Here is a 54,504-nt window from a genome sequence, read left to right as displayed (position 1 = left end):
GTCGACGAGCTGCGCAAGCAGGTCGCCACCGAGATCTCCCCCATCGCCCGGCCCCGCGAGATCCACGTCGTGCCCGAGCTTCCCAAGACCCGCAGCGGCAAGATCATGCGCCGGTTGTTGCGTGATGTCGCCGAGGGCCGCGAACTCGGCGACACCTCAACCCTTGTCGACCCCAGCGTCTTCGAAGCCATCCGCGCCAGCAAGTGACACCCGGCTCAGCGCGCTGTTAGCGCCACGTGCGCGCGGCCCGCACCGCAGGCGCCGTCGAGGCCTGCAACAAAGTCGACATGTCCGCCGGGTAGCACACGTCGACAACCGCGGTCTCCGGGAACCGGTAGGGGCGGCCCTGCAGCAGTCCCGCGAATTGCTTTCGTAGGCGCGACATCTCGGCCCGCACGGTAAGCACTCTGGTGGGATCGCCGTACAAGTCGGCAGCCAACTCGGGCGCCGACCGGCCCTCCGGGAAGGTGGCCAGCACGAAGAGGATCTCGGCGTGCCTCGGCGAGATGGCATGGCGCCAGCAGCCGAACTGTCCGACCATCTCCAACGCGGGTGCACCGGAGTTGCGCAGATCCAGCGTCACTCGCGAGATGGCAGGCGCGACATCCTCGTCGGACAGCCGGACCAACCAGCCGCCCGGCAGCAGTTCGACTTCGCACATGCCGAGCGCCGGAATCCACGCCCGTCCGGGTCCCAGTTGTTCTGGCAACAGGATTCGGTTGTGCAGGGGCAGCGAATCCACCGCCGCCACCCAGCCGTCCTGATCGACGGCCAGTGCAGGGCTGCCGATGCGCGCCAGAATCGGGGCCGCCACCGTCCGGATTCGGTTGAGCGTGCGGTCGTGTTGCTCGCGCAGGTGCGATTCCGCAAGCCTGGCGACGACGTCTACCAGCGCGACGGTGGTCGGGTGGACGGTCGCGGCGGGTCCGGACACGTCGACCACTCCGATGACCTGCCCGGTGCGGGGGTCCTTGATCGGCGCGCCCGCGCACGTCCACGAGTGGTGGCTGCGCGAGTAGTGCTCGGCGGAGAAGACCTGCACCGCCCGGTTGGAGGCCAGCGCGGTGCCAATGCCATTGGTGCCGACGGCGCCCTCACCCCAGTGCGCACCCTCGATGAAACCGAGCCGGTCGGCCAGGCCGAGTACGGCAGGCGACCCCGTCCGCCACAGCACCCGGCCCCGCGCGTCGGCGACGACGAGGATGTTGTCGCCTTCTGCGATAAGCGATTCCAGGTTCCGCGACACCTCGTCCAGCACAGCGACCAGACCCGACGCGCGGCGCAGTGTGTCGAGTCCGTCGGTCTCAACCACCGCTTCGGGCAGGCCATCGGGATCGAGGCCCTTGGCCATCATCCGCTGCCAGGAGTCCTGGATGACCGAACGCGGTCGGGCGGGTGCGCGCGTGCCGGCCATCGTGGCGTCGTAGACCGCCGACATCAGCCGGGCGTAATCACGTGGATTCTCGCCTGCGGCCACTGCCGGTTCGGGCACCGATGGACTTGGCATCACCGCCAATTGTGCTCCCCATCACATTCGGATGCCATCGCCCCGCTCACGACACGCCTGCCGGGTCGACGAGCACCTTCATCTTCGTGCCTGCGTGCAGCGCCTCGAAGCCCTCGTCGACGACGTCCTCGAGCGCGATGGACGTCACCCAACCGGTGGTGTCGTAGGTACCGCGCGACATCAGGTCGATCACGGCTTCGAAGTCGGCTGCGGTGTAGCACAGCGAACCCTGGATGCGGGATTCGTTCATCACCAGGTTGAGCAGCGGTGTGGCCAAAGGCTTCTCGTAGATCGCGACGCTCACCATCGTTCGGCGCGCCCCGACACATGCCAGTGCGGTCTCCACCGCAGGCGCGACCCCCGCAGCGTCGAACACCGCATCAGCACCCGCACCGTCGGTATGGTCGGCGATGAACGCAGCCACGTCGACGGCGGTCGGGTCCAGCGTGCGCGCACCGAGCGCTTCGATGGACGCCCGCCGCGTCTCCGACGGCTCGACGACGAATACGTCTTCAACACCCTTGCCGCGCAAGGCAAACCAAAGCCCGATCCCGATCGGCCCTGCGCCGAACACCATCGACGTCCCGTCCGCGTTGGGCTCGCCGAGGGTAGCCGCGTGGTAGGCCACCGACATCGGCTCGACCAGTGCGCCGAGTTCTAGTGACACGTTGTCGGGCAACCGGTGCAACATGTCGGTGGGCACCACCGTGTACTCGGCCATCCCGCCGTCGGACATCAGCCCGTGAAATCCGATCTGCTGACAGATGTTGTAGTTGCCCGCCCGGCACGGCCCGCAGTGCCCACACCGGTACAGCGGCATGATGGCCACCCGGTCGCCCGCGGCGTAGTCGGTGACACCCGACCCGACGTCGGTGATGAGGCCGGAGAATTCGTGGCCCATGGTCAGCGGCATCTGCTGGCCGGTCAGCGGGTGAGGTTCGGTCGGCACGAAGATCGGCCCGGCGTAATACTCGTGCAGGTCAGTGCCGCAGATGCCGTTGAATCCGACCTTCACCTTGACGGTGCCCGGCGTCACCTTCGGCTCTTCGACGTCGGCGACCTCGAGTTTGTTGGGTCCGTAGTACACAGCTGCTCTCATGGGCTATGTCTATGTGACCGCGACCACACCGCGAAAGAGTTGCAACCCGTTGCATGGCCGCGATGCCACTTCAGCGCGATGCAACCCCGTGCAACTCTTGTGCGCTCGGCCGCCGGGGTGTGCGCTGGCTCACATGACCGACACCATTGAAAAGCCGGCGGCAACCGCCGCGCTCACTCCCCAGGCCCGCGTCGACGCCTGGCTGGCCGACTTCGAAGCCGCCCTGGCAGTGCGCGACATCGACCGGGTCGTCGCGAAATTTGCCGTCGACAGCTTCTGGCGCGACCTCGTCGCCTTCACGTGGAACCTCAAGACCCTCGAGGGTCGCGACGCCGTCGCCGACATGCTCGGCGCCCGGCTCGCCGAGACCAGTCCGTCGGGCTTCCGCACCCGCGAGGAACCGACCGCCGACGGGGACGTGACGTCGGCGTTCATCGAGTTCGAGACCGCGGCCGGCCGCGGTACCGGACACCTGCGCCTCAAGGGCGATGAAGCATGGACACTGCTCACGGCCTTGCAGGAGCTCAAGGGGTATGAGGAGCGCAAGGGCGCCACCCGGGTGATGGGTGCGGTACACGGCTCGGATGCCGACACCAGGTCCTGGGCCGAGAAGCGGCACGACGAAGAAGCTTCGCTCGGGTACACCTCGCAGCCGTACACGCTGGTGGTCGGCGGCGGCCAGGGCGGTATCGCGCTTGGCGCCCGGCTGCGTCAGCTCGGAGTGCCCGCCATCGTCGTCGACCGCTACGAGCGGCCGGGCGACCAGTGGCGCAAGCGCTACAAGTCACTGTGCCTGCACGATCCCGTCTGGTACGACCACCTGCCCTATATGCCGTTCCCGCAGAACTGGCCCGTCTTCGCGCCAAAGGACAAGATCGGCGACTGGCTGGAGTTCTACACCCGGGTGATGGAGGTCCCGTACTGGTCGAAGACGACGTGCCTGTCCGCTGTGTTCAATCCGGGGTCGGACGGATCCCCGAAGACCTGGACCGTCGAGTTAGACCGCGACGGCGAGCGGCTGACCCTCCACCCCACGCAGCTCGTGCTTGCCACCGGCATGTCGGGCAAGCCGAGCGTGCCGACGCTTCCCGGCCAGGACGTGTTCCGCGGCGATCAGCACCACTCGAGCGCGCACCCCGGTCCCGACCCCTACGTCGGCAAGCGCGCAGTGGTGGTCGGCTCGAACAACTCGGCGCACGACATCTGCAAGGCACTCGTCGAGAACGGCGTAGACGTGACGATGGTGCAGCGGTCGTCGACGCACATCGTGAAGTCGGACTCACTGATGGACCTCGGCCTCGGCGACCTGTACTCGGAGCGCGCCCTCGCTTCGGGCATGACGACGGAGAAGGCGGACCTGACGTTCGCGTCGCTGCCGTACCGGATCATGCACGAGTTCCAGATCCCGATCTACAACGCAATCCGGGAGCGCGACAAGGACTACTACGCGCGGCTGGCCGCCGCAGGGTTCGAATTGGATTGGGGCGACGACGATTCCGGGCTGTTCATGAAGTACCTGCGGCGCGGGTCGGGCTACTACATCGACGTCGGCGCATGCGAATTGGTGGCCGACGGCACCATCAAGCTGGCGCACGGTCAGGTGGATCGCCTCACCGAGGACTCGGTGATCCTGGCCGACGGCACCGAACTGCCCGCCGACGTGGTGGTCTACGCGACGGGCTACGGCTCGATGAACGGCTGGGCCGCCGACTTGATGAGCCAGGCCATCGCCGACAAGGTCGGCAAGGTGTGGGGGCTTGGATCGGACACCGCCAAGGACCCCGGCCCATGGGAGGGCGAGCAGCGCAACATGTGGAAGCCCACGCAGCAGGACAATCTGTGGTTCCACGGCGGCAACCTGCACCAGTCACGGCACTACTCGCTATATCTCGCGCTGCAGCTGAAGGCCCGGTACGAAGGTTTGCCGACCCCGGTGTACGGGCTGCAGGACGTGCACCATCTGAGCTGATCGGCCCACACCTACCTGCGACTTTGGGCTATGGTGGCGCCACGCGCGGCATCAGTACGCCTCGCGAGGAGCGTGATCGCCGTGGGTAGGTCCAACGCAGTGGGCGGCCGGGTGCCGTCGGCCAAGCTCCGCGCCGTCCACGAGCTTTTCGTCGCAGGCGAAATGGATGCCTCCGTGCTCGACTCGACCCCGCTCCGGCGGGTCGTGGCGGAAAGTTGGCAACGCAGCCTGGCCAGAGGGGTCGACCCCGACCGCGGCGGAGCTCAGTCCGAGCTCGCGCAAAGCGTGGCAAGGATGCGCGCGGCACATCCGCTGGCGTCGGCGCTGCCGGTAATCCGTCGGCTGCTCGTCGAGGACGCGCGGTCTTCAGGCGTGATGGTGGCCATTACCGCCGCCGACGGCACTCTGCTGTGGGTCGAGGGAGATCCTGCCGCGTGCCAGAAGGCCGAGGCGATGAATTTCGTACCAGGAGCCGACTGGAGTGAACGCGGCGCCGGAACCAACGCACCGGGCACCGCGTTGGCGCTCGACGCTGAAGTGCAAATCCACGGCACCGAGCACTACTCGCGGATCGTCCAGCCGTGGAGTTGCACGGCGGTGCCGGTGCACGACCCCGTCACCGGAGCGCCGATCGGTGCGGTAGACCTCACCGGTGGTAACGACGTGGCCTCCCCGCAGACCCTGGCATTGGTGCGCGCCACCGTCGTCGCGATCGAGAATCACCTTGCGCTGCTGCGGTTTACCGAACCGCGACGCGCCCAGGCCGCCGTCGGCGTACCGCGCTTGACGGTGCTGGGCGCCGACCGTCCCCGGTGGGAGGTGACCGATGAACTCGGACAGCAGCACCGCACGACGCTCACCGGCAGGCACGCCGACATCCTGGTGCTGCTGAGCCGCCACCCCGAGGGGCTCAGTGCCGACCACCTGGCGATCCTGCTGGACGACAAGGACCTCGACGTCGTCACCATCCGCGCGGAGATGTCCCGGCTGCGCAAGGTCATCGGGTCCGAGTTCATTGCGTCGCGGCCGTACCGGCTGATGGCGGCCCTCGCTAGCGACTTCGGGGCGGTATTCGATGCGCTGTCCGCCGGCGACGTGGTATCCGCCCTCGATCAATACGCTGGCCCGCTGCTAAGCCAATCGGCGTCTCCAGCGATCGCCCGACTGCGTACTGAATTGACCATGAGCATGCGCAGCGCCGTATTGGCAACGGGAAACGTAGCGCTGCTTCAGCGTTGGCTGGAACGGTCCGAAGGTCGCGACGACCGCGACGGCTGGCGCATCCTGCATGACAGCGCCGGATCCGAGCCGATGATTCGGGCACAGGCCCGTGGACACCTCGCCGGCCTGGACTTCGAAATCGGCTAGCTCCCGACGTTGCACGTTCCGTGCAACCGTGCTGCAACCCGCTGCTGCCTACCTTTAGTGACGACCGACACATTTGTCGTCCTGGTGCAGGAGAGGAAAGCACATGACCGTTTACGCCCGACCCGGAGCCGAAGGCTCGTTGATGTCCTTTGCGGCCCGCTACGACAACTACATCGGCGGTGAGTGGGTAGCCCCGACGCAGGGCCGCTACTTCGAGAACCCGACACCGGTCACCGGCCAGACATTCTGCGAGGTCGCCCGTTCCGATGAGGCCGACGTCGAGAAGGCCCTCGATGCTGCCCATGCTGCGGCGCCTGCCTGGGGGAAGACCTCTCCGGCCGAGCGTGCCGTCATCCTGAACAAGATCGCCGACCGCATCGAGCAGAACCTCGAAGCCATCGCCGTTGCCGAAGCCTGGGACAACGGCAAGCCAGTGCGGGAGACACTCAACGCCGACATCCCGTTGGCTGTCGATCACTTCCGGTACTTCGCCGGGGCCATCCGCGCCCAGGAGGGCTCGCTGTCCCAGATCGACGAGGACACCGTGGCCTACCACTTCCACGAGCCGTTGGGCGTGGTCGGGCAGATCATCCCGTGGAACTTTCCCATCCTGATGGCGACGTGGAAGTTGGCGCCCGCGTTGGCCGCCGGCAACTGTGTGGTGCTCAAGCCCGCCGAACAGACTCCGGCCTCGATCCTGTACCTGATGTCGTTGATCGGGGATCTGCTGCCCGCCGGAGTCCTCAACGTAGTCAACGGTTTCGGGGTCGAGGCGGGCAAGCCGTTGGCCTCCAGCAACCGGATCGCCAAGATCGCGTTCACCGGTGAGACCACCACCGGGCGGCTGATCATGCAGTACGCATCGCAGAACCTGATTCCGGTGACGTTGGAGTTGGGTGGCAAGAGCCCGAACATCTTCTTCAACGACGTGATGGCTGAAGTGGACGACTTCCAGGACAAGGCGCTCGAAGGTTTCACGATGTTCGCGCTCAACCAGGGCGAGGTGTGTACCTGCCCGTCCCGGTCGCTGATTCAGGCCGACATCTACGACGAGTTCCTGACCCAGGCCGCGATTCGCACCAAGGCCGTGCGCCAGGGTGATCCGCTGGACACCGAGACGATGATCGGCTCGCAGGCGTCCAACGATCAACTCGAGAAGGTGTTGTCCTACATCGAGATCGGCAAGGGCGAAGGCGCGCGCGTGGTGACCGGCGGGGAACGGGCCGAACTCGGCGGCGACCTGTCCGGCGGCTACTACGTGCAGCCCACCATCTTCGAGGGCAACAACAAGATGCGGATCTTCCAGGAGGAGATCTTCGGACCCGTCGTCGCCGTCACGTCCTTCACCGATTACGACGATGCGATCGCACAAGCCAACGACACGCTCTACGGCTTGGGTGCCGGGGTGTGGAGCCGTGACGGCAACACCGCCTACCGCGCCGGCCGCGACATCAAGGCCGGCCGGGTGTGGACCAACTGCTACCACGCCTACCCCGCGCACGCCGCCTTCGGTGGCTACAAGCAATCCGGCATCGGGCGGGAGAACCACAAGATGATGCTCGACCACTACCAGCAGACCAAGAACCTGCTCGTCTCCTACAGCAACAAGGCCCAAGGGTTCTTCTGATAGCGACCAAAGCACTTCAAAAAGCCCACTTTCACGATTGGAATGAACACATGACACAGACACTTGACTCCGGCATTACACCGGTCCCGGCGAGCACATCCATGCGCGCCGCCGTTGTCACCGAATTCGGTGCCCCACTGGAGATCTCCGATATCGATCGCCCGACGCCCGGTTACGGCGAGGCCCTGGTGAAACTGGAGACCTCGGGGGTATGCCACACCGATCTTCATGCCGCACATGGTGATTGGCCCGTCAAACCACAGCCGCCCTTCATCCCGGGACACGAGGGTTACGGCACCGTCGTCGCACTCGGTGACGGCGTCGATGACCTTGAGGTCGGCGACAAGGTCGGTAACGCCTGGCTGTGGTCGGCGTGCGGATCATGCGAATACTGCCGTACCGGCTGGGAAACGCTGTGCGAGAGCCAGAAGAACGGCGGCTACAGCGTCAACGGAAGCTTTGGCAGCTACATGCTGGTCAACGCGGCCTATGCGGCGCGGATCCCCGAGGGCGCCGATCCCTTGGAGATCGCGCCGATCCTGTGCGCCGGCGTCACCGTCTACAAAGGTCTCAAGGTCACTGACACTCGGCCCGGCCAGTGGGTGGCGATCTCCGGAATCGGCGGGCTGGGCCACATCGCGGTGCAGTACGCGCGAGCCATGGGATTACGCGTGGTGGCCGTCGACATCGACGACTCCAAGCTGGCGCTGGCCGCTCGCCTTGGGGCCGAGGTGACGGTGAATGCTCGCACCTCAGACGTCGTCGCGGAGGTCCAGAAGGCTACCGGCGGTGTGCATGGCGTCCTGGTCACGGCTGTTCACCCGCAGGCGTTCGGCCAAGCCATCGGGCTCGCCCGGCGTGGCGGCACCATCGTCTTCAACGGGCTCCCCCCGGGTGAATTTCCGGCGCCGATTTTCGACATCGTGCTCAAGGGTCTGACGATCCGCGGCTCGATCGTCGGCACCCGCCAGGATATGGCGGAGGCGCTGGACTTCTACGCCCGCGGGCTGATCCACCCGACGGTGGCCAGTGCGAAGCTGGACGAGGTCAACGAGGTGTTCGATCGCATGGAGCGCGGCCAGCTCGACGGGCGCATCGTCATCGACTACCGGCAGGACTAGACCTAAGCGCCGATCGGCACGAAACCCGCGCCCGGCCGGTTCTTGGCATTCACGTCGGCAAGGACCGAGCTCATCGACATGGTCACCGCCGGGGTGTGCAACGGGATGTACTGCGTCACGCACGTCGGAAGGTCGTTGCTGAACGCCCCGTGGATCATGCCCACCAGCTGATTGTCGACCGTGACGGGGGCGCCGGAGTCCCCCGGTCCCCCACAGACCTGGTTGAGAATCGTGCCCGGCTGGTCGCCGGGCCCCCAGGTGACGCCGCACGACGAACCGGTGGTCCGCCCGAGCTTGCATGCCACCTGGCCGAAGGCGGGATCGGGCCCGAGTCCGTCGATCTCGAAGCCGTTGACGGTGTTGACGGGCTGCACCTTCTGCGGGTCGAACTCGATGACGGCGTAGTCGAGGCCCTCGTTGCCTGCCACCATCGCGCCGAGTACCCCTCGGTTCACGGCAGCCTCGGAGGCGACCTGAGCCCCCGGCCCTCCGCAGTGCGCCGACGTGAAGCCGACCAGCTTGCCGCGATTGTCGTGACCGATGGCGGTGAGCGTGCAGAACGTGTCGCCGTCGATGACGATGCCCGACCCTCCTCCGAGCGGCACCAGGTCATCGGCGCGCGCGGTGGGCGGTATCGACGTGGTCAGGGCCAAGACCACCAGCGCCAGGACCGCCGACACCGCGAGTTGCCAGCGGTATATCAACTGCCATCTCCACTCGTTAGCCCCGACTGTGCTGCAAACGCGGCCAGTCTAACGTCGGCCGGGATCGAACTGCCCGCTGCGACATGGCAACATGAACCACATCGAGCTCTGGACGGATCCGACAGCGCTGAATGACACTGGGAGGACGTAAGCCGTGAGCAGTGGTGACCGCAAGAACGGCGTGCCGACGACAGTGACGTCGATTCCACTGGTCGACCCACACGCGCCCAAGCCGGACCCGTCGCTCGGTGACCTCGTGAAGGATGCGACGGCGCAGGTGTCGACCCTGGTCAGGGCCGAAGTCGAGCTCGCGAAGTCCGAAATCACCCGCGACGTCAAGAAGGGCCTGACGGGCAGCGTCTACTTCATCCTGGCGCTGGTCGTGCTGTTCTACTCGACGTTCTTCTTCTTCTTCTTCGTCGCCGAACTGCTCGACACCTGGATCTGGCGCTGGCTGGCGTTCCTCATCGTGTTCACGCTCATGGTGCTGACCACCGCGGTGCTGGCGCTCCTCGGCTATCTGAAGGTCCGCCGCATCAGGGGGCCGCAACAGACCATCGAGTCCGTCAAGGAAGCCCGCGTCGCGCTGGTCCCTGGGGGCGACAAGTCGGCTGCCACCAAGTCGGGGACGGACGTGGAGCCGACGACCGATCCGTCGGGTTGGTAATGGTCCAGACCCGACAAGTAACGGCCCAGCCCCATCAGGTGAGGTAGTGGCGCCACCTGATCCGTCGGTCACCCGGATCGACGGACCGTGGCGTCATCTCGAGGTGCACGCCAACGGGATTCGCTTTCACGTTGTGGAGGCCATGCCCGAACAGACCGCGCCGCCAGCCGGAGAGCGTCCACTTGTCATCCTGCTCCACGGATTCGGATCGTTCTGGTGGTCGTGGCGCCATCAGCTGAGGGCCTTGACGGGTGCGCGGGTAGTGGCCGTCGACCTACGCGGCTACGGCGGTAGCGACAAACCGCCCCGCGGCTACGACGGATGGACGCTGGCCGGCGACACCGCCGGGTTGGTGCGCGCGCTCGGACACGAGAAGGCCACTCTGATCGGCCACGCCGACGGCGGGCTGGTGTGCTGGGCGACGTCGGTCCTTCATCCGCGGGTGGTGCGCGCGATCGCACTGGTCAGTTCGCCGCATCCGGTGGCGCTGCGGGCCTCGGCGTTGACGCGACGGGATCAGGGTCGGGCGCTCCTGCCGTGGATACTGCGCTACCAGCTGCCGTGGTGGCCGGAGTACATGCTGACGCGCGACGACGCTCAGGAGCTCGAGATGCTGGTCCGGAGTAGGTCCGGTAGCAAATGGCTTGCCTCCGAAGACTTCTCGGAATCCATCAGCCACATGCGGCGAGCCATTCAGATCCCGTCTGCGGCGCATTCGGCCCTGGAGTACCAACGCTGGGCGGCCCGCAGTCAACTCCGCGGTGAAGGTCGCCGTTTCATGCGGTCGATGAAACGCCCACTCGCCGTGCCGATGCTGCACCTCCGCGGTGACGCCGACCCATACGTACTCGCAGCTCCGGTCGATCGCACTCAACGCTATGCACCGCACGGCAGGTACGTATCCATTGCAGACACAGGGCATTTCGCTCACGAGGAAGCCCCCGAGGTGGTCAATGGACACCTGCTGCGCTTCCTCGACCAGGTCTCCGGTCGGTAACCCCTAGGGCATGCAGGTTCCGGTGGGCACCTTCGCGGTGTTGCCCACCTTCGCCATCTGCTTGGCGACCTCGTTGGCCGTGAGCACGAAGCCGGTGTCCGCGTCGTCGACCGCCGCGCCGAACACGACCCCGAGCACTCGGCCGTCGCGATCGATCAACGGACCACCCGAATTGCCTTGCCGGACAGTGCCTCTGATGGTGTAGACCTCACGGACCACCGTGGTGGTGTGGTAGATGTCAGGCCCGCTGAGCTGGATGATCTCCCGGATTCGAGCGGGCGTCGCGGTGAAGTCCCCGCCACCGGGGTAGCCCAGGACCACCGCGTCGGTCCCCGTCTGAGCTTCCCGGCTGTCGAAGCCCAACGGCGCCGACGGCAGATTCGGCACGTCGAGAATCGAGATGTCCGCATTGGGGTCGTAGGACACCACGCTCGCCTCGTAGGTCTGACCTTCGGCCTCCACGGTGACGGTGTCCGATCCCGCGACGACGTGCGCGTTGGACATCACCCGGTTGGGTGAGACGACGAAGCCGCTACCTTCGAGAATTCGCTGGCAACTCGGCGCAACGCCGCGGATCTTGAGCACGCTGGGCCGCGTCGCGGCGACCACCGGATCCGATGCCAAACCGGGGTCGGGCACCTCGACATTGACAATGGGGGTGCGGCCGAACGTCGGGAACACGTCGGGCAACCCGGTGGTGTCGATCAGCTTGCTCAGATTCGCCCGGAGTTCCCTGGTCACCCATTCCGGCGCCACCTTGTCGACGCCGGTGAGAATCCGCGAACCGCGCACGGCCGCAGCAAGATTCGGTTGGTCCGAGGAGGTGAACGGGATGGCCAGCACCCACGCGGCGAGCAGAATGGTGACGACCTGCAGCGCCACGCCGCCCAACGAATCGATGGTGCGCAGGCCCGAATTTCGGATCGCCGCGCGTGCAGCCCGGCCCAGCACCACGCCCGCGATCTCCCCGATCACGACGAGGCCGAGTACGAGGAACAGCGCGACGAACAACTTGGTGCGGTTCCCGTCGATGTGCGCGACCACGTGTGGGGCCAGCAGCACGCCCGCTACGGCGCCGAGCACCACTCCGATGAACGACAACAGCGAGCCGAGCACACCTGACCGCCAGCCAGAAATCGCGGCGACGAACGCCACGGCCAGGATCGCCAGATCGAGCCACTGTGACGCATTCATTGTTGGCCTTCACCGTAGCCGTTGGTTCTATCGACGAGCGCGATTGCCTCGTCGAGCTCACGCACGTCGCGAGTGTTCCACGGCTCCGCCCACCCCGCGACGTCCAGCATCGCCGAGATGACCTGGCCCGTGAAACCCCACACCAGCATCTCGTTCAACAGGAACGCCGGGCCTGCGAACCGGTGATTGTTCTGCGGCCGGTACACCATCAATCGGTTGTCGGGATTGATGAAGGCACGAACGGGAATCCTTGCCACGATCGCGGTTTCGCCCTCGTTGACGACTCCGACCGGCCCGGGATCTGGCGAGTACGCAAGTACCGGAATGACGCAAAAGCCCGACGGCGGAATGAACATCCGGTCGAGGGTCACCAACGGCCGCAACCGGGTGGTGTCGATGCCCGTCTCCTCTTGCGCCTCGCGAAGTGCAGTGGACACCGGGCCGTCGTCCTCCGGGTCGGCCGCCCCGCCGGGAAAGGCCGCCTGCCCTGCGTGGTGGCGCAGCGTCGAGGCGCGCGCGGTGACCAGCAGATCGGCGTCGTCGGGGAGTTCGCCGCTCGGTGAATCCTCCGGCCCAGAGAACAGCACCAGCACGGCCGCGTCGCGGGTGCTGCCTGCGCGGGTGGCGGCGGCATTGGCGGCCGAGATGGTGTCCAATACGTCGGGGGGCACGCTCCGCCGGTAGGCGCCTGGCACGTCGGCCACGTTGTCGACCAGGTGCTTGAGCCACGTGGGGGCGGCGTCGGGACTGAGCTGACTGCCTGCGCGGTCGGAGCTCAACCCGGCCCTCCTATCTATTTCTCTATTTCTCTTTGGTCTATTGAGCGGTTCAGGATATCCGCGGGTTCACCGCGGCTGCTATCTCGTCAGCCGTGGCAAAGGACCTCGGTAGGACCTCGGCAACGGTACCGTCCGAGCGCAATACGACCGTCGCAGGCATCACGTTGGGAACGCTGAGCGCGGCCGCGATGAGCCGGCGGCCGTCCTGCAGGGTAGGCAATCGCACCCCGAGCTCGGCCAGCCGCAACAGGCCGGCCGCCTCGTTCTCGTCCTGATGCACGGTGAGCACGGTGACGCGGTCACCCTCGCGACGCTGGTACTCGGACATCGCAGGAAGCTCGTCGGCACACGGCCCGCACCAGTACGCCCACAGGTTGAGCACGGTCACGCGGCCGGCCAGCGACTTGGCCACGTCGACCGGCTTCCCGTCGCCCGCGCATTCCAAGGTGATGCCGCCCAGTGCCTGTGGACCGTCACCGTGCCCCGCGGGTGGGCAGGGTTCGAGTTTGGCCTCGGCCCGCGGTCCGGCCAACGCTGCGGCAGTGTCCGCGTCTCGGTGGTCGCGAGCCACCGCTTGGCCGGGCGCCGACGACGTACCTGGCGGCGAATCGGAGTCGCGCAGTTCCATCGACAACGCGACGATCAAGGCCGCGACGACGATGAGTACCGCAATGGTCCAGCGGGTGGTCCTGCTCATCTGGAGTTCAACGGCCGCAGCTCACAGCCCGGCCAGCGCCAGCAGGTGCTCGGTCTCCGGCCCCTTCACCAGTGGCGCCGCGACGAGTGGGTCCGTCGGGCCGATACCGAACGATGGGCAGTCCTTGGCCAACACACACACCCCGCAGGCCGGCTTCTTTGCGTGACACACCCGTCGGCCGTGAAAGATCACCCGGTGGCTGAGCAGTGTCCATTCCTTGCGCTCGATGAGATCGCCGATCGCGAACTCGACCTTCACCGGATCCTCAAGCGTGGTCCAGTGCCAGCGTCGTACCAGTCGGCCGAAGTGGGTGTCGACCGTAATTCCGGGGATGTCGAACGCATTGCCGAGTACGACGTTCGCCGTCTTGCGGCCGATGCCGGGCAGGGTCACCAGTTCGTCCAGGGTGTGCGGAACCTGCCCGTCGAACCTTGCTTCGAGCTCCTGCCCCAGCCGCATCAGCGACGTCGCCTTGTTGTGGAAGAACCCGGTGGGCCGGATGATCGCCTCGAGCTCGTCACGATCGGCGGTGGCGTAGTCGAGCGCGGTGCGGTACTTCACGAACAACGCGGGCGTGGTCAGGTTCACGCGCACGTCGGTGCTCTGCGCCGACAGGATGGTGGCCACCGTGAGCTCGAGCGGATTGGTGAAGTCGAGCTCACAGTAGACGTGCGGAAAGGCTTGGGAAAGCGTGCGATTCATGCGTCGCGCTCGTCGCACCAGTCCGGTGTGCGTCTCTGCGCTGAACTTGGCGGCGCGCTTGTTGGATTGCGTGTCTGGGTTCGGGGTCGACGCCGTGCTGGATGCCACGGAGTCAGCGTACTGACATGGGCCGACAGGCCGCGGAGAGTATAGACGCGGACCGGTGGCATTTCGTGATCCCGCTGAGACCTTCGGCGTGTTTACTTCGCGATGTGTCTTGGTTGCTCGTCGCGTTCATCCCCGGGTTGCTGATGTTGGCAACCTTCGGACTCGACCGTCTCGAGGCGGGCCTCGAGGAGGGCACGGTGTCCCAGACCGACGTCGCCGAGATTCTCGAACAGGCCAAGGCAGACTCCGCGCGGAAGCCGCTCACCATCCACGACACCGGTCCGCTGAACACGCTCCCCCTGCGCGAGCCATGGCGCGACGAGTGTCCCCTTGCCGAACCGGCACCGGGTTTGCCGACGCGCGTGTACGTCCATCATCGAGTGAATCCGCAATTTCAGGCGACTCGACAGCCCGATCGTGTGTAGCGTTGGCTCGTCGTGCTGGAGGCGAATGCCACCTGCGTCGGCGCGGCCTAGCCCTAGACTGACTTAAAGCCAGCCAGCCGGGGTTGGCTTGCGCGTGTCATATCCCAACAGCTTGAAGAGGGGCAACGTGGACGAGATCCTGGCCAGGGCCGGAATCTTCCAGGGAGTCGAACCGACCGCGGTCTCCGCGCTGACCAAACAGCTGCAGCCCGTCGACTTCCCGCGTGGGCACACCGTCTTCGCCGAAGGCGAGCCCGGTGATCGGCTGTACATCATCATCACCGGCAAGGTGAAGATCGGCCGCCGGTCGCCGGACGGCCGGGAAAACCTGCTCACCATCATGGGCCCTTCCGACATGTTCGGCGAGTTGTCGATCTTCGACCCCGGCCCTCGTACGTCGAGCGCCACCACCATCACCGAGGTGCGTGCGGTCTCGATGGACCGGGATGCGCTGCGGGCGTGGATCGCCGATCGACCGGAGATCGCCGAGCAGCTGCTGCGCGTCTTGGCGCGTCGCCTGCGTCGCACCAACAACAACCTCGCCGACCTCATCTTCACCGACGTGCCGGGGCGGGTGGCCAAGCAGCTTCTTCAGCTGGCGCAGCGGTTCGGCACCCAGGAGGGTGGGGCGCTGCGCGTGACGCACGACCTCACTCAGGAGGAGATCGCGCAGTTGGTCGGCGCCTCCCGCGAGACGGTCAACAAGGCGCTCGCCGACTTCGCCCATCGCGGATGGATCCGGCTGGAGGGCAAGAGTGTGCTGATCAGCGACTCCGAGCGACTGGCCCGCCGCGCGAGGTAACCCCTCGCCCGCGATTTCGGCGCGCTTTTCGGGGCTGAGCCCGGAATTGCGCGCCGTAATCACTCGCGCAGGAAGTTCAGCTGCGCTTGGACGCTCCACTCGGCGTGGTCCCACAGCTTCTCGTCGACATCGGTATAGACGTGTTCCACGATCTGCCGCGCGGTGGCGTCGTCGCCGAGCGTCGCCAGGGCCTCGCGTACCTGGGCCAGACGGTCTTCACGGTGGGCGAGGTACATCGCCGTGACGGCTTCGAGGTCGGGCAGATCAGGCCCGTGGCCCGGTAGCACCGTCAGCGCGCCCAGTCCATTGAGTCGCTTCAAGGACTCCAGGTACTCCCGCAGGCTTCCGTCCTCGTTGTCGATGACGGTCGTGCCGCGCCCCAGCACCGTGTCGGCGGTCAACACCGCACCGTCGACGACGAACGACAGCGAATCCGCCGTGTGGCCGGGCGTGGCCATCACCGTGATGCTCAGGCCCGCGGCGTCGATGACCTCGCCGTCCGTCAACGGCCCTCCGAGCCCACGCAGGAAGCCGCTGCCGACGGCTCGTACCGTGGCTCCGGTGCGGTCGACCAACTTGTCGATGGCGTCGGTGTGGTCACCGTGCTTGTGGCTGATCAGCACCAGGGGGATCTTGCCGAGGCTCGCGATGCGCTCGATGTGCGCGTCGTCGTCGGGCCCGGGGTCGACGATCACGCGCTCGTCGCTACCCGCCCCTTGCAGCACCCATGTGTTGGTGCCATCGAGCGTCAGCAGGCCGGGGTTGTCGCACAGCAGCACCGACGCCGTGTCGGTGACGCGTCGCAGTTGCCCGTAGGCCGGATGCTCGAGGGTCACGCGCTCACGCGACCTCGACGATGAGCTCCACCTCGACCGGCGCGTCGAGCGGCAATTCGGATACCCCGACCGCTGAACGGGCGTGCGCGCCATCGTCTCCGAAGACATCGCCGAAAAGCTGTGAGGCACCGTTCACGACGCCGGGCTGCCCGTTGAACCCTGGCGCCGACGCGACGAACCCGACCACCTTGACGACGCGGGACACGGCGTCGACGCCGACGAGCGCGTGCACGGCGGCCAGCGCGTTGAGTGCGCACACCCTGGCCAATGCCTTCGCGTCCTCGGGGCTGACGGCGCCGCCGACCTTGCCGGTGGCGAGTAGCTCGCCGTTGACCATGGGCAGCTGGCCCGAGGTGTAGACCAGGTTGCCGGTGCGCACCGCAGGCACGTAGGCCGCCAGCGGGGCGACCACCTCGGGGAGTTCGATGCCCAGCTCCGCAAGGCGCGCGGAGGCGCTCATAGCGGCCGTTTCAGGTAGGCGATGTGCTGCTCGCCGGTGGGCCCCGGCAGCACCGAAACCAGTTCATAGCCCTGTTCACCCCATTGATCGAGGATCTGCTTGGTCGCATGTACCAGCAACGGGACTGTTACGTATTCCCACCTCGTCGGTTCGCTCATGCGGCTGAGCTTAACGGGCGGCCCCCATCCCACCGCTAGCATGCTGTGGTGGCTTCACAGACTTCTGCTCCACTTGGCCGAACGGCGGCCGGATGGCCGTCCCGCCTGAACAAGGTGCGCCTGCACTTCGTGACCGGCAAGGGCGGCACCGGCAAGTCGACCATCGCGGCGGCGCTGGCGCTCGCGTTGGCCGCGGGCGGGCGCAAGGTGCTGCTGGTCGAAGTCGAGGGACGCCAGGGCATTGCGCAACTCTTCGACGTCCCCCCGCTGCCGTACAAGGAGGTCAAGATCGCGACGGCCGAAGGCGGCGGCCACGTCAACGCGCTCGCGATCGACACCGAGGCGGCCTTCCTCGAGTACCTCGACATGTTCTACAACCTCGGCATCGCCGGACGGGCGATGCGACGGATCGGCGCCGTCGAGTTCGCGACGACGATCGCTCCTGGGCTACGCGACGTGCTGCTCACCGGCAAGATCAAGGAGATCGTGGTCCGTAACGAGAAGGGCAAGCAGGACGCGTACGACGCGGTCGTCGTTGACGCGCCGCCGACCGGACGCATCGCACGCTTCCTCGACGTGACGCAGGCCGTATCGGAGCTGTCGAAGGGCGGGCCGGTGCATTCACAGGCCGACGGTGTGGTGAAGCTGCTGCATTCGGAGCTGACCGCCATCCATCTCGTCACGCTCTTGGAGGCGCTGCCGATCCAGGAGACCGTCGAGGCGATCGACGAACTCTCCGAACTCGGGTTGCCCATCGGCAGCGTGATCGTCAACCGGAACATCCCGACCTACCTCGCGCCGGCCGAGATCGCCAAGGCTGCCGAAGGCGACGTGGACGCCGACGCGGTCCGCGCAGGGCTCAACAAGGCCGGAATTACGCTGTCGGACAATGACTTCGCCGGGTTGCTGACCGAGACCATCCAGCACGCGACCCGTATCACCGCCCGCGCCGAGAGCGCCGAACAACTCGACGAGCTCGACGTCTCGCGGCTCGAACTGCCCGCGATACGCGACGGCGTCGATCTGGGCAGCTTGTACGAACTCGCGGAAGAGCTTGGCGCTCAGGGGGTTAGGTAATGAGCACTACACCACGCGTGCTTGACATGGCCGCGATCTTGGCCGACACGTCCAACCGGGTCGTAGTGTGTTGCGGCGCAGGCGGAGTCGGCAAGACCACCACTGCAGCGGCCATGGCGCTGCGGGCCGCCGAGTACGGACGCACCGTCGTCGTATTGACCATCGATCCGGCGAAGCGACTCGCTCAGGCGCTCGGCATCTCGAGCCTTGGCAATACCCCGCAACGGGTTCCGCTCGCACCCGAGGTCAAGGGCGAGCTGCACGCGATGATGCTGGACATGCGCCGGACGTTCGACGAAATGGTGCTCCAGTACTCCTCGGACGCCGAGCGCGCCGAGGCGATCCTGGAGAACCAGTTCTACCAAACCGTGGCGACGTCGCTGGCCGGCACGCAGGAGTACATGGCCATGGAGAAACTCGGCCAACTGCTGGCCGAGGACAAGTGGGACCTGATCGTCGTCGACACGCCTCCGTCGCGCAACGCGCTGGACTTCCTGGATGCGCCCAAGCGACTCGGCAGCTTCATGGACAGCCGGCTGTGGCGGCTGCTGCTCGCTCCGGGCCGGGGCATCGGCAAGCTGGTCACGGGCGCCGTCGGCTTGGCGATGAAGGCGCTCTCGACCGTGCTGGGATCTCAAATGCTCTCCGACGCTGCGGGGTTCGTGCAGGCGCTGGATGCCACGTTCGACGGGTTCCGACAGAAGGCCGACAAGACCTACGAGCTACTCAAGCGACGGGGCACTCAGTTCGTTGTGGTCTCGGCGGCCGAACCGGACGCGCTGCGGGAGGCGACGTTCTTCGTCGACCGGCTTTCCCAGGAGAAGATGCCGCTCGCCGGCCTGATCCTCAACCGCACCCACCCGATGTTGTGCGACCTCCACGCGGACAAGGCGAATGAAGCCGCAGACGAACTCGGTGGCGATGACGGGCCCGAGGCGCTGACGGCAGCGATATTGCGTATTCACGCCGATCGGGCGATGACCGCCAAGCGGGAGGTTCGGCTGCTGTCTCGGTTCACCGGCGCGAATCCGGCGGTGGCGATCGTCGGCGTTCCGTCGCTGCCGTTCGACGTTTCGGACATGGAGGCATTGCGGGCCATCGCCGATCAGATCACCGGCGCAGCAACGGCCGCGACTGCGAAGTAGGCGGCAGACTAGACCGCGCTGCGGTGTTTGCGCTGGGCGGCGAAGAACTCCGCCCAGGAAACCACCTCGGGATGCTGTTTGAGTAGCGCGCGCCGCTGACGCTCGGTCATTCCGCCCCAGACACCGAATTCGACGCGGTTGTCCAGTGCATCGGCGCCGCACTCGGAGATCACCGGGCAATGCCGGCAGATGACTGCGGCCTTGCGTTGGGCGGCCCCCCGCACGAATAGCTCGTCAGGGTCGGCCTGACGGCAGCGGGCCTGCGATACCCACGCGATGCGGGCCTCGGCCTCCGCACTTTGGACTACACCGTTGACTGGAGAGATTGTCATTGTCCTGCGTGCCGCGGGTCGTGTACCTGACACCAGCGATCCCTTCGTCCAGCCGCCCCATTCGACGGTCCAAACCACGGTGTAGAAGCATGATGCGATCTACGCCACATTGCGACCGGGAGTGTTACCTAGATCGCACTGTGTGTTCAAGCTAGGTGGTCAGGGGGGTTTTGCGCAACAGTCAAATCGCATTTTTTTGGGACGACCGTGCCGTGACCCATCATTACGCATGATCAGGCGTAAAGCAGCCCGTAGAGCTAGCCCATTACAACGGTCACGAGGCTGCCGGCAAGGGACGTGGCTACTCTGTACCCATGTCTGAGCCGACGTCGCCGCGTCCCCCGACGACGGTGACGGTGATCAAGCTCGGTTGGTGCGTCTTATTGGCCAGTGTGGTTGCCGCGGCGCTGATGTTTCCGCTCGTCGGCGGGTTCGGCCTGATGTCCAACAGGGCCTCCGACGTGGTTGCCAACGGTTCCGCGCAATTGGTCGAGGGTGAAGTGCCTGCCGTGTCGACGATGGTCGACGCCAAGGGCAACACGATCGCCTGGCTATACAGCCAGCGCAGGTTCGAAGTGCACAGCGACCAGATTGCCAACACGATGAAGCTGGCCCTCGTCTCGATCGAGGACAAGCGGTTCACCGAGCACAACGGCGTGGACTGGAAGGGCACCCTGACCGGGCTGGCCGGCTATGCCTCCGGTGACGTCGACACCCGAGGCGGCTCGACCATCGAGCAGCAGTACGTGAAGAACTATCAGTTACTGGTCATCGCGCAGACCGACGCCGAGAAGCGCGCGGCCATCGAGACCACACCAGCCCGCAAGCTCCGCGAGATCCGGATGGCGCTCACGCTGGACAAGACGTTCACCAAGCAGGAAATCCTCACCCGCTATCTGAACCTGGTGTCGTTCGGCAATGGCGCGTTCGGGATTCAGGACGCCGCTCAGACGTATTTCGGCGTCAACGCCTCCGAATTGAACTGGCAACAGGCGGCGCTGCTGGCCGGCATGGTCCAGTCGACCAGCGCGCTGAACCCCTACACCAATCCCGACGGTGCGCTCGCACGGCGAAACCTGGTGTTGGACACGATGATCGAGAACATCCCGCAAGAGGCTGAAGCGCTGCGCGCCGCCAAGGCCGAACCGCTCGGCGTGCTCCCCCAGCCCAACGAATTGCCACGCGGATGCATCGCCGCCGGCGACCGGGCGTTCTTCTGCGACTACGCGCTCGACTACCTGGCCCGCGCTGGCATCAGCAAGGAGCAGGTCGCCAAGGGCGGCTATCTCATCAAGACCACGCTCGACCCCGACGTGCAGAACACCGTGAAGTCCTCTGTCGACGGCATCGCAGCGCCCGACCTCCCTGGCGTCGCCAGCGTGATGAGCGTGATCAGGCCCGGCAAGGACTCGCATCCCGTCCTGGCGATGGCGAGCAACCGCACCTACGGGCTCAACCTCGACGCTGGCGAGACCATGCAGCCGCAGCCGTTCTCCCTGGTCGGCGACGGCGCTGGGTCGATCTTCAAGATCTTCACCACCGCGGCGGCGCTCGACATGGGCATGGGCATCAGCGCGACATTGGATGCACCTGCCCGATTCGAGGCCAAGGGGCTGGGCAGCGGCGGAGCCAAGGGCTGCCCGCAGGCCACCTGGTGCGTGCTCAACGCAGGCAACTACCGCGGCTCGATGAGTGTCACCGACGCATTGGCGACCTCGCCGAACACGGCATTCGCGAAGCTGATCTCCCAGGTCGGCGTCCAGCGCACGGTCGACATGGCCGTCAAGCTAGGGCTGCGGTCATACGCCTTACCCGGCACCGCCCGCGACTATGACCCGGATAGCAACGAGAGTCTGGCCGATTTCGTCAAACGACAGAATCTGGGCTCCTTCACGCTGGGGCCGATCGAGGTCAACGCGCTCGAGTTGTCGAACGTGGCTGCGACGTTGGGTTCGGGAGGCACCTGGTGCCCGCCCAACCCGATCGACAAGGTCTTCGACCGCAATGGCAAGGACGTTTCGGTTACGACGGAAACCTGTGAGCAGGTCGTGCCGGAGGGGTTGGCCAACACGTTGGCCAATGCGATGAGCAAGGACGACACCTCGCCGGGCACCGCGGCGGGCTCAGCGGGCGCAGTCGGGTGGAGCTTGCCGGTGTCGAGCAAGACCGGCACCACCGAGGCCCACCGATCGTCGGCCTTCCTTGGCTTCACCGCCGACTTCGCCGCGGCCAACTACATCTACGACGACTCGAGCACGCCGGGTGATCTGTGCTCCTTCCCGCTTCGTCAATGCGGCAGCGGAGACCTGTTCGGCGGTAACGAACCCGCCCGCACGTGGTTCACGGCGATGAAGCCGATCACCCCACCTGACGTGCAGCTGCCCCCGACCGATCCGCGCTACGTCGACGGCGCGCCGGGCTCCAAGGTGCCGAGCGTCTCCGGAATGACCGAGGACCTGGCCCGCCAGCGGCTGAAGGATGCCGGCTTCCAGGTCGCCGATCAGTCGAGCTCGGTCAACAGCGGTGCTTCGGCGGGTTCGGTCGTCGGTACCACGCCCAATGGGCAGACCGTCCCCGGTTCGATCATCACCCTCCAGGTCAGCAACGGCATTCCGCCACCTCCTCCGCCGCCACCGGTGGGGCTGCCATTCGATCCGAATGCGCCGCCACCGGAAGTCGGGTCGACGGTCATCCAGATTCCGGGCCTGCCGCCGATCACGGTGCCGGTGCTGGGTCCGCCGCCACCGCCCTGATCAGAATGTGTGGGGTTGATAACGGGCCGCTCACAGACGCGGTCGGTGTGGTGATCACGCAGTAGGCTGCGAACATGTCCGCCCCTTCGACGGTCCTGAAGAACACGGCCTTGGTCGCCGCAGGTTCGCTGATCTCCGGTATCGGCTACGCCACGCTGGTCGAGCGCAACGCGTTCGTGGTGCGGGAGATGACGATGCCGGTACTCACGCCGGGTTCATCGCCGTTGCGCGTGCTGCACCTCAGTGACTTCCACATGCGGCCCCAACAGCGTCGCAAGCAGGCGTGGCTGCGTGAGCTCGCGCGCTGGGATCCGGACCTGGTGATCAACACGGGCGACAATCTGTCCCACCCGAAGGCCGTGCCAGCCGTCGTGCAGGCCATGGGTGATCTGTTGTCCGTGCCGGGGCTTTTCGTCTTCGGCAGCAATGATTACTTCGGACCAAAGCCGAAGAATCCCACCAGCTACCTGTTCAACCCGTCGAAGCGGGTGACCGGTGAGCCGCTGCCGTGGCAGGACCTGCGCGCGGCCTTCACCGAACGCGGCTGGCTGGACATGACCCACACCCGCCGCGAGATCGAGGTGAAGGGTCAGCTGATCGCCGTCGCGGGCGTCGACGACCCGCACCTGTCCCGCGATCGGTACGACACCATCGCAGGGCGCCCCAACCCGGCTGCCAACCTCTCGTTGGGGCTCGTGCACGCGCCGTACACCCGGGTGCTGGATCGCTTTGCCGCCGACGGCTACCAGCTGATCATGGCCGGCCATACGCATGGCGGCCAGCTGTGCGTCCCGTTCTACGGCGCCGTCGTCACCAACTGCGATCTGGACCCGTCGCGGGCCAAGGGCGCATCGCGGTGGGGTGCAGACACCCAACTGCACGTGTCGGCGGGCATGGGCACCTCGCCGTACGCGCCGTATCGATTCTGCTGCCGACCCGAGGTGACGCTGTTGACCTTGGTCGCGGCCCCCACCGGCGGTGGTCATGCCGGGACCAAGGCAGGCGTGTCCCACTCGGCCGTCGCGGCCCGGTGAGCGAGTCGGCTTCCGTCGCGTCACACAACCCGTCGCGCCAGTGGGCGGACAATGCGGTACGCCTGATCGAGGCCGATTCCCGGCGCAGCGCCGACACCCACCTCTTGCGGTATCCCCTGCCCATGAAGTGGTGCGACGGCGTCGACGTGCAGCTGTATCTCAAGGACGAATCCACCCACATCACCGGCAGCCTCAAGCATCGGCTGGCCCGCTCGCTGTTCCTCTACGCCCTGTGCAACGGCTGGATCGGTGAGCAGACCACCATCATCGAAGCGTCGTCTGGTTCGACGGCGGTGTCCGAGGCCTACTTCGCCGCGCTACTTGGGCTACCGTTCATCGCGGTGATGCCGTCCTCGACCAGTTCCACGAAGGTCAAACTCATCGAATCACAAGGCGGCCGTTGCCATTTCGTTGCCAACTCGGATCAGGTCTACGCCGAAGCCGAGCGGCTGGCCGACGAGACCGGCGGCCACTACCTTGATCAGTTCACGAATGCCGAACGGGCGACGGACTGGCGCGGCAACAACAACATCGCCGAATCGATCTTCGAGCAGATGCACGACGAACCGCACCCCACACCCGAATGGGTAGTGGTAGGGGCGGGCACCGGAGGCACCAGCGCGACGATCGGGCGCTACATCCGCTACCGGCGCTACCCGACCCGGTTGTGCGTGGTCGACCCGGAGCAGTCGGCGTTCTTCCCGTCCTACGCGCAACGCCGCCGAGACATCGTCACCGGCGCCTCGTCACGCATCGAAGGCATCGGCCGGCCTCGCGTCGAGCCGTCGTTCCTACCTGACGTCGTCGACCGAATGGTGACGGTGCCCGACGCGGCCTCGGTTGCGGCCTGCCACCACGTGAGCGCCGTGCTGGGTCGACGGGTAGGCCCATCGACGGGCACCAACGTGTGGGGTTGCTTCGGCCTGTTGGCCGAAATGATCGCGCAGCGCCGCAGCGGATCGGTGGTGACGTTGATCGCCGACAGCGGCGATCGGTACGCCGATACCTACTTCGACGCCGAGTGGCTGAGCAGCCACGGGCTGGACTCGTCGGAGCCCGCCGCCGCGTTGATGGAGTTCGAACGCTCTGGATCCTGGTCCTGATCTCCGCGGTTGAATCCCGCGTAGTCCGACGTCAGGAACAACCACAACGCCGCAAGGGCGAAGAATCCGCCATAGATTGCAGCTCCCAATCCGGTCATTTCACGCCTCTCTCGGTCGATGGTGGTTCGTCTGCTGTGTTCAGTGTCTACAACGGGTCTGACATCGTTATTCATCCCCGAATGCGAAGGTGATCCGCGCCATCGCGGCTTTCCTGCCTCCCGGCTACCCAGCTCTGGCGCACGCAACCGTGACCGCGCTCACGAGAAGCGCATGAGCGAGCGGGCGTTTGGCCTCCGGCTGACCCGGTGCGATACGCTGTCGTGGCTCTACGCGGGGTGTGGCGCAGCTTGGTAGCGCGCTTCGTTCGGGACGAAGAGGTCGTGGGTTCGAATCCCGCCACCCCGACCGCGTTGGCACAGGTGAGAGGCCCTGACTGGTGATACTGGTCGGGGTCTTTTTCTGTGTCAGTGCGCACGTGGCGCTGCCGCTCAGCGCGCCAAAGTGGGCAATTCGTGATTCGCTATCTGACACGGGGTTGGCCCGACCCAACACCGCGTGAATTGACCCACAATCGGTTACTCGCTGCCCATACCGGGTAATCAGACGCGGCCTTGCTTTCCATAGATTGGCTGGATATGACACAGCGGACCGCCACGGTTGCCGACCGGCGGCAAGAAGCGATTCAACGAATCGTCGACGCAGGCAAACTAATCCCAGTCGGCCTACAACCCCGACTGTCGGTGCTGAACGCAGCTCTCGACGGTCTGGAAGATGCCGTTGAAGAGGCTCGTTCACTGGGTGTCGCCGAAGATGCCATCGAAGACGCGCTCGGACCGTGGGGCGCGGCGGCAACCCTTGAGGCGCCTAGGCCGCGGCTCCAACTCGTTCGGTAGCGCCCGGCCCAATGCGGCCAGCGAGTTGAATCAGAGCCGATCCTTCACGGCGGCGGACAGTCTGGCGCTGTCGACCTTGCCGCCGGCGATCGCGACGGCCGTCTTCATCACCAGGCCCATGTGCTTTTGATGTGGGCGCTCACCCAACTCCTCGGCCACGTCGGCGATAGCCGTGTTGACGACATTGGCCAACTCGTCGTCGTTGAGCTGCGTCGGCAAGTAGTCGTCGATGACGGTCGCCTCGGCGCGTTCGTTGGCGGCAAGTTCGCCTCGACCGTTCGTCACGTAGATCTCGGCGGCCTCGCCGCGCTTGCGCGCTTCCCTGGCAAGCACCTTGAGCACTTCGTCATCCGATAGCTCTCGCGCCTGCTTGCCGGAAACCTCCTCGGCCTGAATCGCCGCGATCAGCATCCGGAGCGTCCCGGTACGCAACTTGTCCTGCGCCTTCATCGCCGTCTTCAGGTCTTCGCGCAGCCGATTCTTGAGTTCCGCCATGCACTAGACGCTACCTGGGGCCGCACGCTGCGCCGGCACGTTGTCAATCCTTGCCGCTATCGCCAGGATGGTGAGCATGAGCAACGACGCCGGTGGCTTCGCTCCCGTCGACGCGCCGCAGTCACAGGCATCTCCGCAGGCGGCCTACCCGAGTCCCGTAGCACCGCCGGGTTATCCACCTCCTGGCTACTACCCGCCACCCGGCTACGGCCATCCGCCGCCCGGATACCAGGCGCAGGCGTACTACCCGCCACCCGGCTACGGCTATCCGCCGCCCGGATACCCCGCTGCAGCCCCCCAGGCCCTGAAGCCCGGCATCATCCCGCTTCGCCCGCTCACGCTGTCCGACATCTATAACGGCGCCGTCGCTTACGTGCGGATGAATCCGAAAGCCACACTTGGGATTACCGCGATCGTGATCGTCGCCGCGCAGGTGTTAGCGCTGGTGCTGCAGGTCGGGCCGCTGGCCGCGCTCGGCGAGCTCAAGTCCTCGAACTTCTCGTCGTTCGGCAGCAGCAGTCAACCCTCCGATCCCGCGCTCATCGGGTTGTCACTATCCAGCCTCGCCGGCGCCATCACGACGGGCCTCGCCGCGATCGTGCTGAGCGGATTGCTGACGGTGATCGTCGGACGGGCGGTGTTCGGCACGAAGATCACCGTCGCCGAGGCCTGGCAGCGCGCTCGTGGCCGACTACTCGCCCTATTCGGGTTCACCGCCCTCGAGGCCCTTGGCGCCGCGGTGCTCGTCGCGGTCGTCGTGGGCTTGATCGTCGGCATCGCCGTCCTCGGAGGAGGCGTCGCCGCCGCGCTCGTCGGAGTGGTGTTGGCGTTGGGACTCCTCGTGCTGCTGACCTATCTCGGCACGATGCTGAGCTTCGCGCCGACCCTGATCGTGTTGGAACGGCTCGGCATCGTGGCCGCGATCAAGCGGTCCTTCGCACTCGTGAAGAACGACTTCTGGCGGGTCTTCGGCATCCGTTTCCTCGGAGTGCTGGTCGCCAGCGTGATCGCGAGCGCAGTGTCGCTGCCCTTCAGCGTCGTCGGCGAAGTCCTGTTGTTTGCAAAGCAATCCACCGGCACAGTCGTGGTGGCACTGATACTGATCGCGATCGGTGGCGCGATCGGGCAGATCATCACCGCCCCGTTCAACGCCGGTGTGGTCGTGCTGCTCTACACCGACCGGCGGATTCGCGCCGAGGCCTTCGATCTGGTGTTGCAGACCGGCGCGACGACGCAACAGGATTCAGCAGTCGACGCGACCGACCGGCTCTGGCTGACGACGCGCCGCGGATGAGCGCCCGCGCGAGAACCAGCCGGCCCTGACGTGTCCCTCATCGTCACGCTCGTCGCATCCGCACCCGTCGACATCGACCGAGACACCGCGCACGACGCTGCCCGGCACGAGCTCGGCAAACCCATCTACCCATCGGCATCGTTGATCGAGCGCCTCGTGAACTGGCTCGACGAACTGCTCTACCGAATCATGATGGAAGGTTCGTCGGTTCCCGGTGGCTGGTTCACGATCGCCCTGCTGCTGGTGCTGCTCGCCGTCGCGGTGGTGGTGGCCGTCCGCGTCGCCATGCGCACCATGCGCACCAACCGGGGCCGAGCCGCCCTGTTCGGGGCCGAGGAGCGCAGCGCGGCGGAGCACCGCGCTACCGCCGAACAATATGCGGCCCAGGGCGATTGGGCATCGGCGATCCGACACCGGCTGCGCGCCGTCGCGCGTCACCTCGAGGAGACGGCGGTGCTCAATCCGGTACCGGGACGCACCGCGAACGAGTTGGCCCGCGACGCCGGGGCGGCCATACCCAGTCTGGTCACCGAGTTACGCAGCGCAGCAATGATATTCAACGACGTGACGTACGGTGAGCGGCCAGGAACCGAGGCCGGTTACCGGCTGGTCGCCGGGCTCGACGACCACCTCTGCTCCGACACTCGGGCGGGTCCGGGCGTCGCGGCGAACGCAGGCCCGAACCCGGATTGGGTCGAGGTGCGATGACCGACACCACGTCGGCCGTCGGACCCACCGTCCGGCAACGCTGGCGCTCGATCCGCTGGGTGTTGCTCGCCCTGGTGGCGATCATCGTCGTTTCGACCGTCAGCACCTACCTGACCGCCCCGCGGCCCGGTGGCCGGATGGATCCAGAGGCGACCTCGCCCGACGGCGCCCACGCCCTGGTGGCACTACTGCGCGAGCAGGGCGTCGAGGTGATCGAGGCCGACGACGTCGCCGACATCGAGCGGTCGCTGACGCCGGACGCGCTGCTGCTCGTCGCGCAGACGGACTATCTGATCGACGTGGACGTCTTGCAGCGGCTGGCGGGGCTGCCAGGCGATCGCCTACTGGTGGAGCCGGTTTCGCGCACCCGGGAGGCGCTCGCACCCGCCGTCCAGCAGGCCGCCGGGGCCAGTTACGGCGGCAAGCCCGGATGCGACCTGCGCGAGGCCGACCGCGCGGGCGAGGTCGAGCTCGGCATCAGCCCCACCTACGAGGCCACCGGCGACACCCCGCTGACCCGCTGCTACGACAACGCCCTTGTGCGTTATTCAGTCGACGGGCGGACGGTCACGGTGGTCGGCAGCGCGGACTTCATGACGAACTCCGGGCTACTGAAGCAGGGCAACGCCGCGCTGGCCATGAACCTCGCTGGGGCGCGGCCGCGTGTGGTCTGGTACACGCCGCAGCGGATCGAGGGTGAATCCGGCACCGGCACTTCGATTGTCGACGCCATTCCCGACCGTGCGTGGTGGATCGTCGCGCAGCTGGTTCTGGTCGTGCTGCTCGTCGCGCTGTGGCAGGGCAAGCGCATCGGCCCGTTGGTGGCAGAGCACCTGCCCGTCGTCGTGCGCGCGTCGGAAACCGTCGAAGGTCGCGGGAGGTTGTACCGCTCGCGTCGCGCACGAGATCGGGCTGCCGACGCCTTGCGGACCGCCGCGCTGCAGCGCACGCTGCCCAGGCTCGGTCTCGGTACGCAATCACCTCCCGCTGCGGTGGCACAGGCCGTCGCGCACCGTGTGGGCAGCGATCCGGCGCTCATCGAGCACTGGCTGTACGGGCCGCCGCCTGCCACCGACGCCGAACTCGTCGAACTCTCCCGCCAACTGGACGACATCGAAAGGCAGGTCGCACGATCTTGACTCAGCCAACCGCCACTCCGCCCACCGTGGATCCGGACGCCGCACGAAGCGCGCTACTCGACTTGCGCACCGAGATCGCCAAGGCCGTGGTCGGGCAGGACGCCGTCGTCAGCGGACTGGTGATCGCGCTGCTGTGCCGTGGCCACGTGCTGCTCGAAGGCGTGCCGGGGGTCGCCAAGACGCTGCTCATCCGAACCCTGGCCGCCGCACTGCAACTGGACTTCAAGCGCGTCCAGTTCACACCCGACCTGATGCCCGGCGACATCACGGGGTCGTTGGTCTACGACGCCCGCACCGCCGAGTTCACGTTCCGCTCCGGCCCGGTGTTCACCAACCTGCTGCTCGCCGACGAGATCAACCGCACACCGCCGAAGACACAGGCCGCGTTGTTGGAGGCCATGGAAGAGCGACAGGTGAGCGTCGACGGCGAACCCCGGCCGCTCCCCGACCCGTTCATCGTCGCCGCCACGCAGAACCCCATCGAATACGAAGGCACGTACCAACTTCCCGAGGCTCAACTCGATCGGTTCCTGCTCAAGCTCAACGTGCCGCTTCCACCTCGCGACCAGGAGATCGCGATCCTGTCGCGGCACGCACACGGGTTCGACCCGCGCGACCTATCGGCCATCCGACCCGTCGCGGGGCCCGCCGAGCTCGCGGCCGGACGGGAGGCGGTGCAGCAGGTACTGGTGGCCGACGAGGTGCTCGGCTACATCGTGGACATCGTTGGAGCGACCCGACATTCGCCAGCGCTGCAACTCGGCGTTTCTCCGCGCGGCGCAACGGCGCTGCTGTCGACCGCGCGCTCGTGGGCGTGGTTGTCGGGCCGCAACTACGTCACTCCAGACGACGTCAAGGCGATGGCCCGTCCGACGTTGAGGCACCGTGTGGCACTGCGCCCTGAGGCCGAACTGGAGGGCGCCAACCCCGATGGGGTGCTGGACGGGATCCTGGCCGCTGTGCCGGTGCCACGCTAGTGGCCCTGACCGGCCGCGCCTGGCTGGTGGCATTGCTGTGCGTACTGCCGGTCGGCTTATCCCCCTGGCCCGCAACGGCGTTCACCGTGCTGGCGCTGCTGCTCCTGACGGCCATCGTGGTCGACGTCGCGCTGGCCGCGAACACCCGTCGGCTGCGCTTCAGCAGGCTCGGGGACGCGGCGGCGCGCCTCGGCGAGCAGGTGGACGCGCGACTGGTGATCGAGCAGCCGGGGAATCGTCGGTTCCGTGGCCAGGTCCGCGACGCCTGGCCGCCGTCCACGCGTGCAGAACCGCGCACGCATTCGGTGAACATCGCTGCGGGACAACGGCTGCAGGTGGTCACGCAGTTGCGGCCGGTGCGCCGCGGGGATCATGATGCAGCGTTGGTGACCGCGCGCTCGGTGGGTCCGCTCGGGCTGGCGGGTCGGCAGACCTCGCATCGCGTGCCGTGGCGGATCCGGATTCTGCCGCCCTTCCTGTCGCGCAAGCATCTGCCGTCCCGGCTGGCCAAGCTGCGCGAACTGGACGGCATGATCCCCGTGCTGATCCGTGGCCAGGGCACCGAGTTCGACTCGCTGCGCGAGTACGTCGTCGGCGACGACGTGCGCTCCATCGACTGGCGCGCAACGGCGAGGCGCGCAGACGTCGTGGTAAGAACCTGGCGTCCAGAACGCGACCGTCGTGTCGTGATCGTGTTGGACACCGGACGTACCTCGGCGGGCCGCGTCGGCGTCGACCCGACGGCTGGTGACCCGAGCGGCTGGCCCCGCCTGGACTGGTCGATGGATGCCGCATTGCTGTTGTCCGCGTTGGCTTCCCGCGCCGGCGACCATGTCGACTTCATCGCACACGACAGGGTGCCGAGAGCCGGGGTGTACAACGCGTCGCGAAGCGAACTGCTGGCCCAACTGGTCAACGCCATGGCGCCGCTGCAGCCCGCACTGGTGGAATCCAACGCACCCGCCATGGTGGCGAACGTCCAGCGCCGGATCCGGCGGCGCGCGCTCGTCGTGCTGATGACCGATCTGAACGCATCGGCGTTGGACGAGGGGCTGATGGGGGTACTGCCGCAGCTATCGACCAAACATCACGTGCTGATCGCCAGCGTCGCGGATCCGCGGGTCGACCGACTGGCGGCGGGTCGCGCCGACGCGGCCCAGGTCTACGACGCCGCGGCAGCTGAGCGTGCCCGCAACGACCGCGGCCATATCGCCACCCGACTACGCCGCATGGGTGTCGACGTCGTGGACGCCGAGCCGGAAGAGCTTGCCCCCGCGCTGGCCGACCGCTATCTGGCCATGAAGGCCAGCGGAAAGTTGTAGCGGGTCAGCGCGTCGGTACGACGTCGGGGGCGTCCTCGACGTCACCCGTCTCGCCGGCCCGAGCCGCCTTGCGCCCGAAGCGAATTACGTAGGCCAGGAAGGTGGCCTCGGCCGCGACGCCGATCGCGATCCGCACGAACGTCGGCAGGGGGGACGGCGTGACGAGGGCTTCGATGAGGCCCGAGACGAGCAGGACGACGACCATTCCCACTGCGACGGAGACGACGGCCCTGCCCTGTTCGGCCAAGGCCTGCCCACGCGGTCGATTGCCGGGTGACACCACCGTCCACCCCAGCTTCATGCCGGCTCCGGCCGCGAGGAACAACGCCGTCAACTCCAGCAACCCGTGCGGAGTGAGCAGGCCAAGGAACAGGCCGCCCTTGCCGGCCTGGAACATGAACGCGGCACTGACGCCGACATTGGCGGCGTTCTCGAAGAGCAGCCAGGGAATCGGAATGCCGAGCACTATCGCGTAGCCGATGCACTGGGCGGCCAACCATGCGTTGTTGGTCCACACCTGCAACGCGAACGAACCCGCCGGGTGGTCGCTGTAGTACGACTCGAACTTGTGGTTCACCAATTCGTCAATGTCGCTTGGGGTTCCGATGATGGCCTGCACCTCCGGCGAGTGCGCGACCCAGACTGCGATGATCGTCGCGACGACGAAGAACCCCACCGCCGATCCTGCCCACCACCGCCACGATCGGTAGGCGACGACGGGAAAGGACACCATCCAGAACCGGGCGAACTCGCTCCACAACGGCGCGTGGGCCCCGGTGACCGCCGCCCGCGCCCGCGCCACCAGTCCCGAGAGTCGCCCCACCAAAACGCCGTCGGTCGATGCCGTGCGCACCACCGATAGGTGCGTGGACACCCGCTGATACAGGTCGACGAGTTCGTCGACCTCGGCGCCGCTCAGGTTGCGACGGCGCTTGACGAGCTGCGCGAGCCGGTCCCACGTCGCGCGGTGGGCCAGGACGAACGCGTCGACATCCACCCCGCAAATCCTAGTAGCGTTACTTTCATGGCGGCCCAACCGGAACCGATGGTGACCGGCGACGCCGTGGTCCTCGACGTTGCGATCGCACAGTTGCCGGTCCGCGCGATATCGGCGTTCATCGACGTCTCGATCATGTTTACCGGCTACTTCATCGGGCTCGTCCTGGCGGCGACGGTGCTGACCCGGTTCGACGACGCGCTCGCCGGTGCGGTGGTCGTCATCTTCACCGTGCTGACGATCGTCGGCTATCCGCTCGTCTTCGAGGTAACGACGCGGGGCCGCACGCTGGGGAAGATGGCGATGGGCCTTCGGGTCGTCTCCGACGATGGCGGCCCAGAGCGCTTCCGTCAGGCGCTGTTTCGGGCGTTGGCGTCGACGATAGAGATCTGGCTGTTCGTTGGTGGGCCCGCGGTGATCTGCAGCCTGCTGTCGTCGAAGGGCAAGCGCATCGGCGACGTGTTCGCGGGCACGATGGTGATCAGCGAGCGAACGGCGCGCCTGAGCCCGCTGCCCCCGATGCCGCCGGCCCTGGCATGGTGGGCGGCGTCGCTTCACATGTCCGGGCTGAGGCCGGAGCAGGCCGAGCGGGCACGCCAATTCCTGTCCCGCGCCTCACAATTGGACCCTCAGATTCGTGCCGAGCTGGGGTACCGCATCTGCTCCGAGATCGTCGCGCAGGTCAGCCCGCCGCCCCCGCCGGGTACGCCGCCATCACTCATCCTGGCCGCGGTACTTGCCGAACGTCATCGCCGGGAGCTCCAGCGCCTGCAGCCGGTAGCACCGCCGGCCTATCCGCCACCGGGCTACCCGCCACCCGGCTATCCGCAGGGCTACCAGCCGGCGTACGCGCCTCACGCGGCACCGCAGCCCCCCGCACCGCCGCAGCCATCTGGAGGTTTCACCGCTCCGGACTAATGGGACACCATTGTCCCACTTTGGTAGTGCTGTGCTATATTTCTACTCATGTCTGTGTCGAAGTCGAATGACGGTGGGGCGCGTTCCCGCACCCGTCGCGCGATCCTCGACGCCGCGATGTCGGTGCTCGCGGAGCAGCCGACTGCATCGCTAGGCGACATCGCCACCGCCGCGGAGGTGGGCCGCAGCACGCTGCACCGTTACTTCGCCGAACGTTCCGACTTGCTGCGCGAACTCGCACTCCACGTCCACGAACTCAGCAACGCCGCGATCGAGCACGCCGAGCCGGATTGCGGTCCACCCGTCGAGGCCCTGCGTCGCGTCGTCGAGTGTCAGCTCGACCTCGGACCGATCGTTCCGTTCGTCTACAACGACCCCACTCTGATGGCCGACAAGGAACTGGCCGCCGTGCTCGACACCGGCGACGAGGTCATCGTCGAGGTGCTCAACCGCGCGTCATGTCAGGGTTCGGCGGGCCCACCCGGCTGGCCACGGCTGGTCTTCTGGGCGCTGCTGCACGCGGGCTACGAGGCCATGCGACTGGGCAGCGCCCCCCGAACTCAGATCGTCGACGCCATCATGGCCAGCCTCGTCGACGGCACCATCAATCCGAACACGCAGTAAGCCAGGAGAAATCATGTCCACCCGGGTCGACGCCAAGCAGACCGTCAGCACCCCGCGCCGCGCCTGGTTCGCCCTCGCCGTGCTCCTGCTGCCGGTGCTGCTCATCGCCGTCGACAACACCATCTTGGCGTTCGCGCTGCCGAGCATCGCGCAGGACTTCCGGCCCGCCGCGTCCACCCAGCTGTGGATCGTTGACGTGTACTCCCTGGTACTGGCCGCGTTGCTGGTGGCGATGGGCAGCCTCGGCGACCGCATCGGCCGACGCAAGATGCTGCTGATCGGCGCGGCCGGGTTCGCCGTCGTGTCGTTCGTCGCCGCGTTCGCGCCTAGCGCCGGGTACCTCGTCGCCGCGCGCGCAGTGCTCGGCTTCTTCGGCGCGATGCTGATGCCGTCCACCATGTCGCTGATACGCAACATCTTCGTCGATGCCTCCGCCCGCAGGCTCGCCATCGCGATCTGGGCGTCGTCCTTCACCGCGGGCTCGGCGCTGGGCCCGATCGTCGGCGGGGTGCTGCTCGAGCACTTCCACTGGGGCGCAGTGTTCCTCGTCGCGGTGCCGATCCTGTTGCCGCTGCTGATATTGGCGCCGCGCCTGGTGCCCGAGTCGCGTGACCCGAACCCGGGACCGCTGGATCTGCTGAGCGTGCTGCTGTCGCTCACGACGATGCTTCCGCTGGTCTGGGCCGTCAAGACCGGCGCACACGACGGGTTGTCCTGGTTGGTCGGCGCGGCCCTGGTGGTCAGCGTCGGCTCCGCGCTGATGTTTGTCCGGCGCCAGAACCGCAGCGCCACACCCATGTTCGACGTCAAGCTGTTCGGCTACGCCCCATTCGCGTCGTCGATCATGGCGAACTTCCTGTCGATCGTCGGCCTCATCGGGTTCATCTTCTTCGTGTCACAGCACCTGCAACTGGTGCTCGGCCTCAGCCCGTTGGCGGCTGGGCTGGTGACGCTGCCGGGCGCCCTGCTGTCGATGGTCGCGGGCATCGGGGTGGTGCGCCTGGTCAGGTGGTTCGCTCCGCACACGCTGACCATCATCGGACTGGTGCTGGTCTCCGCGGGCTTCGGGATGATCCTGCTGTTCCGGCACGACCTCAACGTGGCCGCGGTGATCGCGTCGTTCATCGTGCTGGAGATCGGGGTCGGAATCTCGCAGACGATCACCAACGACACCATCGTCTCGTCGGTGCCCGCTGCCAAGTCCGGTGCCGCGTCGGCGGTGTCGGAGACGGCCTACGAACTCGGGGCCGTGATCGGCACCGCCACCCTCGGCACCATCTTCACGGCGTTCTATCGCACGAACGTGCAACTGCCGCAGGGCCTTTCCGCGCAGCAGGCAGCTGACGCCGGGGAGAGCATCGGGGGGGCGGCGGCCGTCGCAAAGACACTGCCAGGAGACGTCGCCGGACCGCTGCTCGACTCGGCTCACACCGCATTCGACTCGGGCATCGCGCCCACGTCGATCATCGCGGGCGTGCTCACGCTGATCGCCGCCGCCGTAGTCGCGTTTGCCTTCAGGAACGGTTCAGACCGACCAGCATCAGCACCGACCCCGCCAGCGGGGCCACGGTCCGAACGTGATTCCAGGCCGTCCACGGCGCCAAGTAGGCGTGCCAGTCGCGCCACGCGTCGGCCGCGGACAACCCGTTCGGATCGAGCGCGTCGAGTCGATTGTTCAACGGGACGTTGAACGCCATCGTGACGACGAACGCGACCAGACCGAGCGCAGCCCCGGCCAGCACGTAACCCGACCCGGGTTGTGCCAGCCGCACTGCTGCCGCGACGCCGACGCCGAGCGCCAGCAGTGCGGACCCGACGAACAGCGCGAGGAACGGCGCGTTGGCCTGCGCCTCCGCGTTCAGGCCGCGCATGGCCGTGATGGCCTGGGCGGGTTCGGTACGGTCCAGGCCCTTCATGACGAAGGTCGAGAAGGCGTAGAACAATCCGCCGACGGCCGCCGATGTGATGGCTGCGCCGGCGGTGGCGAGGACGTATGGGCTCGTTGACATGACCCAAGTAGATCGCCATCTCGCGAGACGATCCATCGTCATTAGTCCGACATTCATACGCATCCGTCTACAGTTGAGCGCATGGATGCGCTCGGTGGGTTGCTCGACGGGGTGCGCGCACGCGGGGCTTTCGTGTTGCGCATGTCGTTGGACCCGCCGTGGTCGATGCGCATTCAGGACGACGCCCCGCTGACGCTGATCTGCATGATCCGCGGCGATACGGTCATCGTCACCGACTCCGGCGACACGTTCGCGGTGCACCCGGGCGACGTCGCATTGGCGCGCGGCACCGAGCACTACGTGTTCGCCGACGATCCGGCCACCACGCCACAGGTCGTCATCCACCCCGGCAATAGGTGTACGACGCTGCACGGCGAGGATCTGAGGTTCACGATGTCGGTCGGGGTCCGCACGTGGGGCAACGCCGACGATGGTGCGCACTGCGGCGTCATATGCGCGTACGAGGGCCGCAGCGAGGTGAGTTCGCGTCTGCTCGATGCGCTTCCGACGGTGCTGGTGCTGCGCGTCGACGAATGGTCCACACCGTTGGTCGACCTGCTCGACGCGGAGGCCAGCCGCGCCGGACCCGGCCAGGAGGCTTACCTCGACCGACTGTTGGACCTGTTGCTCATCGACGTGCTGCGGGCGTGGTTCGACCGCGCCGACAACGCGCCGACCTGGTGGCACGCCGAGCGCGATCCGGTGGTGGGGCGCGCGCTCAAGCTGATCTACCACAATCCCGCCCACCCGTGGACGGTGGCCAATCTCGCCGCCGCCGTTGGGTGTTCGCGCGCACTGTTCGCGCGACGCTTCACCGAACGCGTCGGTGAACCACCGATCGCCTTCCTCACGAGTTGGCGGCTCGCGCTTGCCGCCGACATGTTGCGCGCGTCCGCGACCACCATTGCGACCATCGCCCGCGCAGTCGGCTACGGCACCCCGTTCGCGCTCTCCAGCGCGTTCAAGCGGGCATACGGCGTCAGCCCCAACGCGTACCGCCGCGACGCGGCCTACGCGGCGGGCGCCGCGGCATCGGCGCTCTGAGCGCGCTTGGCCAGCGCGCCGGCCACCGAAGTGACGCCGATGGTGATCAGCGCGCCGAGAATCAGGGCGGACGGTTCCCCGTCCCCGAGCAGACGCTGTTCGATGCCGAGCGTGGCCGCGGCGACCGGTACGCCTAGCTGTGCCGCCGCGAACGCGGCCAACGTCAGGGGCTGACCAACCAGTCGACCGACGCAGTGCGCCAGCACCGCACCGAGTCCCAGCGCAACCCCGAGCCCGATGAACTTGGGATGATCGGCGAGTTCGCGTACCTGCAGTGAGGCCCCGAGCCAGACGAAGAAGAGCGGCCCGAAGAAGCCCTCGGTGACGCCGAAGAGTTGACGTGCCAGTCGCCGGGGCTCACCGATAGCCGACATCACCAGGCCGAGCGCGAAGCCCGCCAACATGATCGACACGTGGGTGAACACCGCCAGCGCGGCCAGCCCGAAGAGCACGAGCAGGCTGACCCTCAGTTCCAGGGCCAGGTTGTGTACGTGCGAGTAGTGGTGCAGCCGCTTGCGCAAGCCTCGGGTGTCGAAGTACTTCAGCACCACGTACAACACCAGGGCGCACGCGACGATCGCCAGTGCACCGAGCGCCGCCCGCGGAGCGCGGCTCGGGTCGATCACCAACGGCAGCAACACGATCGACGCGGCGTCGGCGATCGCGATCTGCGCAGTGACGGACAACACGGGCGGACCCGTCAGCCCGAGCGAGTCGATGATCGGTAGCGCCAGCGCCGCCGACGAGGACGCCATGAGCACCGCGTACAGCAGCGCGTGCCCGGTGCCGAAGGCGTGCGCAAGGACGACCCCGAGCACCGCTGCCACCGCACCGACGAGGACGGCACGCATCAGCGCCTTGGGTAGTGCACTGCGCAGGGCGGCGTTGTGCACGGGCACGTGGGTGCCGACCACGAACATGACGAGCGCGAAGCCGATGTTGGCCAGCAGCATGAAGGTCTGGTTGTCGGGATCGACGATGCCGAATCCGGTTCGCCCGACGATGATCCCGGCTGCGAGTTCCCCGACAATCACGGGTACGCCGATGCGGGGCACGGCGGCCAACAGCGGACCCGCCAGCCCGATGACGGCAATCAGCGCCAGGGTGTGAAACCCGAAGCCGCTCATGTCAGCGCGTCAGGATTTCCACGACACCAGCCGACACGGGATCGGAGTGTTCTCGTCGGTCATGTAACTGGCACACACCCGGTGGTAGCCGTCAGCGATCTGCAGTGGGTTAGCAGTACGAAAATCACCACGTACCAACAGAATCGGCGACAGCGCTTTGCCATCGGCGACCTTGGCGAGATCGGCTTTCACATGCGCATTCGACTCTGGCAGCAAGGTCAGCTGCGCGGCACGCAGAATGTCCTTGGCCTTGCGGAACACCGGTTTCGCGGACTTGAGCGCATCGACCGTCTTTCCCACCGTCGACGAATCCGCGACGAGGCTCAGATAGTCGGCCGCCGCCCCGTAGTCATGGTCTTCGGGTGCATCGAGCCACTTGACAGCCATTCGGACACGATAATCCCGGTGGCTGTCAACGGGTTGTAAGTCGAGGTCCGAGTTGCCATGCGGCGGCGGCCATCAGGAGTAGATTCGGCGCATCCGAATGTGACTCAACCCCACGCAAGGTGCCGGAGCCCGCGCCAGGTCGATGGAAGGATTTCCTCACCGAGGCGTGATCACATCGGCTCAGAAACACCCCGCCGACTAGGCGCTTATCCAGTTTCCGTGGAACCCGTACGGAACCCGCGTCGGCAGCTTGATCCTGGCTATCGCATCACCCGCGAAGTCCGAGGCGTCGAGGATCACCAGGTCGCTGCCGTTGCGGGCCGGGTCGTAGACGTACCCGAGGTAGTACCCGTTCGATTCGTCGGGCGCACCGCTCGCGGGCACGAAGACGGCTTCACCCGGACCGCCGTTGCCCAGGTCGTGGGCGACCGCGGCACCGGTCGAGAGGTCGTGGCGCAGCCAGCCCTGCCTCCCGACCGAGACCGAGTACCGCGCAGGCAGGCCGGCCAGCCGGTCATCGATGCGCGGGAACTCCACACCGCGGTCGTCGAGTTGACTCTCGCTCACCCGACCCGCAGCCAGGTCGATGGTCCAGGTCCACATGACGCCCTCAGCGTCGAATCCGCCGTCATTGCGCCACAGTTCCGGGTACCGGACCGCTTGCAGCACAATCGACTTCCCGTCCGCGGAGTCGTGGGCGTTCGCGACGTGGAACACGTAGCACGGGTCGATCTCGAACCACCGCACCTCGCCGAACGGGTCGTCGCGGCGAAGCACCCCGAGCCGTGCGCCGTATTCGTCGTCCCAGCGGTAGGGCATGTCCCGCTCGCCGCTGACCGCGATGTCAAGGTTGAACACAATCGGAAGGTCCATGAAGATCACGTGATCGGCGGTGAGCGCGAAGTCGTGCATCATGGTCAATGCCTTGACGTCCAGCGGACGGTTGATCACCAACTCCCCGTTGGCATTTGCGCGGTGATAGGTGACGTGGGGTTCGAAGATGTTGCCGTATCCGAAGAAGTGCAACTCGCCGGTGGTCGGGCAGATCTTGGGGTGTGCGGTCATCGCGTCGACCAGCTGGCCGCCGAAGTCGTAGGCGCCCACCGTTTCCAGGTCGTTGGTGATCTCATACGGCAGCGACGACTCGACCAATGCCAGGGTCTTGCCCGCGTGGTTGACGATGTGCGTATTCGCGACGCTGGCCCGCAAGTTGCGGGTGCCGTCGGGGTTGTAGAGCGGGAAAGGGTCGACGAAGCTGTCGGTGCGCACCCACCGGTTGCGGTACCACTTCGCCTTGCCGTCCTCGATGCGGACGCCGTGGATCATGCCGTCGCCGGTGAACCAATGCCCGGTGGCCTTGCGCGGGTTGGGGCCGTTGCGCAGGTACCACCCGTCGAGTTCGGCGGGCACTGCGCCCTCGACCACCAGGTGGTCTTCGGTGAGCTCGTCGGCGACCGGCGCGTAGTTGCCCGTGGTGAAGATGAAGCCGTCGTTCGGTAGGCCGCCATCGGTCGTCGGAAGGCCGGCGGGTTCGGAAGAGCGGTCCTGGATGTCAGTCACGATGAATCTCCTTCGGGAACGGGGCAAGCGAAGCGACGGGAGTCAGGGCTGTTGGAACTGTGATCCAGCCTGACACTCCACTTATGACATGTCAATAGTGAAATGTAGTCACTCGGCAGATGCCTGCCCCACGTAGCAAGATGCACGTCATGCGCGCGCGCCGACGTTCAGCGCTGCTCGCCAAACTCAACCGTGCGGACGGCTCGCAACGCGCCATCGTCGACGAAATACGCCGAGTGATACTCGACGGTGGCGCTCCGCCGGGGTCGCCGATCCCGGTCAACGAGGTCGCCGAAGTCTTCGGCGTCAGCCCCATCCCGGTACGGGAGAGCCTCAAGACGCTCACCGCGGAAGGACTCGTCGATCACCAGCCGAACGTCGGATATGCCGTCGCTCGGCTCACCGCCACCGAACTGGCCGAGCTGTACATCGTGCGCGAGACGCTCGAGTCGGCAGCGTTGTCCGCGGCCGTCGCGAACGCCACCGACGCGGATCGAGCCACCGTCGCCGCCGCGCACCGATTACTGGAAAGGGCTGTCGCCGAGGATGATCCGCACACCTACCACCGCCAGAGCCGGCACTTTCACTTCGGCCTGACCCGGCCGTCGGGAATGCTGCGCCTGGTCCACATGCTCGAATCTGCCTGGAACATCACCGAACCCGTGCAATTGATGGTCCACGTGCATCCGTCCGACCGGGCCGCCCTGCACGCCGACCACGGGCAGATGCTGGAGGCCTTCCTGGCTCGAGACGCCGACGCGCTACTGGCGGTCAGCGCCGACCATCACCGCAGGCTCAACGCCGTGGTGTCCACCCTTCCGCCGGATACCGGGTTGATAACTCGCGACTGACGGACCGCGTGTTACCCAATGAGTCGGCCATGTTTCGCATGCGCTCGAAATATATTTCCTACGCAACGGCTGTGAAACACGGCGACGTTACCTTTCCCACCATCGCGCGTCCTTTGGACGACAGGGACAGGGAGCAGCCAGATGACCGAGACACGAGACGTTCTTCCGGGTGCCAAGATCGCGGCGGGCGACCTCGTCGAGGCGGCCGGTCACCCCGTCGGCGGTGGAGTGATCAAGCCGGACTACGACCTCCGCCTGACCAACGAAGACCTCGCGCCGCTCGGCAAGCAGTCCTGGACGTCGTACAACATCTTCGCGTTCTGGATGTCCGACGTGCACAGCGTCGGCGGGTACGTCACGGCGGGCAGCCTGTTCGCGCTCGGACTGGCCAGCTGGCAGGTGCTCATCGCGCTTTTGGTCGGCATCACGATCGTCTACTTCCTCTGCAACCTGGTGGCCAAACCCAGTCAGCAGGCCGGGGTTCCGTACCCCGTGGTGTGCCGCAGCCCGTTCGGTGTGCTCGGAGCCAACATCCCAGCGATCATCCGCGGCCTGATCGCCGTCGCGTGGTACGGCATCCAGACCTACCTGGCCTCGGCCGCCCTGGACGTCGTGCTGCTGAAGCTCTTCCCCGGGTTGATGCCGTACGCCGACGTCGAGCAATACGGCTTCACGGGCCTTTCGCTGCTGGGCTGGGGCAGCTTCACCCTGCTGTGGATCCTTCAGGCGGCGGTGTTCTGGCGAGGCATGGAGTCGATCCGCAAGTTCATCGACTTCTGCGGACCCGCGGTCTACGTCGTGATGTTCATCCTGTGCGGCTACCTGCTGTGGAAGTCGGGCTGGCACGTCAGCCTGAACCTCGGTGGCGAGAAGAAGGGCAACACGCTGGTCATCATGCTCGGCGCGATCGCGCTGGTGGTGTCCTACTTCTCCGGTCCGATGCTCAACTTCGGTGACTTCGCCCGCTACGGAAAGAGCTTCGCGGCAGTGAAGAAGGGCAACTTCCTTGGCCTGCCCGTCAACTTCCTGGTGTTCTCACTACTGGTCGTCATCACCGCGGCCGCCACGGTCCCGGTGTTCGGCGAACTGCTCACCGATCCGGTGCAGACCGTCGCGCGCATCGACAGTGTCACCGCAATCGTGTTGGGCGCCTTGACCTTCTCCATCGCTACCATCGGCATCAACATCGTGGCCAACTTCATTTCGCCCGCGTTCGACTTCTCCAACGTCAGTCCGCAGCGGATCAGCTGGCGCATGGGCGGCATGATCGCCGCCGTCGGCTCGGTACTGCTCACGCCGTGGAACCTGTACGGGAACCCGGAGGTCATCCACTACACGCTGGAGACGCTCGGCGCGTTCATCGGCCCGCTGTTCGGTGTGCTCATCGCGGACTTCTACCTGATTCGCAAGCAGAAGATCGTCGTCGACGACCTGTTCACCATGTCGAAGACCGCCAACTACTGGTACAAAGGCGGCTACAACCCGGTCGCGGTGGTGTCCACGCTGGTGGGCGCGATCCTGGCCATGGCCCCCGTGCTGCTCGGCGGCATGGTCGTGGGGATGACGGGCGCTGCCCAGTACAGCTGGTTCATCGGCTGCGGAGTGGCCTTCGTCCTGTACTACGTCATGGCGACGCGCGGCGCGTGGAAGATGACGCCGCTGACAGAAAGCGTCGAGGCGGAAGCAGCCGCCTGATCGACACTCCGTCGCGGCCCGACATTCCACAATTGGAATGTCGGGCCGTACGCTTTTCCGGTGAGCCTTCGCTACGCCACCCTCGGACTGCTCGCCCAATCCTCGGGCAGCGGGTATGACCTGCTGAAACGCTTCGAACAGTCGATGGCCAACGTGTGGTCGGCCACCCAGAGTCAGCTGTACGGCGAGCTCAACAAGCTTGCGGACGCCGCCCTGATCGAGGTCTCTGACATCGGCCCACGTGGCCGCAAGGAGTACCGCATCACCGGTGCCGGGCGCTCCGAACTCGTCCGCTGGATCAACGACACCGGCGACGATCCGCCGATCCGCAGACCCGACCTGGTGCGCGTCTTCCTGCTCGGTGAACTCGCACCGGCGGACGCGCGGAAATACGCCGCCAGGTTTGCCAAGCATGCCGGCTCTGAGCTCAAAAGGCTTGAGCAGCTTCGCGATTCGGTGCACTGGAGCGCGTCTGACACCGACTTCTACAGCCGGGCCGCGCTGGAGTTTGGGTTACGCGACGCCGCCATGGAGGAGCAGTGGGCGCGTTGGCTCCTGACGGCGATCGACGAACGGGCCCAAAAATAACTTCGCCTTCTTGGTTGCATCGCGATAGTTTCCGATATATCGTCAACGTATCGGAAGCGCATGAGGCGTTTCCAGACCCCCAAGGAGACAACCCATGAACACCCCATTCACACCCCCAGAAGGCCCCTTCGGATCGCCGTCGGCCGGCGGATTCGGCTTCGGCTTCGGCCCCGTCGATCGTCGGGCAATTCACGAGCAGTGCCGTCAGGCCCGCCGCGACTACCGCGACCATGTGCGTGAGCACCGTGGCGACGCCGGTTTCGGAGGCTTCGGTCCCGGCCGCGGCTTCGGCGGACCCGGCTTCGGTGGACCCGGCTTCGGCTTCGGCCCCGGCGGCGGTTTCGGCCCCGGCGGCGGCCACCGTGGCGGCAGGCGCGGCGGAGGACGCGGCAGGCGCGGTGACGTGCGTGCGGCAATCCTCAAGCTGCTCGCCGAGCGGCCCATGCACGGCTACGAGATGATCCAGGAGATCGCCGCGCGTAGCCAGGATCTGTGGAAGCCGAGCCCCGGCTCGGTCTACCCGACCCTGCAGCTGCTGGTCGACGAAGACCTCATCGTTGGCACCGAGAGCGATGGCAGCAAGAAGCTGTTCGAGCTCACCGCAGTAGGTCGCGCAGCGGCCGAGAAGATCGAAACCGCGCCGTGGGACGAGATCACCGAAGGCGCCGACCCTGGCGCCGTCAACCTGCGCAGCGCCGTCGGCCAGCTGATGGGCGCCATCCGGCAGTCCGCGTTCGCGTCCACCGGCGACCAGCAGAAGCGCATCCTCGACATCGTCAACAACGCCCGCAAGGAGATCTACCAGATCCTGGGCGAGTCAGAATAAAACGTGAATTCGGCGCGGTTTCAAACGCTTTAGCGGATGAAACCGCGCCGAATCCGTGTAGGTAGTACATATGACCAATTTCCATATCGGCGCATACCGGGTCCATCGCATCGGATTCGGCGCCATGCAACTTCCCGGGCCAGGTGTCTTCGGACCGCCCCGCGATCACGACCAGGCCATCGCCGTGCTCAAGCGTGCCGTCGAGCTCGGCGTCGACCACATCGACACCGCACAGTTCTACGGCCCGAACGTTGCCAACGAGTTGATCCACGAGGCCTTGCACCCTTACCCGTCGAACCTCGCGCTGGTCTCCAAGGTCGGCGCCCGCCGGGACGGTACTGGCGCGTGGCTTCCCGCCGGGGAGCCCGACGAGTTGCGCGCGGACATCGAGCAGAATCTGCGCACCCTCGGAACCGATCGCCTTGCGGCGGTCAATCTGCGCATCCACAACTCCGACGACCCAAGTGCCGCATCCGACATCGACCGCGAATTGTTCGACCGTCAGCTGACCACCATGATCAAGGCTCGCGACGAAGGGCTGATCGCCGGCATCGGCCTGTCCAGCATCACCGTCGATCACCTGCGAATCGCGTTGGACCGCACCGAGATCGTCACGGTTCAGAACGCGTACAACCTGGTCGACAGGACGTCTCAGCCGGTGCTCGACCTGTGCACCGAGCGCGGCATCTCCTTCGTTCCGTTCTTCCCATTGGGCTCGGCATTCAACCCGGAGAACCCGGTGCTCGGCAACCCTGCCGTGGAGCAGGCCGCCGCGGAGCTCGGCCGGACGCCTGCGCAGATCGCGCTCGCGTGGACGCTGGCCGTCGCCCCCAACGTGCTGCTCATCCCCGGCACGTCGTCCGTCGCGCATCTCGAGGAGAACCTGGCCGTCGCGGACATCGAGCTACCCGCGGACTTCAACCCCTAGCTCCCTTGCGATTTCGGCGCGGTTCTCGGGACTCACCCCCGAATAGCACGCCGAAATCACTCGATGTCGACCCAGTCCAGCGTGCGCTGCACCGCCTTCTGCCAACCTGCGTAGCCGGCGGCCCGCTGGTCGTCGGACCACGACGTCGTCCAGCGCTTGCCCTCCTGCCAGTTGGCCCGCAGGTCGTCGGGGCTTTCCCAAAACCCGACGGCCAGGCCCGCCGCATAGGCCGCCCCGAGCGCGGTCGTCTCGGCGACCACCGGCTTGACCACGTCGACGCCCAACACGTCGGATTGGATCTGCATGCACAGGTCGTTGGCCGTGATGCCGCCGTCGACCTTGAGCACCTCGAGGTGAACGCCGGAGTCAGCCTCCATCGCGTCGACGACGTCGCGGCTCTGGTAGCAAATGGCCTCGAGCGTCGCGCGCGCCACGTGAGCATTGGTGTTGAACCGGGACAGTCCGACGATCGCCCCGCGCGCATCGGAGCGCCAGTACGGGGCGAACAGTCCGGAGAAGGCGGGCACGAAGTACACGCCGCCGTTGTCGGAGACCTGCCGCGCGAGTGACTCGCTTTGCGCGGCGCCGCTGATGATGCCCAACTGGTCGCGCAGCCACTGCACGGCCGATCCGGTGACCGCAATCGAACCCTCAAGGGCGTAAACGGGTTTCGCGTCACCGAACTGGTAGCACACCGTAGTCAGCAGCCCGTTCTCCGAGCGCACGATCTTCTCACCGGTGTTGAGCAGCAGGAAATTGCCTGTGCCGTAGGTGTTCTTGGCCTCCCCCGCGGACAAGCACACCTGACCGACCATCGCGGCCTGCTGGTCCCCCACGATGCCGGTGACAGCGACCTCACCGCCGAGTGGGCCGTCCGCGAGCGTCGTTCCATACGGATCAGGCGACGACGACGGCGCTATCCGCGGAAGCATCTGACGGGGAATTCCGAAGAACCCCAACAACTCTTCGTCCCAGTCCAGCGTCTCGAGATTCATCAGCATGGTCCGGCTGGCGTTGGTGACGTCAGTGACGTGGACGCCACCACGCGGGCCGCCGGTGAGGTTCCACAGCACCCAGGTGTCGGACGTTCCGAAGATCGCGTCACCCCGCTCGGCGGCCTCGCGCACGCCGTCGACGTTTTCCAGAATCCACTGCACCTTGCCACCGGAGAAGTACGTCGCGGGCGGCAACCCGGCCTTGCGCCGAATGACGTCGCCCCGCCCGTCACGGTCGAGCGCCGACGCGATCCGGTCGGTACGGGTGTCCTGCCACACGATCGCGTTGTAGTACGGCCGGCCCGTCTTGCGGTTCCACACCAGTGCCGTCTCACGCTGGTTGGTGATGCCCAACGCGGCCAGGTCGCCCGCGACCAGCTTGGTGGAATTCAGCGCGGACTTGATCACCGACTCAGTACGTTCGGCGATCTCCACCGGGTTGTGCTCGACCCAACCGGCCTGCGGCAGGAGCTGCTCGTGCTCAAGCTGGTGACGCCCGACCTCGGCACCGTCGTGGTCGAAGATCATGCATCGGGTGCTGGTGGTGCCCTGGTCGATGGCGGCTACGAAGTCGGCCAACTGATTCTCCTGCTCTCCGGTCCCGTCGATGGTCAATGATGGCGGCGATGGATGGCAACTGCAGGCGATCGGCCGAACGCTCGTCGTTGCGCGGCGTCGCCGCTAGAGTGGTCGTGGTCGGGCACCCTCGACCGAAAGGTGCCGTTGATCAACAAAGATGTGATCGGTTGTGGTCGCAGGATCGCAGCCCTCGTGGCCGTATTCGCTGCTGCTCCCATGGTGCTGAGCGCGGTCGCCCACGCCGACCCCGATTCCGATGCCCCCGCCGACCCGAAGGCCCAGTGCGACTCCCCCGAGGTCGGCGGTGTCTTCGCCACGAGCACCACGCCGGACCAGGTGACTCACGCCGTCTGTCAGTACATCGTCGAAGGTCACTTCTACTACGACAACTTCGAGAACGGCGCGTACACCGGGACTCTCGTCTACCGTGACGGGGCAAAGGTGCCTACGGAACGGCCGCAGATACCCGACGTCCTCACCATCCCCGGTAGCGGGCCCATACCGCTCTTCGGGCCCTAAGGGTCTGCGACGCCCCTAGTGGAAAAGCCGACCCGACCCATCGGTGACATCGCCCGCATGCCCCGCGGCGGCCCGGACGCGTCGTGCCTGGACCGGGCCTTGCAGACCGACCGGCCCGAGTACCTCGACCGCGACTGCAATACCCCTGCCGACGCCGCACGCAAGCGCAGCGTCGTAAAGGCGTTGGAGCGCACCGGCGAATGGTTCGGGAACCACCAAAGGTTTGCGCAGCTCGCCCTCGATGAAGTGGCCGACGTCCCCGATCCCCGAATCCTCGAGCTCGGCTCCGGTCATGGCGGTCTGTCGGCAAAGCTGCTGGAGCTGCACCCCACTGCGCAGTTGACCGTCACCGACGTCGAACCCGAATCAGTCGCCGCGATCGGCTCGGGGGAACTCGGCGCCCACCCCCGCGCCGTGGTCCGCGAGCTCGACGCCACCGCGATCGACGCCGCCGACGGTAGCTTCGACCTCGCGGTCTTCGCACTCTCCTTCCATCACCTGCCACCGCTGGAAGCCGCGCGTGTGTTCGCCGAGGGCACCCGGGTCGCCACGAAGTTGCTGATCATCGACATGCCTCGGCCGCCGGCGCCGCTGCACCTGCTACGCCTGGCGACGATGCTGCCGTTCGCACCGTTCGTGCCGTTCGTGCACGACGGCCTCATCACCTCGCTGCGCACGTACAGCCCGTCGGCGCTGCGCGCGCTCGCTGCACACGCCGGGGTGGAGGTCGAATTGCACGGCGGGTTGATGAGTCCGCAGGTGGCGGTGGCTTCCGCGGGTGTCGCACATGGGTGATGACGTCACACAGACGACATTCACTCGCGCGCACCGCCGCGAGTACCGGCGCAAGGTCGCGCTGAGTCTCGACGTCTTCGAAACGATGCTGCACGAAGCCAGCTTCGAGGTCGGCATGCCGATGACCGGCATGGAGATCGAGTGCAACCTGGTCGACGCCGACTACCAGCCTGCGATGCGCAACGCCGACGTCCTGACATCGATTGCCGACCCCGCTTATCAGACCGAATTGGGCGCGTACAACATCGAATTCAACGTTCCGCCGCGACCGCTGCCCGGCCAAACCGGGTTCGAACTGGAAGCCGAGGTCCGCGCCAGCCTCAACGCGGCCGAGTCCAAGGCCAACGAAGACGGCGCCCACATCGTGATGATCGGCATCCTGCCGACGCTGATGCCCGAGCATCTTTCGGGCGACTGGATGAGCTCCTCGACGAGGTATCAGGCGCTCAACGACTCGATCTTCACCGCGCGCGGCGAGGACATCGACATCGACATCGACGGGCCCGAGCGGCTCAGTCTGCAATCGGCCTCGATTGCCCCCGAATCCGCTTGCACCAGCATGCAATTGCACCTACAGGTGTCACCCGCCAGCTTCGCGCGGTACTGGAACGCCGCCCAGTTGCTAGCGGGCCCGCAACTGGCGCTCGGCGCGAACTCCCCATACTTCTTCGGACACGAGTTGTGGTCCGAAACCCGCATCGAACTGTTCGCCCAAGCCACCGACACGCGGCCCGAGGAACTCAAGACCCAGGGCGTGCGCCCGCGAGTGTGGTTCGGGGAACGGTGGATAACGTCGATCTTCGACCTGTTCGAGGAGAACGTGCGTTACTTCCCGTCGCTGCTGCCGGAGTTGTCCGACGAGGATCCGGTCGCCGAACTCGCGGCCGGGCGCACCCCGACGCTGCCCGAACTGCGGCTGCACAACGGCACGATCTACCGCTGGAACCGGCCGGTGTACGACGTCGTGGATGGCAGGCCACATCTTCGAGTGGAGAATCGCGTGCTGCCCGCCGGTCCGACCGTGCTGGACATGCTCGCGAATTCGGCGTTCTACTACGGCCTGCTGCGCTCGCTTTCCGACGAGGACCGGCCCGTCTGGACCAAGATGAGTTTCGCTGCGGCAGAACAGAACTTCGTCGCGGCTGCGAAGCACGGCATGGATGCGCAGCTCTACTGGCCGGGGCTGGGTCGCGTCGCGCCGGACGAGCTGGTGCTGCGGCACCTACTCCCACTGGCGCATGAGGGACTGAGCACATGGGGCGTCGCGCCGGCGGTGCGCGACCATTTCCTGTCAGTGATCGAGGGCCGCGCGAAGACGGGGCGCAACGGGTCCAGATGGCAGGTGGCGACCGTGCGCGCGCTTCAGGATCGCGGACTTACGCGTCCGCAGGCGCTCGCGGAGATGTTGCGGCTGTACTGCGAACGGATGCACAGCAACGAACCCGTCCACACGTGGGACGGACCATCATGAAGAAGACGTGGCTCGCGGCGCTGGTCTTGGGACTGGCCCCGGTGGCCTGCCACACCGAACAAGCCGCGGCCAACCCACTTCAAATCAACCTCAACCAGGTGTTCACCCTCAAGGGTGGACAGGAAGCGACGATCAACGGCCAGGACCTACGCCTGCGCTTCGACAAGGTGCTGGAGGACTCCCGCTGTCCCAAGAAGGTCGAATGCTTCTGGACGGGCCAGGCGCGGATCGCCCTGCTCGTCGAACCGACCGGCCGTGGCGAGACGACGCTGGAGTTCAATACCAACCCCGCTCCCAACGCGAACAATCAGACGGCCCGGCTCGACGAATACACGATCACGATGAAGTCGCTCGAGCCGTACCCCCAAACCCCCGATGAGTCGCTCGCACTCGAGGACTACCGGGCGACCTTGACGGTTGGCAAGGAGCCCGGCTGAGCCGCGTACGTTGGATCGCATGACCGATTCAACGAAATTCGAGGTGATGGACTGGGACGACGCCTACCGCGAGGAAGGTGGTTTCGACGGTCCGCCGCCGTGGAACATCGGCGAGCCCCAGCCCGAGCTCGCCGCGCTCATCCGCGACGGCAAGGTTCGCAGTGACGTGCTGGACGCCGGCTGCGGACATGCCGAGTTGTCGCTGTCCCTGGCGGCCGACGGATACACCGTCGTGGGCATCGAACTGACGGCGACCGCGGTGGCTGCCGCCAAAAAGGCTGCGCAAGAACGGAACCTGCCGAATGCCAGCTTCGTCCAGGACGACATCACCACGTTCACCGGCTACGACGGCCGCTTCACCACCATCATGGACTCCACGTTGTTCCATTCGCTACCTATCGAGGGGCGCGACGCTTACCAACAGTCGGTGTTCCGCGCGGCCGCCCCAGGGGCCGCCTATTACATCCTGGTGTTCGCCAAGGGTGCGTTCCCAGCCGAATTGGAGCAGAAGCCCAACGAGGTCGACGAGGACGAGTTGCGGGCCGCCGTCGGCAAGTACTGGGCAATCGACGAGGTTCGCCCCGCGTTCATTCACACCAACGTCATCAAGCGCCCGGACATGCCGTTCGAGATGTCGTATCCGCTCGACGAGAAGGGCCGATTCAAGATGCCTGCCTTCCTGTTGACGGCGCACAAGCCGGGCTAGCTCAGGCCGCGCTAGTTCGCCGCCGAAAGCGCTTCGACCAACACCTCGAGATCGCCCACGCTGGCGTCCACGTGGGGCGAGATTCGCAGCGCCGGTCGGGTCAACTCCATCGGCGCACGCTCGGGCCCGATGTACGTCGTCAGGACGCGGCGTTCGGCGATCAACCACGACCGCACCGTCTGCGGGTCGAGTCCCTCGGGCGGGATCAACGTGGTGATGGCGCTGGGTTCGTCGACGGGTTCAACGACCTGCCAACCGGTCACTTCGGCGAGCGCCGTGCGCGTCAGCGCGCCCACTTCCGCGAGTCGGGCCTGGATGCGGTCCGGTCCTATCGCGACGTGTTCGCCGAGTGCGACCGAAAGCCCCACCTGCGCTGCCACATTCGCTTCGGCGTGCGCCAACCGGAAGAGCGCTTCTTCGGACAGCACGCCGCTACGAGCGGCCAGCATGCCCACTCCGCGAGGGCCCGTCGTCCACTTGCGGGACGACGAGTAGACCGCGGAAGCCCCCGGCGCGACACAGTCGACGTGGGCGAATGCCTGCGCGGCATCGACGATCAACGACGTTCCGCTGGCACGGCACACCGCGGCGATCGCTGCAACGGGCTGGACGATGCCTCGGTGACTACCCAACGGGGTGAGGTGCACGAGTGCGGGCGGATCGGCGGCCAGCGCCGCGGCCGCGGCATCGATGTCGAGGCGACCCGCGCCGTCCACCGGCAGCCATCGAACGTCGAAGCCGTGCCTGGCCATCACCAGCAGGTTGGGCCCGTACTCGCCAGGCAGGCAGGCGACCGTGCGCGCACCGCGCCAGTCGCCGAGCAGGATGTCGAGTGCGTGGTTGGCACCTGTGGTGAAGACGACGTCGGCACCGCTCATGCCAGTCAGTGCGCCGACCGCCGCCCGGCCCGCGTCGAGCACCGGTGTCGCTGCCTCAGCGGCGACGTAACCGCCCACCTCGGCCTCGTGCCGCGCATGGGCAGCGGTGGCGTCGATGACCGCGAAGCTCTGCCGCGAGCAGGCGGCACTGTCGACGTGTACCCCGGCGACCACCGGTCGCGCCGTGCGCCAGTGGTCTGCCAGCGACATCAGCGTTCCGCCAGCGACAGCCCGAAGTCACCCGCCTCGTCGGTCCACCAGTGGGTCCGGCGTAGGCCTGCGGCCGCAAGCTCGGCGGCCACACCGGCGGGCCGGAACTTGCAGGACACCTCGGTCAGCATCTGTTCGCGCGCGGCGAAGTCGACCGTCATGTCCAGCATCCCGACGTGGACCTGCTGGGAAGTGCTTGCCCGCAGCCACATTTCGATGCGTTCCTGCTCGGCATTCCAGCGGGCCACGTGCTCGAACGCGTCCACGTCGAAGTCGGCGTCGAGTTCCCGGTTCACCACGGCGAGCACGTTCTTGTTGAACAGGGCGGTGATTCCCGCCGCGTCGTCGTACGCCCGCACCAGCCGGCCGGTGTCCTTGACGAGGTCGGTGCCGAGTAACAGCGTGTCGCCCGGCTGCAAGGTATCGGACAGCGCGGAGAGGAACCGCGCCCGCGGCCCGGGGGTGAGGTTGCCGATGGTCGACCCGAGGAATATCACCAGGCGGCGGCCGCCGCTTGGGATCTTCTCGAGGTGCTCCTCGAAGTCGCCGCACACGGCGTCGATCTCGATGCCCGGATACTCGGTGCCGATGGCTTCCGAGGCCGCCGTCAGCACGCTGGAATCGACGTCGAACGGAATGAACCGGCGCAGTGATCCGTTGTCGCGCAGCGCGTCCAACACGATTCTGGTCTTCTCGGACGTTCCGCTGCCGAGCTCGACGAGCGTGTCCGCCTCGGATGCGACGGCGATCTCGGCGGCCCGGACGCGCAGGATCTCGGCCTCCGCGCGGGTGGGATAGTACTCGGGCAGCCGCGTGATCTGGTCGAACAGGTCGCTGCCGGCCGCGTCGTAGAACCACTTGGGCGGCAACGACTTCGGTGTCTCGGCAAGCCCGTCGCGCACGTCGCGCCGAAGTGCCTGGGCCGCGGAGTCGGCGGCGAGGTAGTTGGACAACGAGAGGGTCATGACCGTCCTTTCAGGGGCGTCAACGTGACTTCGGCGTAGTCGACGGCGACCAGATGGCGATCGGGGACTTCCTGCCAGTCGGGGTCGTCGTCGTAGGGCTCGCTGGCCAGCACCACGCCGTCGGGCCTGCGCAGTATCGAGAGCGTGTCGCCCCACGTGGTGGCGAGCATGCGGTCGCCGTCGGCGGCCAAGACGTTGAGCCGCGCATTCGGGTCGGCCGCTCCGACCTCGGCCACGGTGTCACCCAACTCGTCGAGCCCGCGCTCGAAGATCAGCGCGGCCAGCATCGCGCTGTCCACGGTGGACTCGGCGACAGGCGAGGTAGGCAGCACCGCCCGATCGACGACGCCGTTGTGCGAGAGCAGCCAGCGCCCGTCCGTGAACGGTGCCGACGCCGACGGTTCGATGGGCATGCCGACCGTGGCCGACCGCACCGCAGCCACCACGCAAGCGCTCTCGAGTGCGGGGGCGACCGATGCGAACGACGCGTCACCCCACAGCGGCGCCGCGCTACGCCACCGCCTGGCAACGTCTCCATCGAAGAAGCCGACGCCCCATCCGTCGGCATTCATCAACCCGTGCTTCTGACGTCGCGGCGCATACGACTGGACGAGCAAACCGTGTGGGCGATCGAGCACCAGCGAAGCCACCGACACCGCTTCACCAAGCCACCCGAGGTGCCTACACATCCCAGGCCAGCCTGAGACCGGAGAAGATCTGGCGGCGGATCGGATGGTCCCAGTTGCGGAAGCTCGGCCGCACGATTCCCGCTGCCACCGCCCAGGATCCGCCGCGAAGGACTCTGTAGTCGCCAGCCCCAGAACCCTCGAAGAAGGGCTGCGAGTACTGCTCGTAGAGCATCGGCGTGAAGCCCGGCCACGGGCGCAGCGGCGAACTGGTCCACTCCCAGACGTCGCCAAGCATCTGCTCGGCGCCGTAGAACGACGCGCCCGCCGGGTAGGCCCCGACCGGGGCAGGCCGCAGCGCGTCACCCCCGAGGTTGGCGAGCACGTTCGTGGGTTCCGAAGTGCCCCAAGGGAACCTGCGGCGGCGTCCGGCCGCAGGGTCCCACGCGCAGGCCTTCTCCCACTCGGCCTCGGTGGGTAGTCGCGCACCCGCCCACGCGGCGTACGCCTCGGCCTCGAAGTACGTCACGTGCTGCACGGGCTCGTCGCCCGGAATCTGCTCGGGGTGGCCAAAACGGGTGCGGCTGCCGTCGGGATTCCAGCCGAGCGGCGCAACGAGATCCGCGTCGCGACGATGCGACCATCCGCGTTCGGACCACCATCGCGGCTCGCGGTAGCCGCCGTCATCGATGAACGCGCGCCACTCCGCGTTGGTGACGGGCACCCGACCGATGCGGAAGTCGGCCACGTCGACGACGTGCGCGCTACGTTCGTTGTCGAGCGAGTACGGTTCGTCGGCGGCGTCGACTCCGAGTACGAACGGACCGCCGGCCACCAACACCGAGGTGCCCGCGACGCAGGGCCTGCCCGCTGGAAGCGGAGCGACCCGATCGAGCAGCGCGGGCCCCGACCGCAGGTTCAGCGCCTGAAGCATGGTCTCGTCGTGCTGATTCTCGTGACTGACGACGAGTCCGAAGGTGAACTCGTCACCGTCGTCTGGCAGTGCGTCCAGGGTGTCCAGCGCCTTGTTTCGGACGGTCGCACAGTAGGACCGAGCCTCGGACGGGCTGAGCAGCGGCAGGTCGACCCTGCTGGCTCGCGGGTTCAGGAAGGCGTCGTAGCAGCGCTCGAGCTGCGGTTCCAACAGGCCCGCCCGGGCGGGATCGTTGCCACGCAGCAGCCACAGTTCCTCCTGCCAACCGATGTGGGCGAGGTCCCAGACCAGCGGGCTCATCAGCGGGTCGTATTGCCGGAACAGTTCGGCGTCGTCGAACTCG

55 protein-coding genes, 1 tRNA gene and 1 pseudogene (1 of these 57 cut by a window edge) are annotated in these 54,504 nt (G+C 66.6%); 35 read left to right on the top strand and 22 right to left on the bottom strand.

From position 1 onward, the window contains the following. Positions 1-207, top strand: a 207-nt coding sequence (locus SLQ30_RS27695; protein ID WP_413468196.1) for an AMP-binding enzyme, incomplete at its 5' end; no start/stop codon positions are given. A gap of 19 nt (positions 208-226) precedes the next feature. Here the strand turns inward: SLQ30_RS27695 and SLQ30_RS27690 are convergent. Together SLQ30_RS27690 and SLQ30_RS27685 are read right to left on the bottom strand one after the other, a co-directional pair. Next, positions 227-1,507, bottom strand: a complete 1,281-nt coding sequence (locus SLQ30_RS27690) for a GAF domain-containing protein (RefSeq protein ID WP_319449991.1) — start codon at positions 1,505-1,507, stop codon at positions 227-229. A gap of 46 nt (positions 1,508-1,553) precedes the next feature. Next, complete coding sequence (locus tag SLQ30_RS27685) at positions 1,554-2,606, bottom strand: 2,3-butanediol dehydrogenase (RefSeq protein ID WP_319449990.1); 1,053 nt, start codon at positions 2,604-2,606, stop codon at positions 1,554-1,556. A gap of 133 nt (positions 2,607-2,739) precedes the next feature. Here SLQ30_RS27685 and SLQ30_RS27680 point away from each other — a divergent pair, with 133 nt between their 5' ends. The 4 genes from SLQ30_RS27680 to adhP all read left to right on the top strand — a co-directional run bounded on the left by SLQ30_RS27680 (position 2,740) and on the right by adhP (position 8,691). Next, on the top strand, positions 2,740-4,575 hold the full coding sequence (locus tag SLQ30_RS27680) for an NAD(P)/FAD-dependent oxidoreductase (protein ID WP_319449989.1): 1,836 nt from the start codon (positions 2,740-2,742) through the stop codon (positions 4,573-4,575). 72 nt (positions 4,576-4,647) lie between these two features. Beyond that, on the top strand, positions 4,648-5,943 hold the full coding sequence (locus tag SLQ30_RS27675) for a transcriptional regulator (protein WP_319449988.1): 1,296 nt from the start codon (positions 4,648-4,650) through the stop codon (positions 5,941-5,943). A 103-nt stretch (positions 5,944-6,046) separates the two neighbouring features. Beyond that, complete coding sequence (gene adh, locus SLQ30_RS27670; protein ID WP_319449987.1) at positions 6,047-7,570, top strand: aldehyde dehydrogenase; 1,524 nt, start codon at positions 6,047-6,049, stop codon at positions 7,568-7,570. Between the two features lie 50 nt (positions 7,571-7,620). Then, complete coding sequence (adhP, locus tag SLQ30_RS27665; RefSeq protein WP_319449986.1) at positions 7,621-8,691, top strand: alcohol dehydrogenase AdhP; 1,071 nt, start codon at positions 7,621-7,623, stop codon at positions 8,689-8,691. 2 nt (positions 8,692-8,693) lie between these two features. Here the strand turns inward: adhP and SLQ30_RS27660 are convergent, their stop codons facing one another. After that, on the bottom strand, positions 8,694-9,359 hold the full coding sequence (locus SLQ30_RS27660) for a S1 family peptidase (protein WP_413468199.1): 666 nt from the start codon (positions 9,357-9,359) through the stop codon (positions 8,694-8,696). Between the two features lie 190 nt (positions 9,360-9,549). On the opposite strand from SLQ30_RS27660, the gene SLQ30_RS27655 reads away from it, so the two are divergent. Further along, the gene (locus tag SLQ30_RS27655; protein ID WP_319449985.1) at positions 9,550-10,062 is read left to right on the top strand and encodes a phage holin family protein; all 513 of its coding nucleotides are present in this window, start codon (positions 9,550-9,552) and stop codon (positions 10,060-10,062) included. A gap of 46 nt (positions 10,063-10,108) precedes the next feature. Beyond that, positions 10,109-11,059, top strand: coding sequence for an alpha/beta hydrolase (locus SLQ30_RS27650; RefSeq protein WP_319449984.1), 951 nt, complete (start codon positions 10,109-10,111; stop codon positions 11,057-11,059). Between the two features lie 3 nt (positions 11,060-11,062). Here the strand turns inward: SLQ30_RS27650 and marP are convergent, their stop codons facing one another. Genes marP through nth form a run of 4 tightly spaced genes read right to left on the bottom strand, consistent with a single transcriptional unit; the run spans position 11,063 to position 14,431 of the window. Continuing rightward, positions 11,063-12,253, bottom strand: a complete 1,191-nt coding sequence (marP, locus tag SLQ30_RS27645; RefSeq protein ID WP_319449983.1) for an acid resistance serine protease MarP — start codon at positions 12,251-12,253, stop codon at positions 11,063-11,065. Beyond that, positions 12,250-13,032: a CoA pyrophosphatase gene (locus SLQ30_RS27640; protein WP_319449982.1), complete on the bottom strand. Its 783-nt coding sequence runs from the start codon at positions 13,030-13,032 to the stop codon at positions 12,250-12,252. The genes marP and SLQ30_RS27640 overlap by 4 nt, the downstream gene beginning before the upstream one ends. Positions 13,033-13,081: 49 nt before the next feature. Beyond that, the gene (locus SLQ30_RS27635; protein ID WP_319449981.1) at positions 13,082-13,729 is read right to left on the bottom strand and encodes a TlpA disulfide reductase family protein; all 648 of its coding nucleotides are present in this window, start codon (positions 13,727-13,729) and stop codon (positions 13,082-13,084) included. Between the two features lie 21 nt (positions 13,730-13,750). Continuing rightward, on the bottom strand, positions 13,751-14,431 hold the full coding sequence (gene nth, locus SLQ30_RS27630) for an endonuclease III (RefSeq protein ID WP_319450007.1): 681 nt from the start codon (positions 14,429-14,431) through the stop codon (positions 13,751-13,753). Positions 14,432-14,643: 212 nt separating this feature from the next. Between nth and SLQ30_RS27625 the strand changes: the two genes are divergently transcribed. Both SLQ30_RS27625 and crp read left to right on the top strand, forming a co-directional pair. Beyond that, a complete protein-coding gene (locus SLQ30_RS27625; RefSeq protein WP_319449980.1) occupies positions 14,644-14,964 on the top strand; it encodes a hypothetical protein in 321 nt (106 codons plus the stop codon). Between the two features lie 127 nt (positions 14,965-15,091). After that, positions 15,092-15,766, top strand: coding sequence for a cAMP-activated global transcriptional regulator CRP (gene crp, locus SLQ30_RS27620; protein ID WP_319450006.1), 675 nt, complete (start codon positions 15,092-15,094; stop codon positions 15,764-15,766). A gap of 59 nt (positions 15,767-15,825) precedes the next feature. Here crp and SLQ30_RS27615 read toward each other — a convergent pair whose 3' ends face one another. The 3 genes from SLQ30_RS27615 to SLQ30_RS27605 are packed head-to-tail and all read right to left on the bottom strand — an operon-like array spanning position 15,826 to position 17,220. Further along, a complete protein-coding gene (locus SLQ30_RS27615; RefSeq protein ID WP_319449979.1) occupies positions 15,826-16,602 on the bottom strand; it encodes an MBL fold metallo-hydrolase in 777 nt (258 codons plus the stop codon). Positions 16,603-16,606: 4 nt separating this feature from the next. After that, positions 16,607-17,062 (bottom strand): RidA family protein, encoded by a 456-nt coding sequence (locus SLQ30_RS27610; RefSeq protein WP_319449978.1) that lies wholly within the window; start codon positions 17,060-17,062, stop codon positions 16,607-16,609. Beyond that, complete coding sequence (locus SLQ30_RS27605; RefSeq protein WP_319449977.1) at positions 17,059-17,220, bottom strand: hypothetical protein; 162 nt, start codon at positions 17,218-17,220, stop codon at positions 17,059-17,061. Before SLQ30_RS27605 ends, SLQ30_RS27610 begins: the two co-directional genes overlap by 4 nt. A 48-nt stretch (positions 17,221-17,268) precedes the next feature. Between SLQ30_RS27605 and SLQ30_RS27600 the strand changes: the two genes are divergently transcribed. Together SLQ30_RS27600 and SLQ30_RS27595 are read left to right on the top strand one after the other, a co-directional pair. Then, positions 17,269-18,297, top strand: coding sequence for an ArsA-related P-loop ATPase (locus SLQ30_RS27600; RefSeq protein WP_413468195.1), 1,029 nt, complete (start codon positions 17,269-17,271; stop codon positions 18,295-18,297). Further along, positions 18,297-19,442 (top strand): ArsA family ATPase, encoded by a 1,146-nt coding sequence (locus SLQ30_RS27595; RefSeq protein ID WP_319449975.1) that lies wholly within the window; start codon positions 18,297-18,299, stop codon positions 19,440-19,442. Before SLQ30_RS27600 ends, SLQ30_RS27595 begins: the two co-directional genes overlap by 1 nt. Before the next feature lie 8 nt (positions 19,443-19,450). Here the strand turns inward: SLQ30_RS27595 and SLQ30_RS27590 are convergent, their stop codons facing one another. Continuing rightward, positions 19,451-19,807: a WhiB family transcriptional regulator gene (locus tag SLQ30_RS27590; protein WP_319449974.1), complete on the bottom strand. Its 357-nt coding sequence runs from the start codon at positions 19,805-19,807 to the stop codon at positions 19,451-19,453. Between the two features lie 281 nt (positions 19,808-20,088). On the opposite strand from SLQ30_RS27590, the gene ponA2 reads away from it, so the two are divergent. The 5 genes from ponA2 (at position 20,089) to SLQ30_RS27565 (ending at position 25,557) form a co-directional block, all read left to right on the top strand. After that, positions 20,089-22,527, top strand: a complete 2,439-nt coding sequence (gene ponA2, locus SLQ30_RS27585) for a transglycosylase/D,D-transpeptidase PonA2 (RefSeq protein WP_319449973.1) — start codon at positions 20,089-20,091, stop codon at positions 22,525-22,527. A gap of 74 nt (positions 22,528-22,601) precedes the next feature. Further along, complete coding sequence (locus SLQ30_RS27580) at positions 22,602-23,561, top strand: metallophosphoesterase (protein WP_319449972.1); 960 nt, start codon at positions 22,602-22,604, stop codon at positions 23,559-23,561. After that, positions 23,558-24,664, top strand: a complete 1,107-nt coding sequence (locus tag SLQ30_RS27575; protein ID WP_319449971.1) for a PLP-dependent cysteine synthase family protein — start codon at positions 23,558-23,560, stop codon at positions 24,662-24,664. The genes SLQ30_RS27580 and SLQ30_RS27575 overlap by 4 nt, the downstream gene beginning before the upstream one ends. Before the next feature lie 331 nt (positions 24,665-24,995). After that, positions 24,996-25,069 (top strand) — tRNA-Pro (locus tag SLQ30_RS27570). Positions 25,070-25,299: 230 nt separating this feature from the next. Continuing rightward, the gene (locus SLQ30_RS27565) at positions 25,300-25,557 is read left to right on the top strand and encodes a hypothetical protein (RefSeq protein ID WP_319449970.1); all 258 of its coding nucleotides are present in this window, start codon (positions 25,300-25,302) and stop codon (positions 25,555-25,557) included. A 30-nt stretch (positions 25,558-25,587) separates the two neighbouring features. Here SLQ30_RS27565 and SLQ30_RS27560 read toward each other — a convergent pair whose 3' ends face one another. Further along, positions 25,588-26,052 carry a GatB/YqeY domain-containing protein gene (locus tag SLQ30_RS27560; RefSeq protein WP_319449969.1) on the bottom strand — a complete coding sequence of 155 codons (465 nt, stop codon included), beginning with the start codon at positions 26,050-26,052 and terminating at the stop codon, positions 25,588-25,590. A gap of 67 nt (positions 26,053-26,119) precedes the next feature. On the opposite strand from SLQ30_RS27560, the gene SLQ30_RS27555 reads away from it, so the two are divergent. The 5 genes from SLQ30_RS27555 to SLQ30_RS27535 are packed head-to-tail and all read left to right on the top strand — an operon-like array spanning position 26,120 to position 31,492. Next, positions 26,120-27,346, top strand: coding sequence for a hypothetical protein (locus SLQ30_RS27555; RefSeq protein WP_413468194.1), 1,227 nt, complete (start codon positions 26,120-26,122; stop codon positions 27,344-27,346). Positions 27,347-27,376: 30 nt separating this feature from the next. Beyond that, positions 27,377-28,054, top strand: coding sequence for a DUF4129 domain-containing protein (locus tag SLQ30_RS27550; protein ID WP_319449967.1), 678 nt, complete (start codon positions 27,377-27,379; stop codon positions 28,052-28,054). Continuing rightward, a complete protein-coding gene (locus SLQ30_RS27545; protein WP_319449966.1) occupies positions 28,051-29,193 on the top strand; it encodes a DUF4350 domain-containing protein in 1,143 nt (380 codons plus the stop codon). The genes SLQ30_RS27550 and SLQ30_RS27545 overlap by 4 nt, the downstream gene beginning before the upstream one ends. Beyond that, positions 29,190-30,170: a MoxR family ATPase gene (locus tag SLQ30_RS27540; RefSeq protein WP_319449965.1), complete on the top strand. Its 981-nt coding sequence runs from the start codon at positions 29,190-29,192 to the stop codon at positions 30,168-30,170. Before SLQ30_RS27545 ends, SLQ30_RS27540 begins: the two co-directional genes overlap by 4 nt. Next, positions 30,170-31,492, top strand: coding sequence for a DUF58 domain-containing protein (locus SLQ30_RS27535; protein ID WP_319449964.1), 1,323 nt, complete (start codon positions 30,170-30,172; stop codon positions 31,490-31,492). The genes SLQ30_RS27540 and SLQ30_RS27535 overlap by 1 nt, the downstream gene beginning before the upstream one ends. 4 nt (positions 31,493-31,496) lie before the next feature. Here SLQ30_RS27535 and SLQ30_RS27530 read toward each other — a convergent pair whose 3' ends face one another. Beyond that, entirely contained in the window at positions 31,497-32,489 is a 993-nt protein-coding gene (locus tag SLQ30_RS27530; RefSeq protein ID WP_319449963.1) for a stage II sporulation protein M, read from the bottom strand. 27 nt (positions 32,490-32,516) lie between these two features. On the opposite strand from SLQ30_RS27530, the gene SLQ30_RS27525 reads away from it, so the two are divergent. From SLQ30_RS27525 to lfrA, 3 genes are read left to right on the top strand one after another with little or no spacing between them, the layout of a single operon-like run. Further along, positions 32,517-33,407: an RDD family protein gene (locus SLQ30_RS27525; protein WP_319449962.1), complete on the top strand. Its 891-nt coding sequence runs from the start codon at positions 32,517-32,519 to the stop codon at positions 33,405-33,407. A 48-nt stretch (positions 33,408-33,455) separates the two neighbouring features. Further along, positions 33,456-34,031, top strand: a complete 576-nt coding sequence (locus tag SLQ30_RS27520) for a TetR/AcrR family transcriptional regulator (RefSeq protein WP_319449961.1) — start codon at positions 33,456-33,458, stop codon at positions 34,029-34,031. Between the two features lie 13 nt (positions 34,032-34,044). Continuing rightward, entirely contained in the window at positions 34,045-35,721 is a 1,677-nt protein-coding gene (lfrA, locus tag SLQ30_RS27515; RefSeq protein ID WP_319449960.1) for an efflux MFS transporter LfrA, read from the top strand. Here lfrA and SLQ30_RS27510 read toward each other — a convergent pair. Further along, positions 35,633-35,902, bottom strand: a pseudogene (locus tag SLQ30_RS27510) (anthrone oxygenase family protein); the annotation flags it as partial. The gene lfrA and the pseudogene SLQ30_RS27510 sit on opposite strands and share 89 nt — an antisense overlap. Positions 35,903-36,121: 219 nt before the next feature. Here SLQ30_RS27510 and SLQ30_RS27505 point away from each other — a divergent pair. Then, the gene (locus tag SLQ30_RS27505) at positions 36,122-37,084 is read left to right on the top strand and encodes an AraC family transcriptional regulator (RefSeq protein WP_319449959.1); all 963 of its coding nucleotides are present in this window, start codon (positions 36,122-36,124) and stop codon (positions 37,082-37,084) included. Here the strand turns inward: SLQ30_RS27505 and SLQ30_RS27500 are convergent. From SLQ30_RS27500 to SLQ30_RS27490, 3 genes are all read right to left on the bottom strand, one after another. Then, positions 37,051-38,211, bottom strand: a complete 1,161-nt coding sequence (locus SLQ30_RS27500; protein ID WP_319449958.1) for a cation:proton antiporter — start codon at positions 38,209-38,211, stop codon at positions 37,051-37,053. The two genes, SLQ30_RS27505 and SLQ30_RS27500, sit on opposite strands and share 34 nt — an antisense overlap. 9 nt (positions 38,212-38,220) lie before the next feature. Then, complete coding sequence (locus SLQ30_RS27495; RefSeq protein WP_319449957.1) at positions 38,221-38,598, bottom strand: hypothetical protein; 378 nt, start codon at positions 38,596-38,598, stop codon at positions 38,221-38,223. Positions 38,599-38,796: 198 nt separating this feature from the next. Next, entirely contained in the window at positions 38,797-40,080 is a 1,284-nt protein-coding gene (locus SLQ30_RS27490) for a carotenoid oxygenase family protein (protein WP_319450005.1), read from the bottom strand. Positions 40,081-40,307: 227 nt separating this feature from the next. On the opposite strand from SLQ30_RS27490, the gene SLQ30_RS27485 reads away from it, so the two are divergent. The 5 genes from SLQ30_RS27485 (at position 40,308) to SLQ30_RS27465 (ending at position 45,046) form a co-directional block, all read left to right on the top strand. After that, complete coding sequence (locus tag SLQ30_RS27485) at positions 40,308-41,009, top strand: GntR family transcriptional regulator (protein WP_319450004.1); 702 nt, start codon at positions 40,308-40,310, stop codon at positions 41,007-41,009. A gap of 141 nt (positions 41,010-41,150) precedes the next feature. Continuing rightward, a complete protein-coding gene (locus SLQ30_RS27480) occupies positions 41,151-42,704 on the top strand; it encodes an NCS1 family nucleobase:cation symporter-1 (RefSeq protein WP_319449956.1) in 1,554 nt (517 codons plus the stop codon). Between the two features lie 60 nt (positions 42,705-42,764). Continuing rightward, entirely contained in the window at positions 42,765-43,292 is a 528-nt protein-coding gene (locus SLQ30_RS27475; RefSeq protein WP_319449955.1) for a PadR family transcriptional regulator, read from the top strand. A gap of 94 nt (positions 43,293-43,386) precedes the next feature. Then, positions 43,387-44,118, top strand: coding sequence for a PadR family transcriptional regulator (locus SLQ30_RS27470; RefSeq protein ID WP_319449954.1), 732 nt, complete (start codon positions 43,387-43,389; stop codon positions 44,116-44,118). A gap of 70 nt (positions 44,119-44,188) precedes the next feature. After that, positions 44,189-45,046 (top strand): oxidoreductase, encoded by an 858-nt coding sequence (locus SLQ30_RS27465; RefSeq protein WP_319449953.1) that lies wholly within the window; start codon positions 44,189-44,191, stop codon positions 45,044-45,046. A 56-nt stretch (positions 45,047-45,102) separates the two neighbouring features. Here the strand turns inward: SLQ30_RS27465 and glpK are convergent, their stop codons facing one another. Further along, on the bottom strand, positions 45,103-46,656 hold the full coding sequence (gene glpK, locus SLQ30_RS27460; protein WP_319449952.1) for a glycerol kinase GlpK: 1,554 nt from the start codon (positions 46,654-46,656) through the stop codon (positions 45,103-45,105). Between the two features lie 156 nt (positions 46,657-46,812). On the opposite strand from glpK, the gene SLQ30_RS27455 reads away from it, so the two are divergent. From SLQ30_RS27455 to SLQ30_RS27435, 5 genes are read left to right on the top strand one after another with little or no spacing between them, the layout of a single operon-like run. Beyond that, positions 46,813-47,139, top strand: a complete 327-nt coding sequence (locus SLQ30_RS27455) for a hypothetical protein (protein WP_319449951.1) — start codon at positions 46,813-46,815, stop codon at positions 47,137-47,139. Positions 47,140-47,196: 57 nt separating this feature from the next. Further along, entirely contained in the window at positions 47,197-47,934 is a 738-nt protein-coding gene (locus SLQ30_RS27450) for a class I SAM-dependent methyltransferase (protein ID WP_319450003.1), read from the top strand. After that, positions 47,927-49,405, top strand: a complete 1,479-nt coding sequence (locus tag SLQ30_RS27445) for a glutamate--cysteine ligase (protein WP_319449950.1) — start codon at positions 47,927-47,929, stop codon at positions 49,403-49,405. The genes SLQ30_RS27450 and SLQ30_RS27445 overlap by 8 nt, the downstream gene beginning before the upstream one ends. Further along, entirely contained in the window at positions 49,402-49,842 is a 441-nt protein-coding gene (locus SLQ30_RS27440) for a hypothetical protein (RefSeq protein WP_319449949.1), read from the top strand. Before SLQ30_RS27445 ends, SLQ30_RS27440 begins: the two co-directional genes overlap by 4 nt. A gap of 19 nt (positions 49,843-49,861) precedes the next feature. Next, the gene (locus tag SLQ30_RS27435; protein ID WP_319449948.1) at positions 49,862-50,548 is read left to right on the top strand and encodes a class I SAM-dependent methyltransferase; all 687 of its coding nucleotides are present in this window, start codon (positions 49,862-49,864) and stop codon (positions 50,546-50,548) included. A gap of 11 nt (positions 50,549-50,559) precedes the next feature. On the opposite strand, the gene egtE is transcribed toward SLQ30_RS27435, so the two are convergent. The 4 genes in view from egtE to egtB are tightly spaced (each overlapping or abutting the next) and all read right to left on the bottom strand, a layout consistent with a single transcriptional unit that may run on beyond the window. Then, positions 50,560-51,636 carry an ergothioneine biosynthesis PLP-dependent enzyme EgtE gene (gene egtE / locus SLQ30_RS27430; protein ID WP_319449947.1) on the bottom strand — a complete coding sequence of 359 codons (1,077 nt, stop codon included), beginning with the start codon at positions 51,634-51,636 and terminating at the stop codon, positions 50,560-50,562. Further along, on the bottom strand, positions 51,636-52,601 hold the full coding sequence (gene egtD / locus SLQ30_RS27425) for an L-histidine N(alpha)-methyltransferase (RefSeq protein WP_319449946.1): 966 nt from the start codon (positions 52,599-52,601) through the stop codon (positions 51,636-51,638). Before egtD ends, egtE begins: the two co-directional genes overlap by 1 nt. Next, positions 52,598-53,290, bottom strand: coding sequence for an ergothioneine biosynthesis protein EgtC (gene egtC / locus SLQ30_RS27420; protein ID WP_319449945.1), 693 nt, complete (start codon positions 53,288-53,290; stop codon positions 52,598-52,600). The genes egtD and egtC overlap by 4 nt, the downstream gene beginning before the upstream one ends. Next, positions 53,283-54,504, bottom strand: partial view of an ergothioneine biosynthesis protein EgtB gene (gene egtB / locus SLQ30_RS27415; RefSeq protein ID WP_319449944.1) — the 3' portion only. Its footprint extends 65 nt past the window's final position; only the last 1,222 of its 1,287 coding nucleotides appear in the window; its start codon lies beyond the right edge, outside the window; it ends in the stop codon at positions 53,283-53,285. Before egtB ends, egtC begins: the two co-directional genes overlap by 8 nt.

The organism is Mycobacterium sp. RTGN4 (assembly GCF_033804635.1).
GTDB lineage: Bacteria > Actinomycetota > Actinomycetes > Mycobacteriales > Mycobacteriaceae > Mycobacterium.
Note: the sequence above shows the minus strand (reverse complement) of the source record. Positions and strands in the feature narration are given on the sequence as shown.

Coding starts and splice junctions, on each gene's coding strand:
- SLQ30_RS27690 (WP_319449991.1), bottom strand. CDS start 1,507: ATGCCAAGTCCATCGGTGCCCGAACCGGCAGTGGCCGCAGGCGAGAAT.
- SLQ30_RS27685 (WP_319449990.1), bottom strand. CDS start 2,606: ATGAGAGCAGCTGTGTACTACGGACCCAACAAACTCGAGGTCGCCGAC.
- SLQ30_RS27680 (WP_319449989.1), top strand. CDS start 2,740: ATGACCGACACCATTGAAAAGCCGGCGGCAACCGCCGCGCTCACTCCC.
- adh (WP_319449987.1), top strand. CDS start 6,047: ATGACCGTTTACGCCCGACCCGGAGCCGAAGGCTCGTTGATGTCCTTT.
- adhP (WP_319449986.1), top strand. CDS start 7,621: ATGACACAGACACTTGACTCCGGCATTACACCGGTCCCGGCGAGCACA.
- marP (WP_319449983.1), bottom strand. CDS start 12,253: ATGAATGCGTCACAGTGGCTCGATCTGGCGATCCTGGCCGTGGCGTTC.
- SLQ30_RS27635 (WP_319449981.1), bottom strand. CDS start 13,729: ATGAGCAGGACCACCCGCTGGACCATTGCGGTACTCATCGTCGTCGCG.
- nth (WP_319450007.1), bottom strand. CDS start 14,431: ATGAATCGCACGCTTTCCCAAGCCTTTCCGCACGTCTACTGTGAGCTC.
- SLQ30_RS27610 (WP_319449978.1), bottom strand. CDS start 17,062: ATGAGCGCCTCCGCGCGCCTTGCGGAGCTGGGCATCGAACTCCCCGAG.
- SLQ30_RS27605 (WP_319449977.1), bottom strand. CDS start 17,220: ATGAGCGAACCGACGAGGTGGGAATACGTAACAGTCCCGTTGCTGGTA.
- SLQ30_RS27595 (WP_319449975.1), top strand. CDS start 18,297: ATGAGCACTACACCACGCGTGCTTGACATGGCCGCGATCTTGGCCGAC.
- ponA2 (WP_319449973.1), top strand. CDS start 20,089: ATGTCTGAGCCGACGTCGCCGCGTCCCCCGACGACGGTGACGGTGATC.
- SLQ30_RS27580 (WP_319449972.1), top strand. CDS start 22,602: ATGTCCGCCCCTTCGACGGTCCTGAAGAACACGGCCTTGGTCGCCGCA.
- SLQ30_RS27565 (WP_319449970.1), top strand. CDS start 25,300: ATGACACAGCGGACCGCCACGGTTGCCGACCGGCGGCAAGAAGCGATT.
- SLQ30_RS27560 (WP_319449969.1), bottom strand. CDS start 26,052: ATGGCGGAACTCAAGAATCGGCTGCGCGAAGACCTGAAGACGGCGATG.
- SLQ30_RS27555 (WP_413468194.1), top strand. CDS start 26,120: ATGGTGAGCATGAGCAACGACGCCGGTGGCTTCGCTCCCGTCGACGCG.
- SLQ30_RS27545 (WP_319449966.1), top strand. CDS start 28,051: ATGACCGACACCACGTCGGCCGTCGGACCCACCGTCCGGCAACGCTGG.
- SLQ30_RS27525 (WP_319449962.1), top strand. CDS start 32,517: ATGGCGGCCCAACCGGAACCGATGGTGACCGGCGACGCCGTGGTCCTC.
- SLQ30_RS27520 (WP_319449961.1), top strand. CDS start 33,456: ATGTCTGTGTCGAAGTCGAATGACGGTGGGGCGCGTTCCCGCACCCGT.
- lfrA (WP_319449960.1), top strand. CDS start 34,045: ATGTCCACCCGGGTCGACGCCAAGCAGACCGTCAGCACCCCGCGCCGC.
- SLQ30_RS27505 (WP_319449959.1), top strand. CDS start 36,122: ATGGATGCGCTCGGTGGGTTGCTCGACGGGGTGCGCGCACGCGGGGCT.
- SLQ30_RS27500 (WP_319449958.1), bottom strand. CDS start 38,211: ATGAGCGGCTTCGGGTTTCACACCCTGGCGCTGATTGCCGTCATCGGG.
- SLQ30_RS27495 (WP_319449957.1), bottom strand. CDS start 38,598: ATGGCTGTCAAGTGGCTCGATGCACCCGAAGACCATGACTACGGGGCG.
- SLQ30_RS27485 (WP_319450004.1), top strand. CDS start 40,308: ATGCGCGCGCGCCGACGTTCAGCGCTGCTCGCCAAACTCAACCGTGCG.
- SLQ30_RS27480 (WP_319449956.1), top strand. CDS start 41,151: ATGACCGAGACACGAGACGTTCTTCCGGGTGCCAAGATCGCGGCGGGC.
- SLQ30_RS27470 (WP_319449954.1), top strand. CDS start 43,387: ATGAACACCCCATTCACACCCCCAGAAGGCCCCTTCGGATCGCCGTCG.
- SLQ30_RS27465 (WP_319449953.1), top strand. CDS start 44,189: ATGACCAATTTCCATATCGGCGCATACCGGGTCCATCGCATCGGATTC.
- SLQ30_RS27450 (WP_319450003.1), top strand. CDS start 47,197: ATGCCCCGCGGCGGCCCGGACGCGTCGTGCCTGGACCGGGCCTTGCAG.
- SLQ30_RS27445 (WP_319449950.1), top strand. CDS start 47,927: ATGGGTGATGACGTCACACAGACGACATTCACTCGCGCGCACCGCCGC.
- SLQ30_RS27440 (WP_319449949.1), top strand. CDS start 49,402: ATGAAGAAGACGTGGCTCGCGGCGCTGGTCTTGGGACTGGCCCCGGTG.
- SLQ30_RS27435 (WP_319449948.1), top strand. CDS start 49,862: ATGACCGATTCAACGAAATTCGAGGTGATGGACTGGGACGACGCCTAC.
- egtE (WP_319449947.1), bottom strand. CDS start 51,636: ATGTCGCTGGCAGACCACTGGCGCACGGCGCGACCGGTGGTCGCCGGG.
- egtD (WP_319449946.1), bottom strand. CDS start 52,601: ATGACCCTCTCGTTGTCCAACTACCTCGCCGCCGACTCCGCGGCCCAG.
- egtC (WP_319449945.1), bottom strand. CDS start 53,290: ATGTGTAGGCACCTCGGGTGGCTTGGTGAAGCGGTGTCGGTGGCTTCG.